Genomic DNA, 57,671 nt, shown 5'->3' with positions numbered 1-57,671 from the left:
AAGGAAGAGAAGTATGTCGAAGCGCTTGCCGTCGCGCAGCAGCAGGTTGAGAGCGGCGCGCAGATAATCGATATCAACATGGACGAAGGCATGCTCGATGCCGAAGCGGCGATGGTGAAATTCCTCAATCTGATTGCCGGTGAGCCGGATATCGCCCGGGTACCCATCATGATTGACTCCTCCAAGTGGGACGTCATCGAGAAAGGCCTCAAATGTATTCAGGGCAAGGGTATTGTTAACTCGATTTCAATGAAGGAGGGGAGGAAGCCTTCCTCAAATACGCCCGCAAGGTACGGCGATACGGGGCGGCGATGGTAGTGATGGCCTTTGACGAAGTCGGCCAGGCGGATACCCGTGCGCGCAAAATCGAAATCTGCCGCCGGGCTTATACATTGCTGACCGAAGACGTCGGATTCCCGCCGGAAGATATCATCTTCGACCCGAACATCTTTGCCGTCGCCACCGGTATTGAAGAGCACAATAATTACGCCGTAGACTTCATTGGTGCCTGCGCCGACATCAAGAAAGAATTGCCGCACGCCATGATTTCCGGCGGTGTGTCCAACGTCTCTTTCTCCTTTCGCGGCAACGATCCCGTGCGTGAGGCCATCCATGCCGTATTTCTTTACCACGCTATCCGTAATGGCATGGATATGGGCATCGTCAATGCCGGTCAGCTGGCTATCTACGATGACCTTGCTCCTGAACTGCGTGAAGCCGTTGAAGACGTCATCCTCAACCGCCGTGATGATGGCACCGAACGGCTGCTCGATTTGGCCGAAAAATATCGCGGCAATAAAGACGACGGCGAAGCCAATAAGCAGCAGGCCGAATGGCGCGGCTGGGACGTCAAAAAGCGTCTCGAGTATTCGCTGGTGAAAGGCATAACCGAATTTATCGAGCTTGATACCGAAGAGGCGCGCCAGCTTTCGGCCCGTCCGATAGAAGTCATTGAAGGCCCGCTGATGGACGGCATGAACGTTGTAGGCGACCTGTTCGGCGAAGGTAAAATGTTCCTGCCGCAGGTGGTGAAATCTGCACGCGTCATGAAACAGGCTGTGGCCTATCTTGAGCCCTACATCGAGGCCAGCAAGGAGAAAGGTAAAACCAACGGTAAAATCCTGCTGGCAACGGTGAAAGGCGACGTTCACGACATCGGCAAAAACATTGTCGGCGTGGTGCTGCAATGTAATAACTACGAAATTATCGATCTCGGCGTCATGGTGCCTACCGATAAAATCCTCAAAACGGCTATTGATGAAAATGTCGATATTATCGGGCTGTCCGGTCTCATTACGCCCTCTCTAGACGAAATGGTCAACGTGGCCAAAGAGATGCAGCGCCGTGGGTTTACCATTCCGCTGCTGATAGGCGGTGCGACAACCTCCAAGGCACATACCGCCGTTAAAATAGAACAAAACTACAAGGGCTCGACGACTTACGTACAGAATGCTTCCCGCTCCGTTGGCGTGGTATCGGCTCTGCTTTCCGACGGTCAGCGCGATGCCTTTGTCGAGAAAACGCGTAAAGAGTATGAAACGGTGCGTATTCAGCATGGCCGTAAAAAGCCGCGTACCCCGCCCGTCAGCCTTGAGAAGGCGCGTGAAAACGCGACGCAGATTGACTGGCAAAACTATTCGCCGCCCGTGGCGCAGCGTTTGGGCATTCAGCAGGTTGAGGCCAGCATCGACACGCTGCGCGACTATATCGACTGGACGCCGTTCTTCATGACCTGGTCGCTGGCAGGCAAGTATCCGCGCATTCTTGAAGACGACGTCGTGGGTGAAGAGGCGAAGCGGCTGTTTCAAGATGCCAATGAACTGCTAGATAAGCTTTCCCGCGAAAAACTCCTTAACCCGCGCGGCGTCTATGGTTTATTCCCTGCGAACCGTAACGGTGACGACATCGAAATCTATCGTGACGAAAGCCGTGAAGACGTGTTGATTGTCAGCCACCATCTTCGTCAGCAAACCGAGAAGACCGATTTTGCCAACTACTGTCTGGCCGATTTTGTAGCACCCAAAACCAGTGGCAAGGCCGACTATATGGGCGCATTCGCCGTGACCGGCGGTCTGGAAGAAGACGCGCTGGCAGAGGCCTATGACAAACAGCATGATGACTACAATAAAATCATGATAAAAGCCCTTGCCGATCGTCTGGCCGAAGCCTTCGCCGAGTATCTGCACGAACAGGTGCGAAAAGTGTATTGGGGCTTTGCACCGCAGGAAAACCTGAGCAACGAAGAACTGATTCGCGAAAATTATCAGGGGATTCGTCCTGCGCCTGGTTATCCGGCTTGTCCTGAGCACACCGAGAAAGGCCAAATCTGGCAGTTGCTGAATGTCGAAACGCATACCGGCATGCAGTTAACCGAATCTTTCGCGATGTGGCCGGGAGCGGCTGTTTCTGGCTGGTATTTCAGTCATCCAGACAGCAAATACTTCGCCGTAGCGCAGATTCAACGGGATCAGGTTGAAGACTATGCCGTGCGTAAAGGTATGGCGATTACCGAGGTTGAGCGCTGGTTAGCGCCTAATCTGGGTTACGACGCCGATTAACGGCAATTCCAGACTTTAGCCCACGTCGACATCGATATGTAAGGCATCGTAGCGCCAGTATTCGAGATCACAGTCGATGATCCGATCGTCGAGATCACGGTTGATCCTTGTAATAAACAGGGCCGGGCTGCCTGCCGCGACTTTCAAGGCGCTGGAGGCGGCTTCGGGTAGACGCGTCGGCACCATATCAAAGCGAACCGCGGCCGTACTTTATGCCATAGCGTGAAAAGTACAGGTCGGTCAGCGACTGCGTAAGATCGTCGTTAATGATATCGGGGAAGAACTGCGGGTTAAGGTAGTGCTCTACATAAAGCACTGCTCGTGCGTCGATATAGCGTAACCGCCGAATACGATATACCTCGCTTTGCGCGGGTAGATTCAGTTTATGGCAAACATTGTCGCTGCCCCGTATCTGACAGGCATCGATGAGGTCTGTGCGGGCAAGGCGGCCTTGCTCTCGGGCCATGGCATGAAAATGACTGCGTTGCAGCGGATTATAAAGAATACGCGGCGGCGAGATAAACCACCCACGACGCACCTCGCGATAAATCAGCCCCTGTGCTTCGAGCTGTCCCAAAGATTCCCGCAACGTTATACGTGTTGTTGAAAACTGCTCGCTCAGTGTTCTTTCGGAAGGCAGACGCCCTGCGGCAGAATAAAAACCGTCGGCTATCTTCTCACTCAATGCGTGGCAAATAATAGCGACAGTGGTCTGCGATTCACTCATCGATCTTAAGCCTCATTTCAGTGCACTTTTGCACCACCATAACCGTTAAAAGATAAAAATTTGCGTACTTGTTAACAACGCCAGACAACAAAACTGTCGCTTTTTCGCGCTGTCATCTAAATATCACAAACCATCGTTAGATTGGCTTGGTTCTTGCTGGACTAGACCAGCACTCCCACACACTATCATCTGGAGCATCAGTTATGAAACAGTTGTTCGCATCTGTGTTAACCACCGCGCTCGTCATGACGACAACCACGGCCTTCGCCGCAGAATCTATGGCCGACCTTGAAAAGGCCGCCAAAGCAGAAGGCACGGTTAATAGCGTCGGGATGCCTGATTCCTGGGCAAACTGGAAAGATACCTGGAATGATTTGAGCAGCAAATACGGCATCAAGCACAGTGATACCGACATGAGTTCGGCACAGGAAATTGCGAAGTTCCTCGCGGAAAAAAGCAATGCCAGCGCGGATATCGGCGATGTGGGAGCGGCATTTGGTCCGGTGGCAGTAAAAGAGGGCGTTACTCTGCCTTATAAACCCAGCACCTGGGATCAGGTACCTGAATGGGCAAAAGACAAGGACGGCAACTGGGCACTGGCCTACACCGGCACTATCGCGTTTATCATTGATAAATCACAGGTTAAAGACGAACCCCATAGCTGGGCTGACCTGATGAAAGGCAAATATAAGGTCACGATTGGCGATGTCAGCACGGCAGCTCAGGCTGCCAACGGCGTGCTTGCCGCCACTTACGCGATGGGCGGTAACGAGAAAAACCTCAAGCCGGGTCTGGAATATTTCGCCAAGCTGGCAAAGGCAGGGCGCTTGAGCCTGACCGATCCGGTTATCGCGTCGCTTGAAAAAGGCGAAGTTCAGGTCGGCGTGGTCTGGGATTTCAACGGGCTTAACTATCGCGACCAAATCGATAAAACCCGCTTTGACGTTGTCATTCCGTCAGACGGCAGTATCACCTCCGGTTACACCACCATCATCAACAAATACGCCAAGCATCCGAATGCGGCCAAGCTGGCGCGTGAATATATCTTCTCCGATGCCGGACAGATCAATCTGGCAAAAGGCTATGCGCGCCCCATTCGTGCAGAACACCTGACGCTGCCGGATGACGTAAAAGCCAAGCTGCTGCCAAACAGCGAATATGCCAATGCGCACCCTATTGCGGACCCGGAAGCCTGGGGCAAGAGCGCGAAAACATTGCCTCGTCTGTGGCAAGAGAACGTCATGATTAACCAGCAATAATAGCCAGCAACAATAATTGGCAACCAAAACGGCAACATGAACCCGCATTAACAGTCTGCGTCATCCTGCGTGCTCGGATGCACAGGCCCAGGCTAATCCCAGTCACTGACCCTTTTAAGTTTCTGGGATGAACCCGCCAGCTGCCTTTCTGTGGCACTAATGATTTTCATGGCGTTGGCGGTGTCTGCAATTTCAAAGCAAGGTCTGGAAACCGTTCTTCGATTCGCCCATTTTTCTCTTTTTTATCAGGGTCACAATTATGAAAAGCATTCTGGTGGTATTGGATGGCCTGAATTATCAGGTGGCTCGCGAAACGATGGGCTATTTGCATGCGCAATGTGCCGTCGGGCGCGGGCGTTTGTATCAGCTGGAGTGCGAGCTGCCGTCGCTTTCCCGACCGCTGTATGAATGCATTCTGACCGGCGTGCCCCCGGTGCTGAGCGGCATTGTCGGGAATCAGGTAGACAGGCTGTCTACCGGGCGCAGCGTATTTCACTATGCGCGAGACGCTGGGTTGACGACGGCGGCGGCGGCTTATCACTGGGTGAGCGAGTTGTATAACCGCACGCCGTTTGTTGCGGCCCGTGACCGCCATACTCACGATAACGCGCTGGCCATTCAGCACGGACATTTCTATTACGACGACACCTATCCCGACTCGCACCTGTTTGATGACGCAGAGAGTCTGCGCTTGCACTACGATCCTGATTTCCTGCTGATTCACCCGATGAATATCGACGATACCGGGCATAAATTCGGGCAGGATTCGATGCAATATCGCAACAAGGCGCGCGTGGCGGACGGCATTCTATCGCACTATCTGGGCACCTGGCTGGAAGAGGGCTATCAGGTCATCGTGACCGCCGATCACGGCATGAACAACGATCGCAGCCACGGCGGTATCTTGCCCGAAGAGCGTCAGGTGCCAATGTTCGTCTTTGGCAGCGCGTTTAGCCAGCAGGACGCCGCGCCACGGCAAACCGAAATATGTGGAACCGTCTGCCAGCTGCTTGAAATCACCCACGATAAACCTTACTTCGCCGATCTTCTGGCTCGAACCAGGATGTAAGGTTGAGGATAACGCATGAAAGCCAAGTGGCTCGCCCTGCTTTTTACGCTGCCTTTTGTAGTGTTCTTCATCGCCTTTCAGTTGGCACCCCTTGCCTGGGTAGCGGTCAGCAGCTTTTACAGTGATACCTACGAAACCTGGGGATTCGGTAACTACAGCGACATTCTGACCTCGCCGTTCTATCTGCAGGCGATGAAGTACTCGCTGGATATTTCAGTCTGGTCGAGTCTTTATGGTTTGCTGATAGCCTTGGTTGGTAGTTACTCACTTCGCCAGCTCGGCCCGACAAAGCTGCACGATTTCGTGATGTCCTTTACCAACATGACCAGTAATTTCGCGGGCGTGCCGCTGGCCTTTGCCTTCGTCATCCTGTTGGGACTCAATGGCACACTTACGCTCATCCTGCGTAAATACGGATTGATGGAGGCCTTCAATCTGTATTCCAAAGACGGGCTTATCGTGCTTTACACCTATTTCCAGATTCCGCTGGGCGTGCTGCTGCTGTATCCGGCGTTTGATGGCCTGCGTGAAGACTGGAAAGAGTCGGCGGCCCTGCTTGGTGCCGGTAAATGGCGTTTCTGGCGCTACATCGGGCTGCCGGTCATGGCGCCTGCGCTGATGGGCACCTTTGTGATTCTGCTTGCCAATGCGCTTGGAGCCTACGCCACGGTTTACGCCTTGACGACCGGTAACTTTAACGTCGTGCCGGTACGTATTGCAGCGCTGGTCTCGGGCGATATTTCGCTGGATCCCAATATGGGCAGCGCACTGGCTATCCTGCTGGTGATTTTGATGGCGTTTATCACGCTGATTCATCAATGGTTATTACGCAGGAGCTACCTCAATGTGCGTTAAGACCCGAGTTACGGATTTAGGAGGTGATGATGTCTCGTGCTGAACATCTTTATCATCGGCTGGTGGTCTGGATCCTGTTTCTGGTCCTGCTGTTGCCGCTGGCCGCCACGCTGATTTATGCGCTGGTCGAGGAGTGGGGCGCCACCATTCTGCCGAGCGGATTTACCTTCAAATGGCTGATTGCGCTATGGAGCGATCCGCGTTTTCTGGTGGCGCTCGGGCACTCGCTGCTTATCTGTCTCGGCACGCTGTTTTTCTCTCTGGTGCTCATCCTGCCGCTTATGTTTGTGATTGCTTACTATTTCCCGAAGCTGGACGCGTTGATGAATGTTCTCATTCTCTTACCGTTTGCCGTTCCGCCGGTGGTGTCATCGGTCGGGCTGATGGAACTCTACTCCGCGCCGCCCTTTGAACTGACCGGCACGCCGTGGATTCTGATAGGTTGTTATTTCACGATTGCGCTGCCGTTTATCTATCGGGCAATTTCCAACAATATTCAGGCGATTAATCTGCGTGACCTGATGGATGCCGCCCATCTGCTCGGCGCCAGCACCTGGAAAGCCGCACTGTTCGTGATTTTGCCCAATCTGCGCAAAGGCGCCACCATCGCCGTCTTGCTGTCATTCTCGTTTTTGATAGGTGAATTCGTGTTTGCCAATCTGCTGGTAGGCAACCGCTATGAAACCTTGCAGGTCTATCTCTACAACATGCGCAACGGCAGCGGCCATTTCACCAGCGCATTGGTTATCTCCTATTTCTTCGTCGTGCTGGTCTTTACCTTCGTGGCGAACTTACTGAATAAAGGGAAGCGCTGATCATGTCCTATCTAGAAGTGACGCAGCTCAACAAACACTACGGGCAAACGCAGATTTTCAATAACATCGACTTTAGCGCCAAAGAGGGCGAATTCGTGACGCTGCTCGGGCCGAGCGGGTGCGGAAAATCCACGCTGCTCCGCTGTCTCGCAGGGCTGACGTCGGTCGACAGCGGAAAGATTGTCTTGCAGGGGCAGGATATCGTGCCGCTTACGCCACAAAAGCGCGGCATCGGCATGGTGTTTCAAAGCTATGCGCTGTTTCCCAACATGACGGTCGAGGGCAACGTGGCCTTTGGCCTCAAGATGCAAAAGATATCGGGCAGCGAGTCTACGCGTCGCGTTAACGAAGTCCTGGCGCTGGTGGAGTTGACCGAGTTCGCCCGTCGTTATCCGCATCAGTTGTCGGGCGGACAATGCCAACGCGTGGCACTGGCGCGGTCGCTGGTCACGCAACCTCGACTGCTGCTGCTCGATGAGCCGCTGTCGGCGCTGGACGCGCGTATTCGTAAACACCTGCGCGAGCAGATCCGCCGTATCCAGCGTGAAATGAACCTCACCGCCATCTTTGTGACGCACGATCAGGAAGAGGCGCTGACGATGTCGGATCGCATCGTGCTGATGAATAAAGGACAAATCGTACAGAATGGCGACGCCGAAACATTGTATACTGCACCGGTCAATGCTTTCGCCGCCGGGTTTATCGGCAGTTATAATCTGCTGACCCCCGAACAGGCTTTTGCATTGACCGGGCAGAGCTATACGTCTCAGGTGGCTATTCGCCCTGAATCCATTGCGCTTTGCGCGCCCAATCAGGGAATTGCTGCCCGAATTCTTCAACATAGCCTGCTGGGCAATGTCGTGCGTTATCGTGTACTGGCTCACAATGTCGAGCTGTCGGTGGATGTTTTGAATCGCTCCGTCGACGCTTTGCTGGCTGATGATACCGATATTGGTCTACAGTTAGATCTTGATACATTACGGGAAGTTGCATGAAGCTGACGCTTTTTGACCTCGATGAAACGCTGATTCGCGGCGACTGTTCGAGCCTGTGGTCGGCCTTTATGGTCAAGGAAGGATGGGTCGCCGAACCCGACCTGTTTCTCCGGCAAGACACCGAAATGATGCGCCTGTATGCCATCGGCCAGATGGACATGACCGAATATATGAACTGGACCTTAAGTCCGCTCAAAGGTCGCAGCGAACACGAGGTGTCGGCGATGGTCACGCGTTTTGTCCACGAGGTTATCGCCGATCGCGTCTATGCCGATGCCCGCCAGTGTATTGCCTCGCACCGTGCCAACGGCGATCGCACGATAGTGATTTCTGCCTCGGGTGAACACCTGGTGGCCCCGATTGCGACATACCTTGGCATCGATGAAACGCTGGCCATCGGCGTGGAAACCGCCAACGGACGTTTTACCGGCTTTACCCAGGGCGTGCTGACGTTTCGCGAAGGAAAGGTCGCGCGGCTGATGGACCTGCTGAATCAGGACGCCAGCCTGCTAGCCCACGCCATTTTTTATTCGGATTCGCACAATGACTTGCCGTTGTTGACCCGCGTGGGTCGGCCCAGCGTCGTCAATCCGGATGCTATCCTGCTCCAACACGCCAGGCAGGCAGGATGGCCTATACATGCCTGGCGCTAAAGGAGTTCGTATTTAGTGTTAACTCTTCTTCATTTACTTTCTGCAGTCTCTTTACTCGTGTGGGGTACGCATATAGTGCGTACAGGCATCATGCGGGTGTTTGGTGCCAATTTGCGCCGTGTTCTCAGCAGCAGCGTCGAGAAAAAACCGCTGGCGTTTGTCTCCGGTATCGGCGTTACCGCGCTGGTACAGAGCAGCAATGCCACGGCCTTGCTTGTGACCTCGTTTGTCGCTCAGGGGCTGGTGGCGCTGTCTCCCGCGCTGGTAATTATTCTCGGTGCCGATGTCGGGACGGCGCTGATGGCGCGCGTGCTGACCTTTGATCTCTCCTGGCTTTCGCCTCTGCTGATTTTCGTCGGCGTCGCCTTCTTCCTCAGCCGTAAACAGACGCGTGCCGGGCAGATGGGGCGCGTCGGGATTGGACTCGGGCTGATTCTGCTGGCGCTGGAGCTTATCGTGACCGCCGCCACGCCGATTATGCAAGGCTCCGGCGTGAAAGTGCTGTTTTCCTCACTGACGGGCGATGTCATTCTCGATGCGCTCACCGGCGCGGTTTTCGCTATCATCAGTTATTCCAGTCTGGCGGCGGTGCTGCTTACCGCGACGCTCGCGGCTACGGGCGTCATTTCGCTGAAAGTGTCGCTGTGTCTGGTGATTGGTGCCAACCTCGGCAGCGGAATTCTGGCGATGATCAACGCCAGCAAGCAGAATGCCGCCGGTCGCCGTGTGGCGCTCGGCAGTGTGCTGTTCAAGCTGATAGGCTGCATCATCGTGCTGCCGTTTATCGGGCCGCTGACCAATCTGCTGGCGCGCATCGGTATTCCCGATGAAGAGCTGGTTATCTATTTCCACGTATTCTATAACCTGATCCGCTGTCTGGCGCTGGTACCGGCGGCCGGTATGATGGCGCGAATCTGCGAGCTATGGATTGCCGAACAGCCTGAAGACGATCCGCGTCTGCGTCCTCGTCACCTTGATGTCAGCGCGATTGACACGCCGTCGCTGGCGCTGGCCAATGCCGCACGCGAGACGCTGCGCATGGGCGATGTGGTGGAACACATGATGATCCTTCAGCATGAAGTCATGCACGGCAAGCTGGCGCAGGACCGCGAAATCCGTCGTCTGGACGATGACGTCGATGTGCTTTACACCGCCATCAAGCTCTATCTGGCGCAGATTCACAAAGATGATCTGGGCGAGGACGACTCGCGTCGCTGGGCCGAAATTATCGAAATGGCGCTGAACCTCGAGCAGGCGGGCGACATCATCGAGCGTATGACCGGCGACATTACCGCCAAGTCTCATGAAACACGTCGTGCGTTCTCGGCGGAAGGGCTTGCCGAACTCGACAGCCTGCACGAGAAGCTGGTGGATAACCTGCGTTTAAGCCTGTCGGTCTTCCTTTCAAGCGATTTGACCAGCGCGAAACGCCTGCGCCGCTCCAAGCACCGTTTCCGCCTGCTGGACCGCCGCTATGCCCATGCCCATGTCGATCGTCTGCATCAGCATAATGTGCAGAGCATCGAAACCAGCTCGCTGCACCTAGGTTTGCTGGGCGACATGAAACGCCTCAACTCGCTGTTCTGTGCCGTTGCCTATAACGTGCTGGAAAAAGACGAGAAAGACGACGAGCGCGAAGAGCTCGACGATGCCCGCAGTCTGGTGAAATAACTCTGATTGCAGGCCATAAAAAAAGGGTCACGAGATAATCGTGACCCTTTTTGTTTAAACGCGTTACCCTACTTTTTGGCTTTCCTGTCTACCGGACGACCCGACCAGTAACCGGCCAGCAGCGAGCCGGACAGATTGTGCCACACGGAAAAAATCGCGCCGGGCAGGGCGGCAATCGGCGTGAAATACAGTTTGCCCAGCGTGGCCGCCAGACCGGAGTTCTGCATGCCCACTTCCAGCGCGATAGTGCGGCAGGTGGTCTCGTCGAAACCAAACATTTTGCCGCCAAAATAGCCGCTCAACAGGCCAATCGCGTTGTGCAGGATAACGGCCACGACCACTACCAGTCCGACCGATCCAATCAGGCCCTGACTTCCGGCAATCACGGCGCTGATGATGGCCAGAATGCACACCATGGAAAACAGCGGCAGGAAAGGCTCGATACGTTTAACGGCCTGCGTAAACAGATGGTGGATAATCAGACCTGCAAGAATCGGTATCACCACAATCTGTAGAATACTCAGCAACATGCCTTCGACATCGACCTTGATGTGCGTATCGACATAAAGACGCGTCAGCAAAGGCGTAGCAAATACGCCGACCAGCGTGGAGACGGAGGAGATGGTCACGGAAAGTGCCACGTCGCCTTTGGCCAGATAAATCATTACGTTGGACGCCGTACCGCTCGCCACGCTGCCGACCAGAATCATGCCGGCCGCCAGATCGTCAGGCATATGGAACAATTTCGCCAGCAGCCAGGCGGCCAGCGGCATCACTAGATAATGCAGGAAGGTAGCCGCTGCCACCGGTGCCGGGCGCGAAAGCACGCGTTTGAAGTCGCCAAACTCGAGCGTGACGCCCATCGCAAACATAATCAGCATCAACAGGGTGCTGACGTGTGGGCCGATAGGCGTAAAGGTGGTTGGCGTGTAATAGGCGGCGACCGCCAGCAAAACGGCCCACAAGGGGAACAGACGTGTGATTTTGGCTAACATGCAGGGACTTCCTCAGTGTTTTATAGTTTTATATTTCGATGTTGTGTCTTTCTCATTTAAAAAAAGCCGGGTCTTTCGACTCGGCTTTTCTTGTTACGCGCGGGAATCGAAAATCGATTAATCCTGCTCGAATAGGTTGTGGTGCAGCTTTTGCACGACCTGATTGGCGTCATCGCCCGGCACCAGGAAACACAGGTTATAACTGCTGGCACCGTAACAGATCATGCGGATGTTGAACGGGTCCAGCACGCCGAACACTTCTTTACCCACGCCACAGGCTTGAGACAGCTTGTTGCCGATGATGGCAATCAGTGCCAGATTCTCTTCGACCTCGACGCGGCACAGCGAAGAGAGCTCGGTCAGCAGCGACGTGGTCAGCAGGCTGTCACCGGAAGAGGTGGAACCCGTGGTGTCGAGCGTCAGGGCGATGCTGACTTCGGAAGTCGTAATCAGGTCAACGGAGATGTTGTGACGCGCCAGAATGCTGAACACTTCGGCCAGAAAACCCTGTGAATGCAGCATGGTCATGCTGTGCAAGGTGAGCAGCGTCTGTTTGCGACGCAGCGCCAGCGCACGGAACAGCGGCGGGTTTTCCGTCGTGTTGCAGACCAGCGTACCGCCCGCGGAAGGATCCTTGCTCGAGCCGACAAACACCGGAATACCACGGCGTACCGCAGGCAGTAGGGTTGCCGGGTGCAGAACCTTCGCGCCGAAGGTGGCCATTTCGGCCGCTTCTTCGAACGCGATGCGGTCGATGCGTTTCGCGGCAGGCACTACACGAGGATCGGTGGTGTAGATGCCCGGCACATCGGTCCAGATATCGACGCGCACGGCACCTAACGCTTCACCCAGCAGAGCGGCAGTGTAGTCGCTGCCGCCGCGGCCGAGCGTCGTGGTGCGGCCCTTTGGTTCGGAACCGATAAAGCCCTGAGTCACAATCAGCGCTTCATGCAGGCGCGGAGCCAGCTGCTGGCTCGCCAGTTCGAATAGGGTATGGGTGTCCGGCTCGGCACGGCCGAAACGATCGTTGGTGCGCATGATTTTACGCACGTCGAACCACTCCGCAGAAACCTGACGCTGACGCAGAATCTCGACAAACAGCAGGGTCGACATCATCTCGCCGTGACTGACCAGCTCGTCGGTCAGCGCGGTGGAGGTCGCCAGACTTGCCGCTTCGGACAGCATGCCGATGTTTTCCAGCATGCGCTCGATCTCGTCGTGAATAACCGACGGCGTGTCGAGACGAAGAATGATGGCGTTCTGAATACGACGGATTTCGTCCAGCAGGAATGCGCGACGCTCGCTGTCTTTGCCTTCGGCCAGTTCTACCAGCAGATTGGTTACGCCGGCGGAGGCGGAAAGGACCACCACGCGAACGTCGGGATTGGAGAGCACCACATCGGCGCTGCGGTTCATGGCTTCGAAGTCCGCCACGCTGGTACCACCAAATTTGGCGATGACCGTATTGCTCAGGGGCGACAGGTCAGCGTTGCGGGGTGCTGCTTGATTCATTTAAAACCTCGTGTCAGGGTCGTCCTTTTATAAGACGGCCTTTTTAATTGCATATTCCTTGGCACAAGGGTAGAGCGGGAAACGGGAGCAGGCGTAGAAATGCTACGGTACACCCAGAAGCGCCCCACCATGCCAATAGCTCATCGAGCTATAGCGGTGACAACCCAGGGGATTCAGCCCCTGTAGTCGATCTTTTCCCAACCGTTGGGTGTCTGACCTCGGCGTCGCACCCCATAATGCACCCTCGCAGGATACGGTTCCTCCGATACATTGCCTGGGCGACGCGCCTCTTCTGGCCTACACGCGCGGACGCGTATAAGTTAGGCGCCTAGAATTACCGGTTCTGCGCCTCCTGTCAACGGTCTGAGGGCATCTCGCTCACATTTTGACGGAATGTCATCTATTATTCAGTGCGGTATTTGACTATCAGACAGGTTTGCCAACAGTTATTGCCTATTGCAAGAAACGCAAGAAAAGGCATCTCATCTTCCAAAATACCGGATACAATCAAGGCAGTTGCGCTAAATAATAGTCAAGATATCACCTTACATTCTCAGCCTAAGAGCATTGCTATGAAAAATATCAATCCAACTCAAACCGCTGCCTGGCAAGCCCTGCAGCAGCATTTCGAACAAGTAAAAGATGTAGAAATCAGTCATCTGTTTGCTGAAGATGGCGATCGTTTTTCCAAGTTCTCTGCTACTTTCGACGATCAAATTCTGGTCGACTATTCTAAAAACCGCATCACGACAGAGACCCTGGACAAACTGCAGGCGCTGGCAAAAGAGACCGAGCTGCAGGAAGCCATCAAATCGATGTTTTCCGGTGAGAAGATAAACCGCACCGAAGACCGTGCCGTGCTGCACGTTGCGCTGCGTAACCGCAGCAACACGCCTATTGTGGTCGACGGCAAAGACGTCATGCCCGAAGTCAACGCGGTACTGGCCAAAATCAAGAGCTTCACCGAGCGCGTTATCGGCGGGAGCTGGAAGGGTTACACCGGCAAGGCGATTACCGACGTCGTCAACATCGGTATCGGCGGTTCGGATCTGGGGCCTTTCATGGTGACCGAGGCGCTGCGCCCTTATAAAAATCACCTCAACATGCATTTTGTTTCCAACGTCGACGGCACGCACATTGCCGAAACGCTGAAACCGCTGAACCCGGAAACCACGCTGTTCCTGGTTGCCTCCAAAACCTTCACCACGCAGGAAACCATGACCAACGCCCACAGCGCGCGCGACTGGTTCCTGAAAACGGCCGGTGACGAGCAGCACGTCGCGAAGCACTTCGCTGCGCTGTCTACCAACGGCAAAGCCGTCTCCGAGTTTGGAATCGATACCGACAATATGTTCGAGTTCTGGGACTGGGTCGGCGGACGTTACTCACTGTGGTCGGCAATCGGTCTTTCCATCGCGCTTTCGGTCGGTTTCGAGAACTTCGAGCAACTGCTGAGCGGCGCACACGCGATGGACAAACACTTTGCCGAAACGCCAGCGGAGAAAAACCTGCCTGTCATCCTGGCGCTGATTGGTATCTGGTATAACGATTTCTTCGGCACCGAAACCGAAGCCATTCTGCCCTACGACCAGTATCTGCACCGTTTCGCTGCTTATTTCCAGCAGGGCAACATGGAATCCAACGGGAAATACGTAGACCGCAACGGTTCTCCGGTAGATTACCAGACTGGCCCAATCATCTGGGGCGAGCCGGGCACCAACGGTCAGCACGCGTTTTACCAGCTGATTCACCAGGGCACCAAAATCGTGCCGTGCGACTTTATTGCGCCGGCTATCAGCCACAACCCGCTTAGCGATCATCACGCCAAGCTGCTGTCCAACTTCTTCGCGCAAACCGAGGCCCTGGCTTTCGGCAAGTCTCTCGACACCGTTGAAGAAGAGTTTGCCGCGCAAGGTAAAAAGCCGGAAGACGTCAAGCACGTCGCGCCATTCAAGGTCTTTGAAGGCAACCGTCCGACCAACTCCATCCTGCTGCGCGAAATCACGCCGTTCAGTCTGGGTGCGTTGATTGCGCTGTATGAGCATAAAATCTTTACTCAGGGTGCCATTCTGAACATCTACACCTTCGACCAATGGGGTGTGGAACTGGGTAAACAACTGGCTAACCGCATTCTGCCGGAGCTGGAAAACGGTGAGGAGATTAGCGGTCACGATGCATCGACCAATGGTCTGATCAACCGCTTCAAAGCCTGGCGTTAAGCGGTTTATTGCCGGAGAAATCCCTTCTCTTCGGCAATTACCGTTAATGACTGCCGCCTTGCCGATTCGGTGTAGGCGGCAGCACTGTTTTTGATGTCACTATCTGCGTATTGTTGATTACCCCATTTCCCTCCGCCTCGGACGGCATCTCGGATTCCACCGCCAGCAACAGATTATCCTGCTCGATAAAATACGACGGTAGAGAAAATGCCTCGGCCATCAGGCGGCGTTTGCCGTTTACAAAGGTGGCGTGCCGCGCCTGATAGTAGTTAATCCCGCCCTCAATCTCGATATGAAGCGCGTCGACCGCGTTGACTTCGCTGCGCAGCGGCCCCAGAAGCCAGGTCACCGGCTGAACGCCACGCCGTGAAATGCGCGCCAGCGAGGAAGCCTCGGCGGTAAGCATCGTTTCGCCGTCAATCACCAGTTTCTGCGGTACCTCGCCTAAAAGAACAAGCGCCAGATTATTGATTTTGCAGCCAGAAAAGTAATTTTCGTGATTGTTGACCAGCAGCGAGGTGTCTGCCGTTTCGCCTTCAAAGGTGCAATGGGAAAAATGCAGGCGTGAGTTGCCCTGAAAGGAATTACGCGACGTAGGCAGCGGATGCGAGTCGATATAGGGGTCGTCCAGCTCCAGATCGCTGATGGTGGAATCATGGCGCGCATCCAGCGTGAAGGCACAGTTATCGAACAGATTCATTTTAGGGCTGTGCTGTTCATGCTGAATCAGGGTGAGTTCACCATTGACGCTACAGTTTCTGACGGTCAGCCCGTCGCAGTGCAGCCGCAAAATGCCGAGACCGCCGTGATAGACGTCGCGATAAACATGCACGTCGGTCAGGGTCAGGTCGCTGATGAAGGTATTGGCAATCAGCACGGAACAGACATGCTGGCTGATGGCGATTCTGGCGGCCGTTTGTCCCCAGTCAACGCCCGAATTGGCAAGCGTAATGATGCCGGAATTGCCGATAAACTGCAGGTCATGCTCGTATTGACCGTGCGTGACAAACGCGCCTGTGCTGTCGCCGTCACTATGACAGTTTTGCACCACGCACGAAGAGCTGGCGGTCAAGTCATTGAGATGACGGGCATTGGACGTGGTGCAGTCGGCGATGTGTCCGTATTGGCAATAGATTTGCTGGGTGAGATATCCTGCGCCGCCCCACGAAACGGACGGCGGATTGCTCAAAGAGCACTGTTCGGTGCGAAAGAAGGTGTTCCAGCGGCGAAAAATCACCGACCAGAATGTCCCCTGCGCATGAATGCGGTACACATCGCAATAAATCGCGTATTCAAAGGTGACAGGTTGCGAACTGGTATCCGGTAATTCGCCCTGGCCGATAAACTGCATATTCTGGATCAGCACGTTTTTTACCGGCGTCACTTTACGCCAATGCAAAGATTTTCCGGCCTCAAGCGGCCAGCCGGTGCGGTAATTGAGTCGCACGTGAGTGGCGTCTATCTGCGCTGTGACCTGCACCAGCCGCTGAATCTTTCGCTGCCAGTGTCCGGCCATTTTTTCGGATTCGAGACAAAACCATTGCCCGACCGGAAACTGGCTGCTGTCTTCGACAGGGTAGATTTCGCTGAGCAGCGGCAGGGGATGAAGCAGGGGGCTGACGGTAACCTTTTCTTCAACCTCGCCGCGAAAGGCCAGAATGGCGGAAAGGTAGTTGTCTTTGATGTTTTCGAGCGCGTCGAGGCCGGAGGTGGTGACCGTTTGCCCGCCAAAATCGAGGGTGATATCGGAACGGGAAAACTGATGGCGATAGCGGAAGTTCAGGGCGGTATGCGCTTCGATACGGTGAATTTGCGGGTCGTTGACCATTGCATCAAGGGCGGCATCGGCTCCGTTTTCGCCATTGAAGATGCCAAATTGACGGAAATCGAGAGTGCCGTTGTGCAATAAAAGCCAGCGGCCCTTCAGACTGCCCGGCAAGGCGATAACGGTGCCGTCATTGGCCGTTTGCTCGTTGGCGGCATCCCAGTACATCAGCTTGCCTCCGCCGTCGCCGGCAAAATGGTAGCCGAGCACCACGGCGCAAAGGCGATCGCCCGGGGCCGCGCGTTTTCGCAATGCCGAAACGTTATTGACGCTGACGATGCTGGCGGGATTGGCCGCCGCCGCCGTCAGCAAACCTGCTGAAACCACACCGCCTGCCACACCGGAGAGGAGCTCTCGTCGATTTATCATCGGGATCCTTTGAGAGGAGGATCTGCAAAAATCTTTCACAGACCGTGTAGCCGTAATCAAGTATCCGCGCTGTGCAATTATTAAGCAAACGTTGCGCGGGCTTCACAACCGACTTTCGTCGGCGAGACGCTGTGGTATTCTGCTGCCATTCAACAATTAAGTGGGATCTACATCACATGGCAGGATCAAAAAGGGCGACCGCGATCGCCGTCGTCATGCAGCGACTTTTAAACGTTTTTCTTTTAGGACTGGCAGCGATTCTGATGCTGTTTTTAGGGCGTGAAACCTATCATCTCGCGCTTGTCCTGTTCGTCAACAATGACGAGTCTTCGTCGTATATGCTGATTGAAGGCATTGTCATCTACTTCCTGTACTTCGAATTTATCGCCTTGATAGTCAAGTACTTTGCGTCGGGTTATCACTTCCCGCTACGCTATTTTGTCTATATCGGCATTACGGCGATTATCCGCTTTATCATCGTCGACCATAAAAGCCCGATCGACACGCTGCTCTACACCGCCGCCATTCTGGTGCTGGTGGTCACGCTGTATCTCGCCAATGGCGAACGCCTGAAACGCGAATAATAAATGATGACCCCGGCGGGATTACCGCCGGGAGAATCTGCGCTAGAATGCCCGCCTGAATCCCTTTTTTGGTAGAGTTCTCTACCTGCTCGGAGTGTTGATGTCTGAGTCTTATGTCTCTTTTCCCGATGCTATTCGCTGGTTCGAATTTACCGCCGATGTTCCGCCCGAGATAGTCGACTGGCTGCTGGAGATGGGGTCGATGACCCGTCGCTTCGAGCAACATTGCAGCAAGGTCAGCGTCATCCCGCAGCGCGAATGCTTTATTGCCCGCGCCGAACTCAGTGACGAAGAGGCAGAGCAACTGCCGGAAAGCGAGCGTTACTGGCTGCGCGAAATCGTGCTTTGCGGTGACGACGAACCCTGGCTGCTCGGGCGAACGGTTATTCCTCTCGAAACGCTGACCGGACCGGATCAGGCATTGGTCGACCTCGGCACGCTGCCGCTCGGGCGCTACCTGTTCAGCGGCAATCATCTCAGCCGCGACTATATTCATCTGGGCCAGCAGGCCGGACACTGGGCGCGACGTTCTCGCCTGCGCCTGTCCGACAAACCGTTGCTGCTGACCGAGATATTTCTACCCGCCTCGCCGGTTTATCCCCGCGCGGCACAAGATGTAAAATCTGACTGATACTTTTAGCCTCAAGGGAGAACACCACGTTGATGGGCACCGAAATACGGGGACAATGGCGCGATTATTGTCGACTGATGCGAATTGACAAGCCGATCGGCTCACTGCTGCTGATGTGGCCGACGCTCTGGGCGCTGTGGCTGGCCAGCGGCGGAATGCCACCGCTGAAAATATTGATAGTCTTCGTGCTGGGCGTATTTTTCATGCGCGCGGCGGGTTGCGTTATCAATGATTATGCCGACCGCAAGGTCGACGGCCATGTGAAACGCACCGCCGGTCGACCGCTGCCAAGCGGCGCGATTACCAGCAAACAGGCCAAGATGCTGTTTGGCGGACTGGTGCTGGCCTCTTTCCTGCTGGTGTTGCTGCTCAACGGCAAGACGATTCTGTTGTCTGTGGTCGGCCTGGCGCTGGCGTGGGTTTATCCGTTCATGAAGCGCGTCAGTCATCTGCCGCAGGTGGTGCTGGGCGCCGCGTTCGGCTGGGCGATTCCTATGGCATATATGGCGGTAGGCGAAACCTTGCCGCTTGCTTGCTGGCTGCTGTTTATCGCCAATCTCTGCTGGACCGTAGCGTACGACACGCAGTATGCCATGGTGGACAGAGACGACGACCTCAAGATAGGCGTGAAGTCGACCGCCATTCTGTTTGGTCGCTACGACAACCTGATTATCGGCCTGCTGCAACTGGCTACGCTGGTGCTCATGATGATCGTCGGGCAATTGAGTCAGCTGGGCGCGCCATTCTACTGGTCACTGCTGCTGGCGGCCTGTCTGTTTGTCCATCAGCAGAAAATCACCGCGACGCGTCAGCGCGAGCAGTGTTTTCAGGCGTTTCGCAACAATAACTATGTCGGCATGGTGATGTTTATCGGCATTCTGCTCAGCTATTCCCTGGCCTGACAGCGCCATCATCCTCAAAAGAAAAACCCCGCCTCTCTTGCGATTGGCGGGGTTTTTTTATGGGCGAAGCGGGCAGTCGTTAGTGGTCCGTGTCTCTAACGTCCAGCTTCGGCTCTGCCAGCGGTTCGGTTGCGACAGGCAATTCGGAGGGCATGCCGGCGCTTTCAATCGTCAGACGGATATCCGGGGTAATCAAGTCGCTGAGAATGGTGTAAATCTCGCGGGTATGTTCCGGAATCGCATCACCGATATCATTGATATAGCCTTCATTACGCAGCGTGCCGACCAACGTGGTAAACACGGCCTTGTCGAAGAACCCGGGCGCGTTGATGCCGTGCAGTACCGACAGACGCTGCGCCATGATACGGCTCTCTTTTTCGAGCGCGCCGCGGCTGATGCTTGGATTATGGCTCAGCAGGGACAGCGTGATGGCATAGCGTTGCAGTGTTTCGCGCACGCCCGCCGCCAGCAGCTGCAACGGACGGTTGCGCAGCGGATTGAGCTTCAGATTCTCGCCATCAATCTGAATCAGCGCCTGACGCGCCAGTTCGCTGCTCAGCACATCAAGCAGTTCAGGCAGTTGCGCCTTGTCGTAATGCATAAACAGTTCGGCTTTCATCATCGGATAGATAAGCTCGACCTGACGCAATAGTTCGGCCTTGCTGACCTGACCATGATGCATCACGATGCTGGCGATAAGAGAAGGCATGACCAGAAGGTGATGAATATTGTTGCGATAGTAGGTCATCAGCACCGCCTGCTCGCGCGGCAGAATGATGATATCGCCAATATTGTCCTTCTCGACCTGGAACTTGTTCATGTGCAGCGCGTGATCCAGCAGCTTGTCCGCCGTGTGTTCCGGCACCGTGGAGTCTTTGTTGTAAGGCACGTTGCGCAGAAGTTGCAGATAGCAGTCGAGCTGCTCGACAAGCTGTTCGCGGGTCAGCGAGCGTTGGCGCGACGCCAGCAGCGCCGTCGAACACAGGTTCATGGCGTTGGCCGCGGCCGAGTTGTTGATGCGCACCATAATCGTGTCTGCGATGTCCTGCACGGTCGGCGTCAGCCAGCTTGGGCGATGGGCTTCGATAGGATCGATAGACTCGCGCCACTGCGGGACATTCTGATTGAGGTATGGCGTGAGATGCAGCGGTTCGCCAAAGTTGACGTAGCCTTGACCCAGATTGCGCAGCTTGCGCAAGCCGTTGATCATCTGCATGAAACTCTCTTTCTCTTTGGTCGCGCCGCGTAACTCCTTGGCGTAGGTGCCGACTTCCATTACGTGCTCGTAACCGATATAGATAGGCACCAGCGTAATAGGACGCGAACCGCCGCGCAGCATCGCCTGAATCGTCATCGACAGCGTGCCGGTTTTCGGCTCGAGCAGTCGACCGGTACGCGAGCGTCCGCCCTCGACAAAGTATTCGACCGAATAACCCCGGCTGAACAGCTCGCCCAGGTATTCGCGAAATACCGTGGAGTAGAGTTTGTTGCCCTTGAAGGTACGACGGATAAAGAACGCGCCCAGACGACGGAAGATAGGTCCGGCCGGCCAGAAGTTCAGGTTGATGCCCGCCGCGATGTGCGGAGGAACCAGGCCCTGATGATAGAGCACGTAGGAAAGCAGCAGGTAGTCCATGTGGCTGCGGTGGCAGGGCACATAGACAATTTCCTGACCATCTTGCGCCAATTGACGCACACGCTCGGCGTTGTTGACGTTGATGCCTTTATACAGACGGTTCCAGGTCCAGCTCAGCACGCGGTCGGACAGGCGCACGGCTTCATAATTGAAGTCGGCGGCAATCTCTTCCATCAGGGCAATCGCGTTTTGCTGGGCCTTGTCGTAGGAGATCTTTTTGGTACGCGCTTCGTCTTCAACCGCTTTTTCTATGGCCTTGGAGGCCAGCAGCTTGTTGAACAAGTCCTGACGCACGGGCAGACGCGGGCCGACGGCGGCGTGACGCTGACGCGAGAAATGCATGCGGGCAACGCGCGCCAGTTTGTGGGCGATGGTTTTATCGGTACCGTGCTGGCTTGCCATATCGCGAAGGGAAACGGTGTTGGAGAAACGCACGAAGCTGTCGCGTCCGAGCCAGAGCACCGCAAAGAACTTCTGGACGCCGTTGAGCACGCGAAGCTGCGGGGTGTCCTGACCTTCACGACCGGGCGCACGGCCAAACATCACGGAGACCGGCAGCATCTGGATATCCAGCGTCGGGTTGTTGCGATGCAGATCGAGATAGTCGTGGAAGAGTTTTACCGACTCCTGCTGGGGCTGGTAATACGGGAAGACGCGCGGCCCTTCACCGATGAAAACGTGGCTTGGCAGGTGCACGCCGTCGATTTCCAGCGGAATGAGCGGGTCGGGCAGGTTCTGCGCCAGGCACTGGGCCCGCAGCGTCAGAAGGTCGGCCTTGGAGTTGTAAGGCAAAACATACAGAATCGGGCGCGTGGGATCCAAACGCAACTCCGTCACCGGATCTGTAGGAATGACCTTGCTGCTTACCAGCATTTTTAGCGGTAAATTCAGCAAGGTATAATAAAGTCTACGCCATCCTGACATAAAAACGTGAAGCCTCTTGTTAGCAATTCGCGGCAAGGATACCAGAAAGCAGGTATGAGATCTGTGGTGATAGGATAACGGATTCAGGCTAAAATGCCTGAAAATCACCTTAAGACATAAAATATTATGGCAAATCAGGTCACAGGACTCACCCGTATTTACAAGGCTGCCGGATATTCCCTCAAGGGCCTGACGTCAGCCTGGAAGAACGAAGCCGCATTTCGTCAGGAAGCCGTCGTCGTCGTTCCTGCCATCTTACTGGCATTTTACCTGGATGTGAGCAGCATCGAACGGATTTTAATGGTGGGATCACTGATTATGGTGCTGGTGGTGGAATTGCTGAACAGTGCCATCGAAGCGGCAATCGACCGAATCGGACCCGAATTTCATCCGCTTTCCGGTCGGGCCAAAGATATGGGATCGGCGGCCGTGCTTATCGCGATTCTGTTTGCCGTTTTTACCTGGCTGGCAATCCTTGTGCCGCACTGGCGCTGAATATTTAAAAGCCGCTTAATGTCTGTTTTTTGTGTACTCTCTGGTTTTCATTCCACCTTTACCTGTATATACTCACAGCTAGACTGTATAAACAAACAGGGGGCGGAATGAAAGCACTTACAGCTAGACAACAAGAGGTCTATGACCTTATTCGCGATCATATCGCCACCACCGGTATGCCGCCAACGCGTGCAGAAATTGCCACACGTCTCGGGTTCCGTTCTCCCAACGCGGCCGAAGAGCATTTGAAAGCCCTTGCCCGTAAAAACGTCATCGAGATTGTTTCCGGTGCGTCTCGCGGTATTCGCCTGCTGATGGAAGAAGAAGACGGTCTGCCGTTGATTGGCCGCGTTGCCGCCGGTGAACCGCTGCTTGCTACCCAGCACATCGAGGCACATTATCAGGTCGATCCGGCCATGTTCAAACCCAACGCCGACTTCCTGCTGCGCGTAAGCGGTATGTCGATGCGTGATATCGGTATTCTCGACGGCGATCTGCTGGCCGTGCATAAAACCCAGGATGCCCGTAATGGTCAGGTTGTGGTGGCACGCATCGACGACGAAGTTACCGTCAAGCGCCTGAAAAAACAGGGCAACATTATTCAGTTGCTTCCTGAAAACAACGATTTCGACCCTATCGTGGTTGATCTGCGCGAACAGAGTTTCAGCATTGAAGGATTGGCAGTAGGCGTTATTCGCAACGGCGACTGGTCCTAATCCTATAGTCCTCCGAATTCAATTCTGTACTTGCCCCACTGTGCAGAATGCGCGTATGACGACCTTTTAGCGTCGTCATGCTGCGTCCTTTTTCCGCCTTGCGTTAATATATTTGCCTTTAAATGGGCCGATATCTTTTTGATGAGCGCCATCTTTCATGTCTGCACTCGCTGCCCTTGGAAAAACCTTCTTTAGCCCGACCGACAAAGCACTGTGGTTGCTGGCTCTGCCAATGATCTTCTCCAACATTACCGTGCCGTTGCTGGGTCTGGTCGACACTGCCGTTATTGGCCATCTCGACAGCCCCGACTATCTCGGCGGTGTCGCCATTGGCGCGATGGTCACCAGTTTTCTGTTTATGCTGCTGCTGTTTCTGCGCATGAGCACGACCGGACTCACCGCGCAGGCGCTTGGCGCACGAGACAACGTTCTGCTGGCCCGCGCCTTCGTACAGCCTTTCCTGCTGGCGCTGATAGCCGGTGCGCTTATCTTCTTGTTGCGTCAGCCGCTGATTACTCTGGCCTTGCAGATTGTGGGCGGCAGTCAGGCCGTGTTGCAGCAGGCACAGATTTTTCTCTCGATTCGCTGGTACAGCGCACCGGCTTCATTGGCCAACATGGTGATACTCGGCTGGCTGCTCGGCATTCAATATGTGCGCGCACCGGTTATCATGCTTATCGTCGGGAATCTGATTAACGTAGTCCTTGATCTTTGGCTGGTGGTCGGACTCGGCTGGAATGTCAAAGGGGCGGCGATTGCGACCGTCTGTTCCGAATTCGCCACGCTTGCGCTCGGCCTCTGGCTGGTCTCGATTGTCATGAAAAGGTACGGCATAGACTGGCCGCTTCTGAAGCGGTCCTGGCAGGGCAATCTGCGCAAACTGATCGCGCTTAACCGCGACATCATGCTGCGTTCCTTGATGGTTCAGCTGTGTTTTGCGTCGTTGACCATTATCGGAGCACGACTGGGCAGCCAGACTATCGCGGTCAATGCGGTTCTGATGAATCTGCTGACCTTCACCACCTTTGCGCTGGACGGCTTTGCCTATGCCGTCGAGGCGCATTCCGGGCAGGCCTTTGGCGCGAAGGATAAAGTTCGACTGCTTCAATTCTGGCACGCGGCCTGTCGGCAGGCCGGTCTCGTCGCGCTGGCGTTCGCCCTGGTGTATGCCGTGGCCGGAGAGCACATCGTCAACCTTCTGACGTCTTTGCCGGAACTGCGTGAACTGGCTGACCGCTATCTCGGATGGCAGGTCGTGTTACCGCTGGCGGGTGTCTGGTGTTATCTGCTGGACGGCATGTTCATCGGCGCGACGCGGGGCAGGGAGATGCGCAACAGTATGGCGATTGCGGCCGGCGGCTATGCGCTGGCGCTGCTGTCATTACCTGTACTCGGCAATCACGCGCTCTGGTTGGCGGTGACGGTGTTTCTGGCCGTACGGGGTCTGGCGCTGGGTTGGATATGGCGTCGACACTGGCAACACGACACCTGGTTTTAAATCCTTGGATTATTCCTAGTTATTAGCAGATTGACCCAATATCCCTGCATTTTCGAAACTCTCTACTACAATTAGAACTGTTGAAAGGCATTAAGCAAATGCCACAAAACCAGAGCTAAACAGGAGAGTTGATTATGAATAAGGATCAAGCAGACGGTAATTGGAAACAGTTTAAAGGTAAAGTTAAAGAAAAATGGGGCAAGTTGACCGACGACGATCTGACAGTCGTTGAAGGGAAACGTGACCAGCTCGTCGGTAAAATCCAGGAACGTTATGGATACCAGAAAGACGAAGCCGAAAAAGAACTCAAGTCTTGGGAAACCGACAACAAGTATCATTGGTAGTCGATAGTTTCTCGAATGCTGCGTCCTGAAATTTAAAAGCTGCTCCTACCCAAGGTGCTTTTCAGGACGCAGGGTACAAGGATGTACCTACCCACTCAGCTTAATGGTCTCTTCCCGAATTTCCCGTAACCAAACTATTTATCGCCAGGTACAAAGAGCAAATGCCCTGCAATTTCCGACTGGGTATTGCTGTCGCTCGGATGCTGGGTGCCTATCATGACGGGAACATCAGGGAAGTCGAACGGCGAAAGGTTTTCAATGCAAGCAACATTCACCCCGTATTGAGAAGGATTGGAACGGCGTTGATGATGGGTATAAATGCCGCAGACCGAGCAGAAAAAGTGTCTGGCCGTTTTGGTATGAAACTGGTATTCGGTGAGTTTGTCTTCACCCTGCAAAATAGTGATGTCGTCAAGATTGGCGGAAACCACGACGGCTCCGCGCATTCTGCAATAAGAACAATCGCAGCGTCTGGCCGTCGTAAAGCCGTCGGTGAGTTTTACGGTAAATTTTACCGCGCCACAGTGACAACTGGCATGATGTTGGTTTTCCATAAGTGCCTCGCAATCAGTTTCCCGAAAGTCTAGCACCTCCCGTCAATCGCGCGTGTCTTTAACGTTTTTTTACCGCAATGCTATGATCGTGTCCGCAATGTTCCTGACTTTCGCAAGACTCGATAACCGAACATTCTGCACATAGGCCATGTGCTTCGACAACGGAATGGCGCAGGACGAAGCCTGACTCTTTCGCAAGCTTGGCCAGGCGGTTCTTCAATGCCGTCTGTGGTTTTCTCGGTGACCAGACCGCAGCGATCGCAGATATACAGCGCAGAGGTATGACTCGGCTCTTCAAAATGGTGACACACCACGTAACTGTTGGCCGACTCCACGCGATGAATAAACCCCTGCTCCAGCAGAAAGTCGAGCGCGCGGTAAACCGTTGGCGGTTTAGCCTGAGGCTCTGTTTTGCGCAGGAGATCGAGTAGGTCATAGGCGCTGATGGCGCCCGGTTGTTCCGTCATCAGACGCAACACTTCAAGCCGCTGCGGGGTAAGCCGAACGCTACGTTGCTGACACAAATGCTCAGCTTGAGTGAGGATATTTTCCGTAGTGGTTGAGTTCATCGCGACGTCTCTGCATAAATAGAACCCCGATTTTACCATGCTTCCTGACATTCTCCGAGGGCTACGCCGCAATACCCAATGACCCGTTCATTTCATTTCCTGCAAGCCGAGGATTATCGAGCACCCGGCTCGCCCGCGCAGCCCGCAGACTTGTTAATTGTGGATAACGCTTTCTCATAACCATATTGATAACCCGCCTCAAAATCCTCTTTCGCATGGCGAATTCTCGGGATGGCGTACAGTTGACGCCGACGCAGGGTCACTCCCTGATTTTCGGGCATGATCTCATTCATATACTCTTCAAATGCCGTCATAAATTGCCTTTATTTCCAGAGTTGCACTATTTGACGTGCTGCCATTCGCCTTCCGTGCCGAGATGCGCGCAAACGCCGTGGCCGGGGGCGACGACCAGCTTGGGAATACCGTCGTCATCGATGATTCGACAAATAAAGCCGAACTTTGCCCACACCGGATAAAATTTTCCTGCGGTAAAATAGTCACAATCGGTATAGCGGGTAAGGATATATTCATCAGGATCTTTCATGGCGTGTTCTCTTTGTCCGGCTTGCTGCGCCGGGACGAAATAGAGAGGAAGACGGTATGACGCAAATGACGGGTGTCCGCTAAGAGTATGGGTGCGCAGCAGCGGGGTAATTAGGTGGAATCATTCCTTTGTTTTCATCAAGGCGCCTTGCGCGATGCCAGCATGACACGGCGCGACTATGTTACAATAGGCCATACTTCAGCCAGTTCCCGTCCCCTTTGCCCGCAATAATAATCAGCAGGTATCGCGCACGGAGAACGCATTAAACAGCCTAACTTGATAAAAATGCTCGAAAATAAAGAAATCCAAACCCCCGTGAATTCAGCGCCCAGCGCTTTTCCATTGCGCCGATGCTGGACTGGACCGACCGTCATTGCCGTCATTTTCATCGCATGATGAGCCGTGAAGCGCTGCTCTATACCGAAATGGTCACGACTGGCGCAATCATTCATGGCAAAGGCGATTATCTGGCGTTTGGCGAAGAAGAGCATCCGGTTGCGCTGCAGCTGGGTGGCAGCAATCCTCAAGATTTGGCAACCTGCGCCAAACTTGCCGAGGCGCGCGGCTATGACGAAATCAATCTTAACGTTGGCTGTCCTTCCGACCGCGTGCAGAACGGCATGTTCGGAGCCTGTCTCATGGCGCAGGCATCACTGGTAGCAGATTGCATCAAGGCGATGCGCGACGTGGTGTCTATTCCGGTGACCGTCAAAACCCGTATCGGCATTGATGAACTCGACAGCTACGAATTCCTCTGCGACTTCGTGCAGCAGGTGTCGGGCCACGGCGAGTGCGAGACCTTTATCATCCATGCGCGAAAAGCCTGGCTTTCTGGGTTAAGTCCGAAAGAAAACCGTGAAGTGCCGCCGCTGGACTATCCGCGCGTTTATCAGCTCAAGCGCGATTTTCCGCATTTAACGATGGCGATTAACGGCGGCATCAAGACACTGGAAGAAGCCGCGCAGCATTTGCAGCATATGGACGGCGTAATGATGGGGCGCGAAGCCTATCAAAATCCTTCCATTTTGCTGGATGTCGACCGCGAACTGTTTGGCAGTGAAGCGCCAGCGTTGACCGGGCCTGACGTCATTCGTTCTCTGTATCCTTACATTGAGGCCGAGTTAACGAAAGGCACCTATCTGGGGCACATTACCCGTCATATTCTGGGCATTTTTCAGGGTATTCCGGGCGCGCGTCAGTGGCGTCGTCACCTTAGCGAAAATGCGCACAAACCGGGCGCGGGTATCGAGGTGGTCGAGCAGGCGCTATCCATGGTGACTCGCCCGCAAATGGCGACCAGCGGCGTTTAATTCTGTTCAAGATTCGCCAATAGTTCGTCTTGTTGACCACATTTCAAAGCCCGCCATCAAGGCGGGTTTTTTATTGCCTTTTAAATCAATAAATTAAGTAATAAATTATCTGGCACGTTTCTTGATATAACTACTGTAGTGATTTTTGCATGACGACGCCTTATTGGGCCTCGCGCGTGCCTATCTGTACAGGAGCTCTCTCATGGCCGAAGTTTTATTTGTTTTAGGTTTTTTCTTTATGCTGCTGATGACCGGCATTTCATTGATTGGAATGATTGCGGCAATGGTTGTGGGATTCGCATTGATGATGGTGGGGGGACTGTTTACGGTTGTTATAAAAATGTTGCCGTGGCTGCTGCTGGCCGTCGCCGTCGTGTGGATCTATCGCGCCTACAAACAGCCCGGGAAGCCGCGCTATAAACGCAGACGTCTGCCGTAATCGCGGCAAAACGGATGGGTGATTTATAAGCGGCTGTTAATTCGGACCATTATTTTGACCCTGGCCGCGAGACATCATGTAATGTGCCCGTCATAGCTTTTACTTATGTGGACTCGATCACAGGTTGAGCCATTAAATGCTTTTAAAGCAAATTAATCATACTTTTTAACATAGGTCGCTGCTAGGATGAATTTCTCGTTGCCGACGTGCCGTTTTTGACGCCGTGCGATTGACGAACCTTATTCATCCAGTCCGGTGAGGCCTAAAATAGTTGCTCAAGCAACATCGTCCCCGGATTTACCTTGCAGTAACCTACAGGCGGTACCGTTCTACCTCAATCTTATTGAGTGCGAACAGCATAAGAGGGCTCCTTAATCGGAGCCCTCTTTGCATCTACCGGTGCTTAAAAAAGTTACTTTCCTGGAATCAACAAGCTGGAGCCAGATGTGGCGCGGCTTTCCAGTGTCTCGTGCGCTCTACGCGCCTCGGAGAGCGGGAACTTCTGCGACTCTTTTACATCCACCTTGATAGCGCCACTGGCAATCAGCGAAAAGAGTTCCTGACTGGCGTGAGTCGGTTCTTCCTGATTGGTGACGTAATTATTAAGGGAAGGGCGGGTGACAAACAGCGACCCTTTCTGGTTCAGAATCCCGAGATTCACGCCGGTGACCGGCCCGGACGCATTACCGAAACTGACCAGCAAACCGTGACGTTTCAGGCTGTCGAGTGAGGCAAGCCAGGTACTTTGCCCCACCGAGTCATAAACGACAGAAACTTTTTCGCCCTGAGTCAATTCCGCCACGCGCGCGGCGACGTCTTCCGTCTGATAATTGATTGTTGCCCAGGCACCGGCTTCTTTCGCAAGTTTGGCTTTTTCTTCGGAACCCACGGTACCTATCAATTTTACGCCCAGCGCTTTTGCCCACTGACAGGCGATAAGGCCTACACCGCCCGCCGCGGCCTGGAACAGAATCGTTTCCCCGGCTTTAACCTTGTAGGTTTGGCGGAACAGATATTCTACGGTCAACCCTTTCAGAAAAGAGGCCGCGGCCTGTTCGAAACTGACGCCTTCGGGCAGCACGGCCACTCTGTAAGCCGGCACATTATGCACTTCGCTATAGGCTCCGAGCGAAGACTGCGCATAGACCACGCGATCGCCGACCTTGATGTGGCGTACGTTAGCGCCGACCTGCTTGACGACGCCCGAAGCCTCGGTTCCAAGCCCAGAAGGCAGGGAGGCCGGTGCATACAATCCGCTGCGCACGTAGGTATCAATGTAGTTGATACCAATCGCGCGGTTCTCGACCTGCACTTCGTCAGCTGCAGGATCTTTAGGGTCAAAATCAACATACTCCAAAACTTCGGGCGCGCCGGTAGCGCTGAATTGAATTCGCTTAGCCATTATTTTTCCTCGCATTTATGTCTGATTTTTACCCTACGCTAATTAATCCGGGCGATCCACACACGGTGTGCTGCTGCTAATACCGTTTAGAAATGAGGCATCATAAGGAATTATAATTCGGTATACTGAGGCGTTATTCACGGCGGTCCTGACCCTCAGGCCGACGTCGCCACGCCCGTTATTCAGAGTAGGAAAGCATTTATCAATGGCCGGAAACAATAAACCAACCAATAAAACGCACGAACCCCGCGATCGTCAGATGGAAGGGCTCAAGCTCCCGCCACACTCCATAGAGGCTGAGCAGTCCGTGCTGGGTGGATTAATGCTGGATAACGAACGCTGGGACAACGTCGCCGAGCGCGTGGTGAGCAATGACTTCTTCAGCCGTCCGCATCGTCTGATTTTCACCGAGATGCAGCGTTTGCTGGAAATGAGCAAGCCTATCGACCTGATTACCCTTTCCGAATCGCTGGAACAAAAGGGCGATCTGGATTCCGTCGGCGGCTTTGCCTATCTGGCCGAACTGTCCAAAAATACCCCGAGCGCCGCCAATATCGGGGCCTACGCCGACATCGTGCGCGAGCGCGCCGTGGTACGCGAGATGATCTCTGTCGCCAATGAAATCGCCGATGCCGGATACGATCCGCAGGGCCGCAGCAGTGAAGACCTGCTCGATTTGGCCGAATCGCGGGTATTCCAGATTGCCGAAAGCCGCGCCAACAAGGATGAAGGGCCGAAAAGTGTAGACCGCATTCTTGAGAGCACCGTAGCGCGCATCGAAGAGTTGTTCCAGCGTCCGCACGACGGCGTAACGGGCGTGTCGACCGGCTACAGCGATCTCGACAAAAAAACCGCCGGACTCCAGAAATCCGACCTGATTATCGTCGCCGCCCGTCCATCGATGGGTAAAACGACCTTCGCCATGAACCTGTGCGAAAACGCCGCGATGATGCAGGAAAAACCGGTGCTTATCTTTAGCCTCGAAATGCCCGGCGACCAGCTGATGATGCGTATGCTGGCTTCACTGTCGCGCGTTGACCAGACACGAATTCGTACCGGTCAACTGGACGACGAGGACTGGGCGCGCATCTCCAGCACGATGGGGATCCTGCTCGAAAAACGCAATATGTATATCGATGACTCCTCGGGCCTGACGCCCACGGAAGTGCGTTCGCGCGCACGCCGTATTTTCCGTGAGCACGGCGGTCTGAGCATGATAATGATCGACTATTTGCAATTGATGCGCGTACCTTCGCTGTCTGATAACCGTACCCTTGAAATCGCCGAGATTTCCCGCTCGCTCAAGGCGCTGGCGAAAGAGTTGCAGGTGCCGGTCGTGGCCCTTTCGCAGCTAAACCGAAGCCTTGAGCAGCGCGCCGATAAACGCCCGGTCAACTCCGACTTGCGTGAGTCCGGCTCCATCGAGCAGGATGCCGACTTGATTATGTTTATCTATCGTGACGAGGTTTATCACGACAATAGCGAAGAAAAGGGCATCGCGCAGATCATTCTCGGCAAACAGCGTAACGGCCCTATCGGTACAGTGCGCCTGACCTTTAACGGACAATGGTCGCGGTTTGATAACTATGGCGGCCCGCAATATGACGAAGATTAATTCTGGGTCAAGTCGAGTGGGCCTGCTTGCGGGAAGCGCCCGGAATTTATACGTATTACCTTAATCATCAAGATTAACACCTTTGAGAAGGACAAAGAATGAAGGCGGCAACGGCGGTCATCGATCGCGGCGCTCTGCGTCATAATCTGCAACGCATTCGGCACGTCGCGCCGCAAAGTCGCGTGGTTGCCGTGGTGAAAGCCAACGCCTATGGCCACGGTTTGCTGGAAGTCGCGCACAGTTTGCAGGATGCCGATTATTATGGCGTGGCCCGTCTTGGCGAAGCGCTGGCATTGCGGGCAGGCGGTATTCACAAACCTATTTTATTACTGGAAGGCTTTTTCTCGGCAGACGACTTGCCGCTGCTGGTGCAGCACGGCATCGAAACGGCAGTGCACTGTATCGAGCAGCTTGAAGCGCTTGAAGCCGCCGAACTCACCGCGCCATTAAAAGTATGGATGAAGCTCGACAGCGGTATGCACCGGCTGGGTGTTGCGCCGAAAGAGGCCGATGCCTTCTATCAGCGCCTTTCACAGTGTGCCAACGTTATTCAGCCAGTGAATATGATGAGTCATTTCAGCCGTGCCGATGAGCCGGAAAGTGATTACACCTTACAGCAATTGCGCTGTTTCGCGGCTTTTACGCAAGGTAAACCGGGCGCGAAAAGCATCGCTGCCTCGGGCGGCACGCTGCTTTGGCCCGCATCGCATCTCGATTTGGTGCGCCCCGGCGTCATCCTGTATGGCGTTTCACCTTTAGGCAGCGCACAGGCCAGTCAGTTTGGCTGCCGTCCTTCCATGACTTTGTCTACAAGCCTGATTGCTGTACGCCAGCATCTGGCAGGCGAAACCCGTGGGTTACGGCGGAATCTGGACCAGCCCACGCGATACAAAATTAGGTGTTATAGCAATGGGTTACGGCGATGGTTATCCACGTAGCGCCCCAAGTGGCACACCAATCTTAATCAATGGCCGTGAAGTGCCGATAGTCGGACGCGTATCGATGGACATGATCTCCGTCGATTTAGGACCTGATGCCGAAGACCGCGTCGGCGATGAAGCGATTCTCTGGGGGCCTGAATTGCCTGTCGAGCGCATCGCCGAAGCGACCGGTATCAGCGCCTACGAACTTATCACCTCATTGACCTCACGCGTAGCACGTCACTACCTCGGCGAATAGCCGGGGTCATTCTCTCTTGGGCTTCCCTCTGTCTTTAGCCATAACCTGTCATTGTCTGCTTACCCGGCATCATTATTGCAAACCTGTCTTCAGGAAATAGCGCTTTCATGGCAAAAAGCGATCGTTAGCAAATAAAGCAACGCTTTGCGCATGAAAAAACTGCTAGTGTGTTTAGCAATAAAATCTATAAGCGAGTGAGCAGCTATGTATAGCATTGATGATTATGATCTTAAAATTCTGACCTTACTGCAGGCAAACGGGCGTTTAACCAATCAGGAACTCAGTGAAATAGTGGGTCTTTCTGCCTCACAGTGTTCGCGCAGAAGAATCAGCCTCGAGCAGCAACAAATGATCCTGGGTTACCATGCCCGTTTAGCACCCGAAGCGCTGGGGTTGGGCATGATTGGATTAATAGAAATCAGACTAATCAACCATTTACCGGAAAACGTCAGCGATTTTCATAAGATGCTGGAGCAGGTCGATGCTGTCATCGATGCGTATAAAACCACGGGCGATGCCGATTATCTGTTGAAAGTCGCCGTGGCCGACCTTGCCGGACTCAGCACGCTAATCAGCCATATTCTTTCGGTACATAAAAGCGTTGCCCATATTAAAACCTCGGTAGTCTTAAACCGCATCAAGGAAAACGGATTACTGACATCTTCCGTCGAATAGTACGCGATCCTTTCGTTAACCTCGACACGGCATTGAACCAGATTGGTGCAATCTCACTAATCTGGTGCATTTATTCCCGAGTTAATGCATAAAAATAGCAATTCCCATTCGAGATGCGCGTGAGTTGAGTGTATTTATAGGTTTACACGCTTGATTTGCGCGAAATCGATTGCCTTCTTACCTCCTGTCGTTAATTATCTATGAAATTTCGCTGACGCAGCGGGCAAACATAGCCTGCGCGTTGTTTCATATTGACCAGCAACAGGCATTTTAAGGCGACAAACCGTTCTATGGACAACACCGACAACCTCACCCAGCCGCAAATAGCGCACACCTGGCTCGAAGACGTACTGGCTATCCTGATGGGTACGCTAATGGTTTCCTTTGGCGTCATGATGCTGCGCCAATCGGGCGCGCTGACCGGCAGCACGGCGGGTCTGGCGTTTCTGATTCATTACCTGACGCATTTCTCGTTCGGCGCGGTTTTCTTCACCATCAATCTGCCGTTCTCATTGGCTGGCCGTTCGCCGTATGGGATGGGCGTTTACCATCAAGACTTTCAGCGCCGTCGCGCTGGTTTCCCTGTTTACCAGCCTCCATCCGCTCTTTATACACTTTGACCATCTTGAACCGTTCTACGCGGTGCTGTTTGGCAACGTGATTATGGGCATGGGCTTTATTGTTCTGTTCCGTCACAAGGCCAGCCTCGGCGGCATGAACATTCTGGCGCTTTATCTACAGGATAAATACGGCATCCGCGCCGGTAAGCTGCAAATGGGCGTGGATTTCGTGATCGTGCTGGCTTCGCTGTTTGTGGTCAGTATTCCGATGCTGATTGCCTCCATTCTTGGCGCATTCATACTGAATCTGATCATCGCCATGAATCACCGTCCGGGCCGTTATACGGTGTAACGGGCACGTAGAAAACCAAAATTTACCTTAAGTGGCGAGTTCTGGAATTTGCCTCGCAACATCGCAACTTAATCGTGATTTTTTTGGATGATATTTGTTAGTCTAGTGGGCATTGAACCTGCCGTAAAAAACACCAGTGCTTCGACAAGAGAAAGCCGCAAACAGCGGTTCTGGCGCTGATCAAGAAGAAAAATTCAAGGAGAAATACCGTGTTCCAACATGTTGATGCTTATGCCGGTGACCCGATTCTGTCGCTGATGGAGAGCTTCAAGAGCGACCCGAGAGAGAAAAAGGTAAACCTGAGCATCGGTCTGTACTATGACGACAAAGGGATTATCCCACAGCTTGGCGCCGTCGAAGCCGCTGAAAATCTGCTGAATGCCCAGCCGCAGGCGGCCTCGGTCTATCTACCGATGGAAGGCCTGACACCATACCGCAGCAGTGTGCAAGCTCTGCTGTTCGGCGCCGAACACGCCGCGTTGCAGCAGCAGCGCATCGCCACCATTCAAACGGTAGGCGGCTCCGGCGCATTGAAAGTAGGTGCCGACTTCCTGAAACACTACTTCCCGAATTCGGAAGTGTGGGTCAGTAATCCAACCTGGGACAACCACGTCGCCATCTTCTCCGGTGCGGGCTTCAAGGTGCACACCTATCCGTATTTCGATGCCGAAAATCTCGGTGTCAACTTCACGGGTATGATGGAAGCATTGCAGGCGCTGCCGGCGCAAAGCATCGTGCTGCTGCACCCATGCTGCCACAACCCGACCGGCTCCGATTTAACGCCGTCGCAGTGGGATCAGGTCATTGAACTGGTCAAGCAACGTGAACTGATTCCGTTCATGGACATCGCCTATCAGGGCTTTGGCGAAGGCATGGAAGAAGACGCCTACGCCATTCGTGCCATGGCGGCCTCCGGCGTTAACATGCTGGTCAGCAACTCGTTCTCCAAAATCTTCTCGCTGTACGGCGAGCGCGTTGGCGGCCTATCCGTAGTATGTGAAGATAGCGAAGCAGCAGGCCGCGTATTGGGTCAGCTTAAAGCAACTGTGCGCCGCAACTACTCAAGCCCGCCAAACTTTGGTGCGAAAGTCGTCGCCACCGTACTGGGCAACGCCGAGCTGAATGCCCAGTGGCTGGCAGAAGTTGAAACCATGCGTACCCGTATCATCGAAATGCGCCAGACGCTGGTCAACAGCCTGAAACAGGCACTGCCGGGCCGTAACTTCGACTACCTGCTGCAACAGCGCGGCATGTTCAGCTACACCGGCTTTAGCGCGGCACAGGTCGATCGCCTGCGTGAAGAGTTTGGGGTTTACCTGATAGCCAGCGGCCGTGTTTGCATGGCGGGTCTAAACCATCACAATGTTGAACAGGTGGCTGCGGCATTCGCTGCGGTCCAGTAACTTTCCCAGGCGAATCGTGATGTCGAGGCACCTTGCCTATGATTGAAATGAAATTTCGCCCATAAAGCATCACTGGAAACAGCAAGGCGCGATCGCAAGGTCGCGCCTTTTCTATCTTTTTCGTGGGGCCGCGTTACTGGATTTTGACTACTACACGTCCGCGAATCTCGCCTTTTATCAGGCGCTGTGCGGCATCGATAGTTTCCTCCAGCGTAATTTCCTGACTAATACTTTCAAGCAATGCGCCATCTACCAATTCGGACAGACGCGACCAGGCGACCTGCCGGTTCTTCTGGCGAACGCGTAACGCTGTTGATCCCCGCCAACGTCACATTTCGTAAAATAAAGGGCGCGACGCTACCTGGAAAATCCAGCCCCTGCGCCATACCGCAGGCTGCCACTACGCCGCTTTCCTTCATGCTGGCGCAGACATTTGCCAGAGTATGGCTTCCTACGGAATCGATAGCGGCCGCCCAGCGCTCTTTTTGCAGTGGCTTGCCCGCCTCGGCGAGTGTGTGGCGATCAATAATTTCGCTGGCGCCGAGCCGGGTTAAATAATCCGTTTCACTCTGCCTGCCGGTCGACGCGGCAACCTGATAACCCAGGCGAGACAGTAGGGCGATGGCAAAACTGCCCACCCCGCCGTTGGCACCGGTGACCAGTACAGGGCCTTTTTCAGGAGTCAGTCCATTCTTCTCGAGGGCGATAATCGCCAGCATCGCCGTGTAGCCCGCTGTGCCAATGATCATGCTCTCTTTCAGGCTAAGGGCGGCCGGAATGGGCGTAAGATAACGCGCATCGATGCTGACCTTTTGCGCCAACCCGCCCCAGGCCTTTTCACCAAATCCCCAACCGTTGAGCAGCACGCGATCCCCTGCCGCAAACAGAGGGTGGGTACTTTTCGAGACGATGCCCGAGAAATCGATGCCGGGAACCAGAGGGAAACTGCGCACGATAGGGCCGCTGCCGGTAATGGCCAATCCATCTTTATAATTCAGCGTTGAATAATGCACATCGACCTGTACTTCACCCGCGGGCAGGTCGCTGTCATCAAGCATTTTAAGGGCGGTCTGATACTGGTCGTTGGCTTTATCAATGACAATGGCTTTAAACATTTTTAACTCCAATAGGCGACGGATGGGGGAACTCACGCGGCAGTCCGGCAAGGAAAAACTGAATGAATTGAGTGAGCGGCGCGGCGTTGCCGTTGAGCTTGGCGCGCATCACCGCACCTTCCCAACCAGTCCAGAAATAGGCGGCAAGGGCATCGCAGTCGGCGGTGGCAGCCAGTTCGTTGGCCCGTTGCGCGGCTTGTAAACACAGGCTCAGGCGCTGTTCCCACTCGGCTAGAATTGCCAGCAACTGCTCACGATAATTCGCCGGCAGGTTCGCCACTTCCTGACCAAGGTTGCCGACCAGACATCCGCGGCTAAACTGATACTTCGCCATGCCGCGTACGGCGTCGTCAACAAAAGCCTCGATGCGTTGCAAGGGAGAGAGACGTTCATCCAGCAGACACTTATCCAGCTTATGGGCAAAAAAGCGGGCATAATTTTCCATAATCGCCTGCCCAAACGCCTCTTTACTCTCGAAATAGTAGTAAAAAGAGCCTTTTGGCACGCCAACCTGACGCAAGATGCCGTCGATGCCCGCAGCGGCAAAGCCCTGGTTCGGTCAGCACGGCGGTTCCGCTTCGGATAAGCGAATCGCGGGTATCAATGTTCTCTCGTCCGGCTTTCGGCGGGCGACCACGGCGTGGTTTTGTCGTTTCAATTGTCATCGGATTAATATAGACCGCCCGTCTTGTTAAATCAAAAGGCGAGTTTATGTGTTTATACTTTCAATGATCTTAATCAATAAAGGAGAACGTCATGTGGTTCCAGAAAGAGCTAAAACTCAAACAGCGCGCACGCGGTTTTCACCTGGTCACCGATGAAATCCTCCAGCAACTCCCGGAAATGCGTCAGCTTTCAATCGGCATGTGTAACGTGTTTATCCAGCATACTTCGGCGGGTTTAACGATTAACGAAAATGCCGATCCGACCGTAAGACAGGATTTTGAAGGCTATTTCAATCGCGCGGTGAAAGAGAATGAGCCGTGGTATCAGCACGATTACGAGGGCAGTGACGATATGCCCGCGCACCTAAAAAGCAGCTTGCTGGGCTGTAGCCTGAACATCCCCATAAGCAATGGCCGCCTGAATCTCGGCACCTGGCAGGGAATCTATCTGTGTGAACACCGCAATCACGGGGGATCTCGTAAGCTCGTGGTGACTCTGCAAGGCGAATAGGCCTTCTCCCTGAGCACGGTAGCGGCGTTGGCTACGCGCATTCACCCGAATCACTGACGTGAGTCAGCTCATCGGGATTCATTAACTTGCCGCCTTGCTACCGCACTCATGGCTTTGGCCTACTTGGCCTTCCCCTGAGCACGGTAGCGGCGTTGGCTACGCGCATTCACCCGAATCACTGACGTGAGTCAGCTCATCGGGATTCATTAACTTGCCGCCTTGCTACCGCACTCATGGCTTTGGCCTACTTGGCGCTTCTCCCGAAGTGCGCTAGCGGCGTTGGCTGCGCGCATTCACCTGAATCACGGCCAAATTGGCGGGATTGCCCGAAAATGGCGGCAGATTGATTATGATTTGTTAACTGTCTTGCAGTTGAGTGTTTTTTGTCCAGCTATACTTCTCTTTCAATTCTCATAGGGAAGAGTGAAAAACATGAACACTGATCAACTGCTGGACTACTGTTTGTCCAAGCCCGGCGCGCACCAAAGTGCAGAAAACCCGTGGCAGGCGAGCCAGGTCAAGGTGGCGGGTGTGATGTTCGCCATGCTGCGCGATATCGACGGGCATCCGGCCATTTCGTTGAAAACCAGTCATCAGACGGCGGAAAATCTCCGCCATCAACATCCTGAAATCATCCCTTGCGACTGCCTGAACAAGGCGCACTGGAACAGTGTGTTGCTCGACGGAAATCTGCCGGATTCCCAATTCTACGCGCTAATCGACAGTTCCTATCAGCTGGTGCTGTCCAGCCTGCCCGAAGAAAAGCGTCACGCTATTTCGGGGTGACGGGTCGCTACCTTTCTGCCCAGACACCGGTCGACAACGTGGCGGGAGAGTAGTCCAGCAACGCGCCGCGGCAGGGCAGCATGGCCGGAAAGCGCCATGCGCGAGTAATTTTCAGCCCCCAGTAGCGCTCTGCTCCGAAGACATTATGCCGGTCGTCTGGCTGCCAGTTAACGGAGGTATGACCTTGCAGGTGCAAGACGTCGCCGCTGTCAAAATCCAGAAACAGCAAGGCAGCACGCGGTTCAGCCAGCATATTGCCGAGCGTATTCATGTAACGATTGCCGCTGAAATCAGGGATCCACAGCGTATCGCCCTCGATTTTGACGAAGCCGGGCTTGCCGCCGCGATGGGAAATATCCGCGCCGCCGCTGGCAAGTTCGTTGTGGGCATGGGTCGCGACAAAAAAGGTGTCGGCAGACAAAATCATTGCTTTCGCCCCGGTATCCAGCCCGTCGAGCGAAACGCATGATCCGGGTCGTCGCGCGAACGGCGTCATTTCCCGTCTCTGAATATACTTCGGACAATTGCCGAAGCTTTGCCTGACCGCAATCTCCAGCCGATTCTTGTCCATGCGGGTAATGTCGCCATTCACCCGATTCCTGCGGCGATTGGAGAAATCCAGCCCCAGCGCCCCGAGCGGTTTGCCTATTTTCAGTGCCGCCAGCGCAGGGTCGTCTTCGCGACGTGGCGCATTGATCCGCAAATGGGATTTATCCACCGTACTGATAAATCCGGGCGGCCCGCAGAGCACCGTGGCCACCGGCCAACCCTGTGCATCTACCGTCGCGATGAAAAACAGCGACAGTCCCGCAAAGAAATCGCGATGCTGCTGCGGCATCGCAGGAAAAATTCCCGGCGTGCCAGGCATAAATCCGGCTATCGACTGGGCACGTTTTTCATCGGGATGGAAGATGTCCATGGCGTCACCTCAGAGAGTGATTTGCTCGGGCAAGGGCAGGGGCGGCGTGGCAATAAAACCCGGCAGCGCTTCGATACGCGCCAGCCACTGTTTGATGGCCGGAAACGCATCAAGAGAAATGCCGCCTTCCGGTGCCAGCGCCACGTAGGTGTAGCAGGCAAGATCGGCGAGAGTCACGTGGGGAGTGACCAGAAATTCGCGACCTGCAAGATGCTGTTCAAGCTGCGGCAAAAATCTTCCGGCAACGTTTATCGCCGAAGCATAATCTTCAGCCGTGCCGAACTGTTTGATAAGCCTGGCCGATGCCACACCATAACGGATTTCGCCCGCAGCCTTGCCGAGCCACTGCTGCGTCAGCGCGGCCTCCACCGCGTTTTTCGGCAGCCAATGCGTATCGGGCGCATAGGTATTCACCAGATAAACCAGAATCGCGTTGCTGTCGGCGATAACCGTTTCACCGTCGACCAACACCGGAATCTGCCCCCACGGATTCAATTTTTTAAATTCCGGCGATTGGCGAACGTCCGCACCGGCTTCGATAAAGTCGTGTGGAAGCTCAAGCATACGCAGCAGCAACGTCACGCGATGAACATGACCTGAAAGTGGCGTGCCATAAAGCGTTAAAGTGGTCATAGCGATTCTCCCTGTGAATGAGTCTGTAGATTACTCTTGCAACAGGCGAATGAAATCCGTGATGATTGAAATTGATAATTTCACCCAATGGAATAATTCATGGATCGCCTGGACGAACTGACTATCTTTCTGGAAGTGTTGAATCAGGGCAGTCTGTCGGGCGCGGCACGAAGGCTGCGCCGCTCTGCACCTGCGGTAACGCGCGCGATAGCATCGCTTGAGCAGCGTTTTGGCGCGCGGCTGGTGGAGCGTACAACCCGTCGATTAGCGCCGACCGAAGCCGGAATTCGTCTAGCCGAACGCGCCGCCGTCGTGCTGAGCCATTATCACGATGCAGTGCAGGATACCGCCGAGACTCAGCTTCGAGGATTGCTGCGTATCACGGCACCCGTCCTCTTTGGGCGTCGGCACGTTGCCCCGTTGGTGATGGAGTTCCAGACGTTGCATCCCGAGATCCAGATCGAGCTTAATTTAAACGATCGCAATCTTGAGTTGATCGAGCAGGGTGTCGATATTGCGGTGCGCATTGGTCATCTCGAAGACTCCTCCAAGGTGGCAAGAAGGCTGGGTGAAGTTCACCTCGTGATGGTCGCCAGCCCCGATTATCTGGCTGATTATGAGGTTATTCAGCATCCCGCCGAACTGGCGCATCACCAAACGATTCTCAGTACCTACGACACGTTTAACGAATGGCGATTTGGAGCGCACGAGGAAGGGCCGCGAATCAGGTTGGCACCGCATCTGTTATTCAACGATGTCGAGACGCGCCGTCTTGCTGTACTCGCAGGCAAGGGCATTGCCCGCTTTCTGTCTTATCAGGTGGCGGAGGATTTGGCCGACGGCACCTTGCAGCGTTTATTGCCTGCTTACGAACCCCTCCCGCTGCCGGTTCAACTGGTGGTGCAAAATATTCAGCGTATGCCGCTGAAAGTCAGAGCCTTTTGGGATTTCGCCCGTGAAAGATTAACTCAACTACCGGAAATTCAATGCCTGAAAGGAAAATGACTCGTATCAAAGAATAGGTAACATTATTCCGTAACACCCGGTAGGGTGATATTCATCACATTTCATTGCTGCAAAAATAACCTAAGCTCACTCCCGTCAACATATTCACGAATTTATAAAACGAAGCCTAATTTATTAGGCGGGGCACCCTACGCTTGTTTTTTATTACCTCAATTGCATGACGTGAAAAAGGGTTAACTATGAATAATGAAATTGTTCTCCTGCCATGGTATCGCCGTGTGACTCGAGCGCAATGGAAGGCATTCTGGGCCGCATGGATGGGTTATTTACTGGATGGGTTTGATTTTGTCATTATTACTCTGGTGCTCACGGAAATAATGGCTGAGTTTCATTTAACCACGCTCGAAGGAGCGGCGTTAATTTCGGCGGCATTTATTCTGCGCTGGTTTGGTGGATTGGCCTTGGGGGCAATGGGCGATAGATTTGGGCGTAAAAGCGCAATGATTACCAGCATTTTATTATTTGCCGGCGGAACCGCTTGCCTGTGGTATGGCACCCAATTATAGCGTGATGTTTATTGCAAGGATTGTCGTCGGAGTTGGCATGGCGGGCGAATACGGAACAAGCTCTGCATATGTTATCGAAACCTGGCCCAAAGATATGCGTAATAAGGCTAGTGCTTTTCTTAATTCGGGATTTTCGGCAGGCGCCATTTTATCGGTGGTCGCCTATAGCGCTATCGTTCCGACATTCGGATGGCGTTCACTCTTCTATATCGGCATTATTCCCGTCTTTTATGCGCTCTGGCTAAGGCGTGCCATTCCAGAGGCAGAAGAATGGGAAAATAATCGCCGGGCAAATAAACAACCCGTTAAAACGATGGTGGATATTCTTTATCGCAGTGGCAGTCAAAAAGTTAATTTCATTAATGTGTCCCTCTCTATTATTGCCTCGATAGCGCTCTATTTTTGTTTTAGCCATCCAACGGCCTTTTGGATAATGGCATTGCTGACAATATTTATTGCATTTGTTTTTATTAGTTTTCTTAGACAAAGTGGCGGGCAAAGATGGCCGACGAGTATTATGCTCACGGTCATCATACTCTGCGTTTTCTTGTATGGCTGGCCGATTCACGCGCTGCTGCCTACCTATCTCAAAACCGATATGCATTATTCCCCTGAAATTGTCGCGCTGGTCTTTTCATTCAGTCGCTTCGGGATGGGATTGGGATGTTGCGTGGCAGGGATTGCAGGAGACTGGCTGGGCACACGAAAAACCTATGTCATCAGTTTACTCGCCGCACAGGTGCTCATCATACCGGTCTTCACCCTGACAGATACCCATGTCTGGCTGCTCTGCGTGCTGATATTCCTGCAACAACTGTTTAGTCAGGGCGTTGGGGGATTACTGGCAAAAATGATCAGCGGGTATTTTGATATCGATGAACGCGCGGCCAATCTTGGCTTCATTTATAACATCGGGTCATTGGGTGGCGCGCTGGCACCGGTATTAGGGGCATTTATCGCCAGCAACTATTCACTGGGCACCGCGCTCGGCGGTCTGTCGTTCACACTGACGTTCGTGGTCATTCTGCTTATCGGTTTTGATATGCCTTCCCGTGTTCAGCGGTGGATAAAGCCCGAAGCCTTGCGTTATTACGATGCGGTCGACGGCACGCCTCTCACGGGGGCCTTCACTAAAGATAATCCTCATGAACCTCAGATATTAGCTGATTCTCTCAAACGAGACTGAATATAACAGGAGTTGCCATGACTATCGGAAACCGTATTTTCCTGAAAAGAAATCTGGAAGCCGCGCAATATCTGGAAGCATTCCGTGAACTGCCGGCCGCTGTGGTCGCGGATTGTATGAGCAGGCTGCCTGCGCTTTCCAGTGACATAAAATTAATGAGTAATCCTTCACGGCCCGTAATGTGCGGCCTGGCCCTGACGGTGAAATCGCGTTCCGGTGATAATCTGATGCTGCACAAAGCCATCGATATGGCGGGCAAAAACGACATTATTATTTTGTCCAACGAAGGGGACCGCAGTCAGTCGCTGATGGGTGAAGTCATGACCACGTATTCACGTCATCGAGGCATTGAAGGCATCGTATTGGATGCGCCTATTCGAGATATCGAGGGTATTTCGAAAATGGATTTTCATATGTATGCCGCAGGACATACGCCGGGCGGGCCTTTCAAGGATGGTCCGGGGAGATCAATGTGCCGATAGCCTGCGGAAAGATTCATGTGTCGCCAGGCGATATCGTGCTGGGTGACGCAGACGGCGTCATCATTATTCCCCGTCAGGATGCGGCAGAGATTCTGGCTGCTGCACAGGCTTACTTAATCATCGATAATCAGAATTTCCGGTTGGCGCAAACGGGAGAACCGCCAAGGGGCTGGATTGACGAGACATTGAAACAAAAAGGGGTTCAGGTTATCGACAGCCTCTATTAACTGACAGCCGTGATTGCCGGAGATAAAAAAAGCGAGTCCGAAGACTCGCTTTTTTACTTTAGGCAGGATGAATACGCTGTCAGGCCGTTTTCTTGACCTTGTGCGTATGTCGCTCGAGCAGCGGCTTCAGGAAGCGCGCCGTGTGCGACTCTTTGCATTCGGCAACGGTTTCAGGGGTTCCGGAAACCAGAATCTGACCGCCGCCCTGACCGCCTTCGGGACCTAAATCGACAATCCAGTCGGCCGTCTTGATAACGTCGAGGTTGTGTTCGATAACCACGATGGTATTGCCCTGATCACGCAGTTGGTGCAGAACCTCAAGCAGCTGCTGAATATCGGCGAAGTGCAGACCGGTGGTCGGCTCATCGAGAATATACAGCGTCTGGCCCGTACCCCGTTTCGACAGCTCGCGCGCCAGTTTCACACGCTGCGCCTCACCGCCGGACAGGGTGGTCGCCGACTGACCCAGACGAATGTAGGACAGGCCCACGTCGATAAGGGTTTGCAGTTTGCGAGCCAGCGCAGGAACCGCGTCGAAGAATTCGCGAGCCTCTTCGATAGTCATGTCCAGCGTTTCGTGAATGCTCTTGCCCTTGTACTTGATTTCAAGCGTTTCACGGTTGTAGCGCTTGCCTTTGCAATGATCGCAAGGCACGTAGATATCGGGCAGGAAGTGCATCTCAACCTTGATAACGCCGTCACCCTGACAGGCTTCGCAACGACCGCCTTTCACGTTGAAGCTGAAGCGACCCGGCGTATAACCTCGCGAACGCGATTCCGGCACACCGGCAAAGAGTTCACGCACCGGCGTAAAGATGCCGGTATAGGTCGCAGGGTTGGAGCGCGGCGTACGGCCAATGGGGCTCTGGTCGATATCAATGACTTTATCGAAATGTTCCAGACCCTGAATGTCGCGGTACGGCGCTGCTTCGGCGATGGTCGCGCCATTCAGCTGACGCTGCGCCAGCGGGAACAGCGTATCGTTGATGAGCGTCGATTTACCTGAACCGGAAACACCGGTGATACAGGTGAACAGGCCCACCGGCAGCGTAAGTGTGACATCTTTCAGGTTGTTGCCCGTGGCCCCCATCAGTTTCAACACTTTGGTGGCGTCGGCCTGAACGCGCTGCGCGGGGACGGAAATTTCGCGTTTTCCGGAAAGGAACTGTCCGGTCAGCGACTCTTCCTTCGCCATGATATCTTCCGCCGTACCCTCTGCCACGACTTCACCGCCGTGAACACCGGCACCCGGACCGATATCGATAATATGGTCGGCGGCGCGAATCGCGTCTTCGTCATGCTCGACCACAATAACGGTATTTCCGAGGTCGCGAAGATGAATCAGCGTTTCCAGAAGACGTTCGTTATCGCGCTGATGCAGACCAATCGAAGGTTCATCCAGCACGTACATCACGCCGACCAGACCCGCGCCAATCTGACTTGCCAGACGAATACGCTGGGCCTCGCCGCCGGACAGCGTTTCGGCTGAACGCGACAGAGACAGATAATTTAGCCCCACATTGACCAGGAATCGCAGACGATCGCCGATTTCTTTCAAAATCTTTTCGGCAATCTGCTTGCGCTGACCGCTGAGGTTCATGCCGAGGAAGAAATCCATCGCATGACCGATGCTGAAATCAGAAATTTCAGGCAGAGTCGTTTCTTCAACGAAGACGTTACGCGCTTCTTCGCGCAGACGCGTTCCTTTACAGGAGGCGCAAGGGCGATTGCTGATATATTTCGCCAGCTCTTCACGCACCGCGCTGGATTCCGTCTCTTTGTAACGGCGCTCCATATTATGCAGCACGCCCTCAAACGGGTGACGACGCACGGAGGTGTCGCCGCGATCGTTGATATATTTAAACTCGATGGTCTGCTTGCCCGAACCGTGCAGAATAGCGTGAACCACGTCCTGACTCAGGTCATTAAACGACGATTCGACATCGAATTTATAGTGCTCGCCGAGAGAACGCAGCATCTGGAAATAGTAGAAATTACGGCGATCCCAGCCGCGAATCGCACCACCGGCCAGTGACAGCTCCGGATTCTGAATCACGCGTTCAGGGTCGAAGAACTGCTGTACACCTAGACCGTCACAGGTTGGGCAGGCGCCGGCCGGGTTGTTGAACGAGAACATGCGTGGCTCAAGCTCACGCATGCTGTAGCCGCAAACCGGACAGGCAAAGTTGGCGGAGAACAGCATTTCGGGCGCTTTCGGGTCATCCATATCGGCGACTACGGCAGTCCCGCCGGAAAGTTCCAGTGCCGTTTCGAAGGACTCCGCCAGACGCTGTGCGAGATCGTCGCGCACTTTGAAACGGTCTACGACCACTTCAATGCTGTGTTTTTTCTGCAATTCGAGCTTGGGAGGATCGGAGAGATCACAGACCTCGCCGTCGATCCGGGCGCGGATATACCCCTGCGCAGCCAGATTCTCCAGCGTCTTGGTGTGTTCGCCTTTACGATCTTTAATGATAGGTGCCAGCAGCATCAGGCGCTGACCTTCAGGCTGCGACAGCACGTTATCGACCATCTGACTGACCGTCTGTGCCGCCAGCGGCACACCATGTTCGGGACAGCGCGGCTCACCCACGCGGGCGAATAGCAGACGCAGGTAGTCGTGGATCTCGGTGATGGTGCCGACCGTCGATCGCGGGTTATGTGACGTTGATTTCTGTTCAATGGAAATCGCCGGTGACAATCCTTCAATGTGGTCGACGTCCGGTTTTTCCATCAAGGATAAAAATTGGCGCGCATAGGCCGACAGGGATTCGACGTAACGGCGCTGCCCTTCGGCATACAGGGTGTCAAAAGCGAGTGAGGACTTGCCAGATCCGGATAATCCGGTGACAACAATCAGTTTGTCGCGCGGAATAATCAGGTTGATATTCTTGAGATTATGGGTACGTGCGCCCCGAACTTCGATCTTATCCATTCATCATTCCCGGAATAACTTGAAAGCTCACCGTGCCGGTGACTGTCCGTGATGCGCGTAGGGATGTGGATACCCGTTTACCGATTGAATCGGGTATATCCGCCCCAGTCACTGCATCTGAATCAGAAAATTGGGCACAGAAAGTACGAAACGAGTAAGTATGACACAAAAAAACCTGAATGGATATCCAGTATAAAGATGCAAGCTTGTCGACTCTGTAAACATTATCTGGATCGGTATCTAAGGTATTATCTAGAATCTGCCCATGCTAAAATTGATCGTTTATACTAGATAAAATTAACTCATCAGGAGAGTCGACATGGCCAGCAGAGGCGTAAACAAAGTGATTCTGGTTGGGAATCTGGGTCAGGATCCCGAAGTCCGCTACATGCCTAACGGCGGTGCTGTTGCCAATATCACCCTGGCAACGTCAGAAAGCTGGCGCGACAAGGCGACCGGCGAGCAGAAAGAGAAAACCGAATGGCACCGCGTTGTGCTGTTTGGCAAGCTGGCAGAAGTTGCGGGCGAATACCTGCGTAAAGGCTCTCAGGTTTATATCGAAGGCGCATTGCAGACCCGTAAATGGACCGATCAGGCTGGCGTTGAAAAATACACCACTGAAATCGTTGTCAACGTTGGCGGCACCATGCAAATGCTGGGCGGTCGTGCGGGCGGCGGTGCTCCTGCAGGCGGCGGCCAGGCAGGTCAGTCTTCGGGCGGCCAGCAGGGCGGTTGGGGTCAGCCTCAGCAGCCACAGGGCGGTAATCAGTTCAGCGGCGGTCAGCAATCACGTCCGGCGGCGCAGAACAACAATACCCCTGCACAAAGCAACGAACCGCCAATGGATTTTGACGACGACATTCCTTTCTAAGAAAGCCGTTTAAAATTTCCTGTTCCGAACCCGCCATGCTGCGAGTTTAGAAATAGAACCCCGCCTTGGCGGGGTTTTTTTAGTCAAAATTTGGCGTAAGCTTTTTTATTGGTGTCATGGTGACCGTAAAGTAAATTTTACATAATTTAATCAAGATCGTTGAGATCGAAGGCGATCGGGAAAGGCGAGATGATCAACAAGGAGTGTGTGTTCAGTTTCCAGCAGCTGATGGCCGAAAAAGCTGCTGTAAATCAGATAGTGCTCGACGAATCTCAACGCGAGGTGGTCTTGAGCCTGGATGCCCTGATTAAACCCGTCTCTTCCATCCAGTTTCGACTGTTCAAAAAGACGCATGCTCCGCATCGCGGCCTGTATATCTGGGGCAAAGTGGGTCGAGGAAAAAGCTTTATCGTCGACAGCTTTTTCGCCGTCGCGCCGGTAGAAAACAAACGCCGGGTGCATTTCCACGACTTTCTGCGTGAGCTACACAAAAGATTAAACGATCCCACCAATCCGAATCGTAGTCTTGACGCAGTGTTGGCACTTCAGCTGGGTGATTGCCGGTTACTGTGTTTCGACGAGCTGCATTTGCACGACGTCGGCGACGCCATGCTGGTGAAAAAGTTGATCGAACTGATTGTGGAAAAAGAGATTATTTTCGTGGCAACGTCCAACTATCCGCCAGATCAGTTGCTGTCGAACCCGCTTTATCACGACCGATTTATTCCGGCCATCAATCTGATAAAACAGTCTATGAAAGTCATGTCGCTGGAAGGCGGCCAAGATTATCGACTTCTCGGCGCGAATAAGCTGACACCCTTCTGCGAGGGCGTATTTATTTCTCCTGCAAATGCTATAAAGCGGCGTGAATATGGCTTGCCGATGGCCGGGAAGGAGACGCAATCCCTGGCGGTCGGGCATCGTAGCCTCAAAGTGCGCTCGACGCCCGGCGAATTCCTGCATTTCTCTTTTCATGATTTATGCGCCATGCCGACTGCAGTCATGGACTATCTGGCGTTATGTGAACATTATCGCCGCTGGATAATTGAGGACGTACCGCTTTTGCAAAACGAATCTCCGGCCGTTCAGCAGCGCTTTATCAACGTCATCGACGTACTCTATGATCAGCACTGTCAGCTTTTTCTTCTGAGCGATCATTCACTCGAGGCCATTACTGCGGGCGCGGTGCAGGAAGATATTCAGCGCACCAGAAGCCGCCTGAGCCAGTTAAAAGGATAACCTGCGCCCATTTTTCTCGCTCGAAGGTTCAGGTTTTCAGTGGGAAAGCGATGGATCGGGTAACTCGAATTTTGTCCCCTTCACCACGATTTCCGCAAACTGTAGATGATGCATAAACTCGCGCAGAATAAGCAGCGTGGCGGCAAAGTCATTGTCGTCGGGAAAGCCTTCGAAAGTGGCGGGACGACCATTGATAACCAGTGCCAGACGATCAAACGTGCGCTCGACGGCATCCAGCGAAAGGTGCATTTCCTCGTCTTCGGCGATACCTGCAAGCCGCGCAATGGCTCGAATAGCATTGTCTTCGCTGTGAAGACACGCGTGCGGGGTGATGTCATGGCGCAGGCGCGTCACTTCGTCTTCAACGACCATGATCGCGGTTTCCATTTCGTCCGGCGTTGGCGGTTGATGCCGGAAATAGCCCAGTGAAATCAGTGTCGAACCTAGTGCAAGAGGATGCAGGACGCCGTCGACAGTGACTTGCGTTGCTTCCTTGCCGATGTGTAAAAAGACGGTTGAAGATCCTTCGGTCATACAAGCTCCACGGGGTGGGGGATTCGTAAAGTCTGCACGCGCAATGCGTTGTCAGACAATAGGCGTCGCTCTCAAGTATTGCCCAGAGTAAAGGCTTTAACCATCCAGTCGATAAAAACGCGCACCCTTGGCGAAAGCTGACGATTTCGCGGGTAAAGCAGGGAAACAGGCAGCGATCCCGCCGGAATATCCTCCAGAATCCGCCTCAGGGCACCGCTTTGCAAATCGTCCGCCACGCCATAATGCGGCACCTGAATAATCCCCAATCCGCGTCTTGCCGCCTCTTTCAGGCTTTCGGAACCGCTCACCGTCAGGCTGGTGGCGAGCGTCAACCGCTGCGGCCTGCCGTCGAGAATAAAATTCAGCGGCAAGATATCGCCCGTGGCGCTGGAGCGGAATCCCACCATTTGATGATTTTTTTGCAGCTCGTCAAGGGTGCGAGGCAGGCCCCACTGCGCGATATAGGCAGGACTGGCGCAGGTTATTTCCTGAAAGTGGCCGAGCGAACGAGCCACCATATCGCTGTCTTGCAGTTCGCCGACGCGGATCACGCAGTCGATGCCCTCACGCACCAAATCCACCAGCCGGTCGCCTTCGCTGATAGCCAGTTCAATGTCGGGATACATTGCTAAAAACCGCGCCACACCGGGGAAGATAAAATGGCGTGCCAGCGCCGGGTTGACGTCGATACGCAGCAGCCCCTTTGGCCTGGCATCGGCGAACGCCATTTCGGCATCTTCCACCTCGGCCAGAATCCGCAGGCAGCGCTGATAGTAGGCTTCGCCGTCGAGTGTGGGTCTGACTAAGCGTGTCGTGCGTTGCAGCAGCCTGACATTGAGACGTGTTTCCAGCTGCTTGATGGCGTCGGTAGCTGTAGAACGTTTGAGATGCAGACTTTCCGCCGCCTGCGTGAAGCTGCGTAACTCAACCACGCGCGTAAACAGCTTCATACTGTCGAGTTTGTCCATCGGCGACCTTTTTTGTTCGTTTTTTTCGGATAGTGATAACGAATAGTAGGGGATTATTCGAAAGCGTCAATCAGGCATGATTTCATCATCAATCTTGATTAAACGATTACCCCTTACGAGGATTCACCTATGACAGCTCAATCATCTGCACAAAAAGTGGCATTGGTCACCGGCGGTTCACGCGGTATCGGCGCGGCGATTGCCCAACGTTTGGCGAAAGACGGCTTCGTCGTCATCATCAACTACGTGCGCAGCGCCGACGAAGCGCAAGCCCTGATAAGTAAAATTGAACAGGCAGGCGGACGGGCCATCGCCGCGCAGGCAGATGTCAGTGATGCGGCATCGGTACGCACGTTATTCGACGACGCCGAGCAGGCATTTGGTGGCATCGATGTGCTGGTCAACAATGCGGGCATCATGACGCTTGCTCCGCTGGTTGATACGGACGATAACGCCTTCGATAAACATATGGATATCAATCTTAAAGGCACGTTCAACACGTTGCGTGAAGCGGGAAAAAGGCTGCGCAGCGGCGGCAGGGTGATCAATTTTTCCAGCAGTGTGGTGGGCCTTTACCAGCCGTCATACAGTATTTATGCCGCCACCAAGGCCGCGGTCGAAGCCATGAGCAAAGTCTTTACCAACGAAATGCGTGGCCGCAATATTACGGTCAACGTGATTGCGCCGGGGCCGACGGCCACCGATCTTTTCCTCGACGGAAAGTCGCCGCAGTGGGTGGAACATATCGCAAGACTCGCCCCGCTGGAAAGGCTGGGCGAACCGCAGGATATCGCCGCGACTGTCGCCTTCCTTGCCGGCCCGGACGGCGCGTGGGTCAACGGCCAGATTTTACGCGTGAATGGCGGGATAGTTTAAGGTCTCGGCAGGCCCTCGTCTCTGCCCTCTGCAGGGTAGACCTGGGCGCTTTACTGCCTGTCTCCTTTAATCCCCAAGATAGCTCACATTCTTTTTGTGCGCTCATCGACGTGCAGACGGAAAATATCGGGACGGGCATAGTGGCCAACAGGATCAAAGTCGTAGCGCGCACCCACGAGATCGTCGGTATTGATTTCGGCGACCAGCAGGCCGATTTCACCTTTTAGAGGACCCGCCAGCACATCGCCGAGCGGGCCGACAATCACCGAGCCGCCGTTTATCAGCGGTCTTTCATCGTCCCAATGTTTAACGACCGTGCCTTGCTGCGCAGGGGAAGGCTGATACTGACAGGCGCTGACTACAAACATCCGGCCTTCATGCGCGATGTGGCGCATCGAACATTGCCAGATATCGCGCTCGTCGACCGTAGGCGCGCACCAGATTTCCACGCCCTTGCCGTACATCGCCATGCGCAGCAGCGGCATGTGATTTTCCCAGCAGATGGCGCTTGCGAGACGGCCCGCCCTGGCATCGATGACGGGCAGCGTCGAGCCATCGCCCTGTCCCCAGATCAGCCGCTCCGTTCCGGTCGGCATCAGCTTGCGGTGCCTGGCGACCACGCCTTTCTCCGGCTCGATAAACAGCGAGGTGCAGTAAAGGGTCGAGCCGCTGCGTTCGATAACGCCAATCACCAGACTGGCTCCGGTACGCGTTGATAACCCGGACAGAGCCTCTGTCTCTTCACCGGGAACGATAATGGCATTGTCGACATAGCGGGCGAACTCTTCACGACCTTCCGGGAGTCGATAACCCAGCCGCGTGCCGAAAATCGACCCTTTGGGATAACCCCCGAGCAGCGCTTCGGGCATCACCACCAGGGCTGCGCCGGAAGCGGTAATCTCTTGTTCCCATGACAAAATAGTTTCAAGTGTTGCGGCTTTCCCCTGCGGGGCGGAACCGATTTGCAAGGCGGCGACGATAGACGTGGGCATAAAATTATCTCGACTCGAGGAAGGTGAATTTCTATTCTGGTCAAATTCCGACATTAATCCATGCCCATTCATTTATGACTGATATTGATAGCGTTAATATCGAGGCCATCGACCTCAACCTGTTGAAAGTGCTGGAAGCGCTGCATGAAGAGGGCAGCGCCAGCCGTGCGGCGGTGCGTCTCGGCTTGACCCAGTCGGCGGTGAGTGCTGCGCTGGGGCGCTTGCGTCGTCTTTATGGCGACCATCTGTTTGTCCGCACGGGGCGGGGGTTGTCGCCTACGCTGCGTGCCAACGAGCTGAAACCGCTGGTGAGCGAGGCGCTGGACAAGTGTCGGCAAAGCCTGCAATGGGTGACGGGCGCGCGGGCGGGTTATGCGGGACGATCGCTAAGCCTTGGGCTGTCGGACGATTTCGAACTTGCGCTCGGCAAACAGTTTATCGACAAGCTCGAGCACGAGATGCCCGGTCTGCGCATCGTGTTTCGTCAGACGCACAGCCGCATCGTGGGCGACATGCTGATGAATCGCGAGGTCGATTTGGCGATAGCCTCGGGCGGTTTCACGTCGGCGGCCATCGGCAGCGAGACGCTGGGAGAGGGGCGTTACGCCTGTCTTCTGGATGCACGCCAGCCGCTCGATGCCGATGAAATCGACGCCGGGCAGCGGCTGACCCTGGAAGCTTTCCTGAAACGCCAGCATCTGCTGGTGTCATCGGGTGGCTTTGTGGGAATGGTGGATGAAGTGTTGATTCCACAGGGATTAAAACGCACCGTTCGCGCCTCGACCACCCATTTTTCTGCGCTGCCTTATTTACTGCTCGACAGTGATGCGCTGGCGACAATCCCGCTGCACGCCGCGCGCACACTGGCGAAATACCATCCTTTGCGGCTGATTCAGCCCCCTGTCGCCATGCCCGCCTACGGCATAAATCTGGGCTGGCGACGCGATGCGCTGCGGGATCCGGCGGTGGTTAACATGAAGCAGACGATCGCTGCGATCCTCGCCGATTTCGATTGGCAACAAGGATCGCATGAGCGCGGTGTGTGATATCAGGCGGTGGCGGGTTTTTGACGCTGAGTCAGCCAGCGCGGACGGTAGAACATCACCAGATTGCCCATAAAGATAAGGATCAGGCCGATGACGGCATTGGTATGCCATTGATAGCCTTCATAAAAAGTTGAGACGGTCAGTGCCACCAGCGGAAACAGCAAGGTACTGTAGGCGGCCTGGCTGGCACCGATGCGGCCTACCAGACTGAAATAGATGCCGAACCCGATAACCGATCCAAACACCGCCAGATACACCAGCGATCCGGTATAGGCGGCGGTCCATTCGATGGCGAACGATGCCCCCTGAGCCAGACTGAGCAGGGCCATCACGGCCGCGCCATAGCCCATCGCGTAAGTGTTGGTGCTCACGACGTCCAGCCCGTGCTGCTTGTGACGAGTGCTTATCATATTGCCGAGCGAGAAGCCGTAGGTGCCGAGAAGACTCAGGCCGATGCCTTTGAGCAGTTCCGGTGCAAGGTGAGTGGCGCTCAAGTCGTGCCAGAACAGCGTCACAATGCCTGCCAGCCCGAGAAAGGAGGCGGGAAGCAGCGCCGGAGACAGTTTCTGGCGGAAAAACAGCCTACCGTTGAAGGCGTTGAACAGGACCGACATCGAAAAAATGACCGATTCCAGCCCGCTGCTGATATAGGCCGCAGCATGGTAGAAACAGTAGAAATTAAAGGCAAATACGCAGCAGCCCTGTGCCATGCAGAAGAGGTGATCTTTCATGGCCAGTTTTCGCAGGCGGCGCGTGGCAAGCAGGACGACCAGCATCAACAGGGAAGCCAGCAGGAAGCGGTAGAAAATTGAAACGGTGGCCGCCACCTCGCCCTGCTGGAGATAGATGGCAAACCAGGTGGTGCCCCAGATAAGAATGACGGAAATATAAAGAAGCGCGTTCATGGCGTGTCCTGGCTGAAAAGGGAATCTGCGGCGATTATTCCCTTTGCCCGTTGACTTCGCCTGCATCAACTTGCGGACAGTTGCACATTCTTGCGCTTTTTTATCCCCGACACGGCGTGCGCGCTCGCGCTCGACCCCTGCTAAACATTACACTAACGCTATTCGTTAATCGGGAGAGTACGCCATGCCCCATCGCTACCAGGCCTTTGAAACGCTGAAAAAGCATCAGGCTGTCTTGCATGACAGCGTGCAGCTTGGCTCGGGTATGCAATTGGCGGCCTGGTCGAACCAAGAACGATACCGTGACGCAGGAAGACCCCGATCACCACACCCTGAGTCTTTACATCGCCGACGGCTACGAGTGTTATCACAAAACGCAATCGGGCTGGCGAAACGGGGGCGGGCCGGATCGTTTTTGCCTGATGCCGAAACATAACGTCTCAAGCTGGGATGTCCGCGGCGATCTCTCTTTCGTGCATTTATATTGTACCGACGCGCATTTGCGACAGGTGATAGAACAGACATGGGATCGCAGTCCGGCGTCTATTCTGGTCGATGAACAGGTTTTCCGGGAAGATGCGCAGATTACCCAGCTTTATCGCCACTTTTTGCTGAGCTGTCAGTGGCAGGAAAACAGCAATCGACTGATGCTGAGTACGGCGACTCACCTCCTGGTGACCCATCTGGCGCGGCATTACACCCAACTCCAATGGGCATTGCCGACGTTGCGTGGCGGCCTGTCGCCGACCGTTTTAAATCGGGTGAAAGAGGCGATTCACAGTAATCTGTCTTCTTCCTTGCAGCTTTGCGAGCTGGCCGCCGTGGCCGAATTAAGCGAATTTCATTTCGCGCGGATGTTCAAGCAGTCGATGGGCGTGGCTCCGCATCAATATGTCATGAATGCACGCCTGATTCGGGCCGAAAATTTGTTGCGAAACAGCAATCTGGATATTACCACCATCGCACTCGACTGCGGTTTCAGCTCTCCCAGTCACTTCAGCAACCGCTTTAAATCCCTGCGGGGCGTCGCGCCCTCGACCCTTCGCCAGAGCCGCTGACCTTCAGCACGGACATCCGGTTTTCCCCCGAAACCTCAGCCTGTTATCCTCTCCTTATTCAGCAATGCCTATCGGTTTATCTTAATGTCAAAAGATCTCTGCTTGGAAAGTATGCAGTGGGGTTTGACTACGATAAACTGGACTCATTAGGCCGTCTTAAAGGTGGCAACAGCGCAGGATCAAAGGAATTTCGTGCGGGGTGATTCCCTCGCACGCATAAATAAGGTACAAGGCTGCATGAAAATCCCAAATAGAATCCAACCTCTGGTGGATGACGGCCTGATCGATGATGTGGTCCGTCGACTGAAGAGTGGCAAAGAAGCCGACGTGTACACCGTTTTATGCGGTGAGGAAATCCGTTGCGCCAAGGTTTACAAAGAGGCCACCCAGCGGAGCTTCAAGCAAGCCGTTCAGTATCAGGAAGGGCGCAAGGTACGCAACAGCCGCAGTGCGCGTGCGATGCAAAAGGGCTCTAAATTTGGTCGCAAGCAGCAGGAAGAGACCTGGCAGACCGCCGAGGTTGATGCGCTGTTTCGTTTAGCCAATGCGGGTGTACGTGTGCCGCAGCCTTATATCTGCCTTGATGGCGTGCTGCTGATGGAGCTTATCACCGACGGTGAAGGGCTGGTGGCACCGCGCCTGAGCGATGTCACCTTTACCGAGCAGGAAGCGCTGGAAGGGCACGAGATAATGATCCGCAATATCGTGCGTATGCTGTGCGCCGGGATTGTTCACGGTGACCTGTCCGAATTCAACGTGTTGCTCGATGCGCAGGGGCCGGTGATTATCGACTTGCCACAGGCCGTCGATGCCTCCGCCAATAACCACGCGGAATCCATGTTCGAGCGCGACGTCAACAACATGACCGATTTTTACGGCCAGTTTGCGCCGCAGCTGCTGAAAACGCGCTACGCCAAAGAGATTTGGGCGCTGTATGAAGAGGGTAAACTGACCCCGCAAAGCATTCTGAGCGGTGATTTTGCCGAAGAAACGCATACCGCCGACGTTGACTCTCTGCTGGACGAAATCACCGCCGCCGAAGATGAATACTACGATCGCCAGCGCGCGTTGAAAGAAACGCGAGTAGGCACCTAGCCAAAACCTTCCAGCCGTAACCTCTCCCTCACCGCTGTCGTTAAAAGAAATTGAGACAGCGGTGCTGCCCGCTCGTGACACTGCGCAAAGGCATACTCCGCGCGAACATTGTACGCCTGCGCAATATCTAGCACTCGCACATCGGCACAGGCTGCCAGCCTGCGGGCATAGCTGGCGTAACCAATAAACGCCTCGCATTGCCCGCTGCGAACAAGCCACGCCGCCGCAAGCTCGCCTGGCGGCACCGCAGCACTGTGCGGGCCACCCACCAACGGCAGCGCTGTCTGCCGCAGCCTTTCGCCAACCCCGGCGTGCGTTTTTTCGATGTTGTCGAACAGCTGCCAGGTGTAATCCCCGGAAGGATCGGCATGGGGCGTAGAGGTGCCTACCCGGACATCGGGATGGCGCAAGACATCGAGCCACAGCAGGTCATCGGCGACCCTGTCCTTTGCCACCGTCAGGCACAATCGGTTATAGGTAAACACCTCGACGCGTTGCGCGACGCCCTGTGCCAGCAGACTTTGCGGATGCGCCAAATTGGCGGACGCAAAGAGGTCGACCCTTTCTCCCTGCTCGATACGCTGGCGCAGCAGACCGGCCGGACCAAAATCGGTCAGCACTTTGATTCCGCTACTTTGCCGAAAGCTTTCCATCAGCGGTTGCCACACGGGCCGCAGACTGCCCGCGGCCAACACCTTGAGCGTCGTCATCAGGTTTTTGGCTCACCGGTTGCGGGCGTGTTTTCCCGATAATCGGTATGATAAAAGCGCTGATAATAGGCATCGGCCTGTTTTTGCATATCCACGTCGGCAAACTTTTGCGGGTAAAGCTTTTTCGCCATCCACAGTTCGCCAATCGCCAGCGCTTCGGGCATTGGATAGCCCCACGCCTTGGCGTATTCCGGCATCAGGTAGACGCGGTGGTGTTTAACCGCGTCGATCGTCTGCCATTTGGGATCTTGCGAGATCGCCCTGACGACGCTCGGATAGCGATCCTGCACGAAAATCACCTGCGGATCCCAGGCGATCACCTGTTCCATGCTGACCTGCTTGAATCCCTTGACCGTCGATTCCGCAACGTTAAGCGCGCCTGCATGATTCATCATCAGGCCGGTGTATTTTCCGGAACCATAGGTGCCGAGATCGGGATTGGCCATATAGACCCGAATCCGCTGCTGCGGGGGAAGGTATTGCAGACGATCGCTCACGAGTTTGCGCTGGGCGAAGGTGTAGTCAATCAGTG

44 protein-coding genes, 11 pseudogenes and 1 riboswitch (2 of these 56 cut by a window edge) are annotated in these 57,671 nt (G+C 54.4%); of the genes and pseudogenes, 34 read left to right on the top strand and 21 right to left on the bottom strand.

Annotated elements, in window-relative coordinates; all coding sequences use genetic code 11:
• A pseudogene (gene metH / locus O1V66_RS15750) lies at window positions 1-2,558 on the top strand (methionine synthase); it begins 1,137 nt to the left of the window's first position.
• Between the two features lie 15 nt (window positions 2,559-2,573).
• Here the strand turns inward: metH and O1V66_RS15745 are convergent.
• A pseudogene (locus tag O1V66_RS15745) lies at window positions 2,574-3,285 on the bottom strand (UTRA domain-containing protein).
• A 203-nt stretch (window positions 3,286-3,488) separates the two neighbouring features.
• Here O1V66_RS15745 and O1V66_RS15740 point away from each other — a divergent pair.
• The 7 genes from O1V66_RS15740 to O1V66_RS15710 all read left to right on the top strand — a co-directional run bounded on the left by O1V66_RS15740 (window position 3,489) and on the right by O1V66_RS15710 (window position 10,602).
• Window positions 3,489-4,544 carry an ABC transporter substrate-binding protein gene (locus O1V66_RS15740; protein WP_045048246.1) on the top strand — a complete coding sequence of 352 codons (1,056 nt, stop codon included), beginning with the start codon at window positions 3,489-3,491 and terminating at the stop codon, window positions 4,542-4,544.
• A 259-nt stretch (window positions 4,545-4,803) separates the two neighbouring features.
• The gene (locus O1V66_RS15735) at window positions 4,804-5,613 is read left to right on the top strand and encodes an alkaline phosphatase family protein (RefSeq protein WP_045048247.1); all 810 of its coding nucleotides are present in this window, start codon (window positions 4,804-4,806) and stop codon (window positions 5,611-5,613) included.
• 15 nt (window positions 5,614-5,628) lie between these two features.
• The gene (locus O1V66_RS15730) at window positions 5,629-6,468 is read left to right on the top strand and encodes an ABC transporter permease (RefSeq protein WP_045048248.1); all 840 of its coding nucleotides are present in this window, start codon (window positions 5,629-5,631) and stop codon (window positions 6,466-6,468) included.
• A gap of 29 nt (window positions 6,469-6,497) precedes the next feature.
• Complete coding sequence (locus tag O1V66_RS15725) at window positions 6,498-7,283, top strand: ABC transporter permease (RefSeq protein WP_045048249.1); 786 nt, start codon at window positions 6,498-6,500, stop codon at window positions 7,281-7,283.
• Between the two features lie 2 nt (window positions 7,284-7,285).
• Entirely contained in the window at window positions 7,286-8,278 is a 993-nt protein-coding gene (locus tag O1V66_RS15720) for an ABC transporter ATP-binding protein (RefSeq protein WP_045048250.1), read from the top strand.
• Window positions 8,275-8,931 carry an HAD family hydrolase gene (locus tag O1V66_RS15715; protein WP_045048251.1) on the top strand — a complete coding sequence of 219 codons (657 nt, stop codon included), beginning with the start codon at window positions 8,275-8,277 and terminating at the stop codon, window positions 8,929-8,931. Before O1V66_RS15720 ends, O1V66_RS15715 begins: the two co-directional genes overlap by 4 nt.
• A 15-nt stretch (window positions 8,932-8,946) precedes the next feature.
• Window positions 8,947-10,602, top strand: a complete 1,656-nt coding sequence (locus tag O1V66_RS15710) for a Na/Pi cotransporter family protein (RefSeq protein WP_045048252.1) — start codon at window positions 8,947-8,949, stop codon at window positions 10,600-10,602.
• 68 nt (window positions 10,603-10,670) lie between these two features.
• Here O1V66_RS15710 and panS read toward each other — a convergent pair whose 3' ends face one another.
• On the bottom strand, window positions 10,671-11,597 hold the full coding sequence (panS, locus tag O1V66_RS15705; protein ID WP_045048253.1) for a ketopantoate/pantoate/pantothenate transporter PanS: 927 nt from the start codon (window positions 11,595-11,597) through the stop codon (window positions 10,671-10,673).
• Window positions 11,598-11,714: 117 nt separating this feature from the next.
• Window positions 11,715-13,109, bottom strand: coding sequence for a lysine-sensitive aspartokinase 3 (gene lysC / locus O1V66_RS15700; protein ID WP_045048254.1), 1,395 nt, complete (start codon window positions 13,107-13,109; stop codon window positions 11,715-11,717).
• A gap of 109 nt (window positions 13,110-13,218) precedes the next feature.
• Window positions 13,219-13,409: riboswitch (Lysine riboswitch) on the bottom strand.
• Between the two features lie 272 nt (window positions 13,410-13,681).
• On the opposite strand from lysC, the gene pgi reads away from it, so the two are divergent.
• Window positions 13,682-15,328, top strand: coding sequence for a glucose-6-phosphate isomerase (gene pgi, locus O1V66_RS15695; protein ID WP_045048255.1), 1,647 nt, complete (start codon window positions 13,682-13,684; stop codon window positions 15,326-15,328).
• A gap of 43 nt (window positions 15,329-15,371) precedes the next feature.
• Here pgi and O1V66_RS15690 read toward each other — a convergent pair whose 3' ends face one another.
• A complete protein-coding gene (locus O1V66_RS15690; RefSeq protein ID WP_045048256.1) occupies window positions 15,372-17,522 on the bottom strand; it encodes a hypothetical protein in 2,151 nt (716 codons plus the stop codon).
• A 176-nt stretch (window positions 17,523-17,698) separates the two neighbouring features.
• Between O1V66_RS15690 and psiE the strand changes: the two genes are divergently transcribed.
• The 3 genes from psiE (at window position 17,699) to ubiA (ending at window position 19,639) form a co-directional block, all read left to right on the top strand.
• Window positions 17,699-18,106, top strand: a complete 408-nt coding sequence (gene psiE / locus O1V66_RS15685) for a phosphate-starvation-inducible protein PsiE (RefSeq protein WP_045048257.1) — start codon at window positions 17,699-17,701, stop codon at window positions 18,104-18,106.
• A 100-nt stretch (window positions 18,107-18,206) separates the two neighbouring features.
• Complete coding sequence (ubiC, locus tag O1V66_RS15680) at window positions 18,207-18,737, top strand: chorismate lyase (protein ID WP_045048258.1); 531 nt, start codon at window positions 18,207-18,209, stop codon at window positions 18,735-18,737.
• A 32-nt stretch (window positions 18,738-18,769) separates the two neighbouring features.
• Window positions 18,770-19,639, top strand: coding sequence for a 4-hydroxybenzoate octaprenyltransferase (gene ubiA / locus O1V66_RS15675; protein WP_045048259.1), 870 nt, complete (start codon window positions 18,770-18,772; stop codon window positions 19,637-19,639).
• Between the two features lie 79 nt (window positions 19,640-19,718).
• Here ubiA and plsB read toward each other — a convergent pair whose 3' ends face one another.
• Complete coding sequence (gene plsB, locus O1V66_RS15670) at window positions 19,719-22,199, bottom strand: glycerol-3-phosphate 1-O-acyltransferase PlsB (RefSeq protein WP_269127901.1); 2,481 nt, start codon at window positions 22,197-22,199, stop codon at window positions 19,719-19,721.
• 126 nt (window positions 22,200-22,325) lie between these two features.
• Between plsB and O1V66_RS15665 the strand changes: the two genes are divergently transcribed.
• From O1V66_RS15665 to O1V66_RS15650, 4 genes are all read left to right on the top strand, one after another.
• Window positions 22,326-22,694, top strand: a complete 369-nt coding sequence (locus O1V66_RS15665; RefSeq protein WP_045048261.1) for a diacylglycerol kinase — start codon at window positions 22,326-22,328, stop codon at window positions 22,692-22,694.
• Window positions 22,695-22,801: 107 nt separating this feature from the next.
• Complete coding sequence (lexA, locus tag O1V66_RS15660; RefSeq protein ID WP_045048262.1) at window positions 22,802-23,410, top strand: transcriptional repressor LexA; 609 nt, start codon at window positions 22,802-22,804, stop codon at window positions 23,408-23,410.
• Between the two features lie 157 nt (window positions 23,411-23,567).
• Complete coding sequence (gene dinF / locus O1V66_RS15655) at window positions 23,568-24,908, top strand: MATE family efflux transporter DinF (protein ID WP_045048263.1); 1,341 nt, start codon at window positions 23,568-23,570, stop codon at window positions 24,906-24,908.
• A 134-nt stretch (window positions 24,909-25,042) separates the two neighbouring features.
• Window positions 25,043-25,252, top strand: a complete 210-nt coding sequence (locus tag O1V66_RS15650; RefSeq protein ID WP_045048264.1) for a CsbD family protein — start codon at window positions 25,043-25,045, stop codon at window positions 25,250-25,252.
• 134 nt (window positions 25,253-25,386) lie between these two features.
• Here O1V66_RS15650 and O1V66_RS15645 read toward each other — a convergent pair whose 3' ends face one another.
• The 4 genes and pseudogenes from O1V66_RS15645 to O1V66_RS15630 all read right to left on the bottom strand — a co-directional run bounded on the left by O1V66_RS15645 (window position 25,387) and on the right by O1V66_RS15630 (window position 26,919).
• Window positions 25,387-25,806, bottom strand: a complete 420-nt coding sequence (locus O1V66_RS15645; RefSeq protein ID WP_045048265.1) for a GFA family protein — start codon at window positions 25,804-25,806, stop codon at window positions 25,387-25,389.
• Window positions 25,807-25,864: 58 nt separating this feature from the next.
• Window positions 25,865-26,375: pseudogene (zur, locus tag O1V66_RS15640) on the bottom strand (zinc uptake transcriptional repressor Zur).
• 113 nt (window positions 26,376-26,488) lie between these two features.
• Window positions 26,489-26,689: a hypothetical protein gene (locus tag O1V66_RS15635; protein ID WP_045048266.1), complete on the bottom strand. Its 201-nt coding sequence runs from the start codon at window positions 26,687-26,689 to the stop codon at window positions 26,489-26,491.
• A 26-nt stretch (window positions 26,690-26,715) separates the two neighbouring features.
• A complete protein-coding gene (locus O1V66_RS15630) occupies window positions 26,716-26,919 on the bottom strand; it encodes a hypothetical protein (protein WP_045048267.1) in 204 nt (67 codons plus the stop codon).
• A gap of 320 nt (window positions 26,920-27,239) precedes the next feature.
• Here O1V66_RS15630 and dusA point away from each other — a divergent pair.
• Together dusA and pspG are read left to right on the top strand one after the other, a co-directional pair.
• Window positions 27,240-28,229, top strand: a pseudogene (dusA, locus tag O1V66_RS15625) (tRNA dihydrouridine(20/20a) synthase DusA); the annotation flags it as partial.
• A 202-nt stretch (window positions 28,230-28,431) separates the two neighbouring features.
• Window positions 28,432-28,668, top strand: a complete 237-nt coding sequence (gene pspG / locus O1V66_RS15620; protein ID WP_045048269.1) for an envelope stress response protein PspG — start codon at window positions 28,432-28,434, stop codon at window positions 28,666-28,668.
• Window positions 28,669-29,080: 412 nt separating this feature from the next.
• Here pspG and O1V66_RS15615 read toward each other — a convergent pair whose 3' ends face one another.
• Window positions 29,081-30,070, bottom strand: coding sequence for a quinone oxidoreductase (locus O1V66_RS15615; protein ID WP_269127900.1), 990 nt, complete (start codon window positions 30,068-30,070; stop codon window positions 29,081-29,083).
• Window positions 30,071-30,275: 205 nt separating this feature from the next.
• Between O1V66_RS15615 and dnaB the strand changes: the two genes are divergently transcribed.
• The 5 genes and pseudogenes from dnaB to O1V66_RS15590 all read left to right on the top strand — a co-directional run bounded on the left by dnaB (window position 30,276) and on the right by O1V66_RS15590 (window position 35,854).
• A complete protein-coding gene (dnaB, locus tag O1V66_RS15610) occupies window positions 30,276-31,685 on the top strand; it encodes a replicative DNA helicase (protein ID WP_045048271.1) in 1,410 nt (469 codons plus the stop codon).
• Between the two features lie 98 nt (window positions 31,686-31,783).
• A pseudogene (gene alr / locus O1V66_RS15605) lies at window positions 31,784-32,864 on the top strand (alanine racemase).
• A gap of 204 nt (window positions 32,865-33,068) precedes the next feature.
• The gene (locus tag O1V66_RS15600; RefSeq protein WP_045048273.1) at window positions 33,069-33,539 is read left to right on the top strand and encodes an Lrp/AsnC family transcriptional regulator; all 471 of its coding nucleotides are present in this window, start codon (window positions 33,069-33,071) and stop codon (window positions 33,537-33,539) included.
• Window positions 33,540-33,829: 290 nt separating this feature from the next.
• Window positions 33,830-34,451 (top strand): annotated as a pseudogene (locus O1V66_RS15595) (YitT family protein).
• A gap of 209 nt (window positions 34,452-34,660) precedes the next feature.
• Window positions 34,661-35,854 carry an amino acid aminotransferase gene (locus O1V66_RS15590; RefSeq protein ID WP_045048275.1) on the top strand — a complete coding sequence of 398 codons (1,194 nt, stop codon included), beginning with the start codon at window positions 34,661-34,663 and terminating at the stop codon, window positions 35,852-35,854.
• 133 nt (window positions 35,855-35,987) lie between these two features.
• On the opposite strand, the pseudogene acuI reads toward O1V66_RS15590, so the two are convergent.
• Both acuI and acuR read right to left on the bottom strand, forming a co-directional pair.
• Window positions 35,988-36,969, bottom strand: a pseudogene (gene acuI / locus O1V66_RS15585) (acrylyl-CoA reductase (NADPH)).
• A pseudogene (acuR, locus tag O1V66_RS15580) lies at window positions 36,962-37,643 on the bottom strand (acrylate utilization transcriptional regulator AcuR). Before acuR ends, acuI begins: the two co-directional pseudogenes overlap by 8 nt.
• An 82-nt stretch (window positions 37,644-37,725) precedes the next feature.
• On the opposite strand from acuR, the gene O1V66_RS15575 reads away from it, so the two are divergent.
• Together O1V66_RS15575 and O1V66_RS15570 are read left to right on the top strand one after the other, a co-directional pair.
• Window positions 37,726-38,145 (top strand): secondary thiamine-phosphate synthase enzyme YjbQ, encoded by a 420-nt coding sequence (locus O1V66_RS15575; RefSeq protein WP_045048278.1) that lies wholly within the window; start codon window positions 37,726-37,728, stop codon window positions 38,143-38,145.
• A 432-nt stretch (window positions 38,146-38,577) separates the two neighbouring features.
• Complete coding sequence (locus O1V66_RS15570; RefSeq protein WP_045048279.1) at window positions 38,578-38,931, top strand: MmcQ/YjbR family DNA-binding protein; 354 nt, start codon at window positions 38,578-38,580, stop codon at window positions 38,929-38,931.
• Window positions 38,932-38,938: 7 nt separating this feature from the next.
• Here O1V66_RS15570 and O1V66_RS15565 read toward each other — a convergent pair whose 3' ends face one another.
• A complete protein-coding gene (locus O1V66_RS15565) occupies window positions 38,939-39,850 on the bottom strand; it encodes a pyridoxamine 5'-phosphate oxidase family protein (RefSeq protein WP_045048280.1) in 912 nt (303 codons plus the stop codon).
• A 9-nt stretch (window positions 39,851-39,859) separates the two neighbouring features.
• Window positions 39,860-40,483 carry a glutathione S-transferase family protein gene (locus tag O1V66_RS15560; protein WP_045048281.1) on the bottom strand — a complete coding sequence of 208 codons (624 nt, stop codon included), beginning with the start codon at window positions 40,481-40,483 and terminating at the stop codon, window positions 39,860-39,862.
• 99 nt (window positions 40,484-40,582) lie between these two features.
• Here O1V66_RS15560 and O1V66_RS15555 point away from each other — a divergent pair, with 99 nt between their 5' ends.
• From O1V66_RS15555 to O1V66_RS21935, 3 genes and pseudogenes are all read left to right on the top strand, one after another.
• Window positions 40,583-41,488 (top strand): LysR family transcriptional regulator, encoded by a 906-nt coding sequence (locus tag O1V66_RS15555; protein ID WP_045048282.1) that lies wholly within the window; start codon window positions 40,583-40,585, stop codon window positions 41,486-41,488.
• A gap of 200 nt (window positions 41,489-41,688) precedes the next feature.
• Window positions 41,689-43,201 (top strand): annotated as a pseudogene (locus O1V66_RS15550) (sialate:H+ symport family MFS transporter).
• A 17-nt stretch (window positions 43,202-43,218) separates the two neighbouring features.
• Window positions 43,219-43,910, top strand: a pseudogene (locus O1V66_RS21935) (RraA family protein).
• Between the two features lie 79 nt (window positions 43,911-43,989).
• Here O1V66_RS21935 and uvrA read toward each other — a convergent pair.
• The gene (gene uvrA, locus O1V66_RS15540) at window positions 43,990-46,845 is read right to left on the bottom strand and encodes an excinuclease ABC subunit UvrA (RefSeq protein ID WP_045048285.1); all 2,856 of its coding nucleotides are present in this window, start codon (window positions 46,843-46,845) and stop codon (window positions 43,990-43,992) included.
• 319 nt (window positions 46,846-47,164) lie between these two features.
• On the opposite strand from uvrA, the gene O1V66_RS15535 reads away from it, so the two are divergent.
• Window positions 47,165-47,716 (top strand): single-stranded DNA-binding protein, encoded by a 552-nt coding sequence (locus O1V66_RS15535; RefSeq protein WP_045048286.1) that lies wholly within the window; start codon window positions 47,165-47,167, stop codon window positions 47,714-47,716.
• Between the two features lie 189 nt (window positions 47,717-47,905).
• Window positions 47,906-48,955 (top strand): cell division protein ZapE, encoded by a 1,050-nt coding sequence (zapE, locus tag O1V66_RS15530; RefSeq protein ID WP_045048287.1) that lies wholly within the window; start codon window positions 47,906-47,908, stop codon window positions 48,953-48,955.
• A 36-nt stretch (window positions 48,956-48,991) separates the two neighbouring features.
• Here zapE and O1V66_RS15525 read toward each other — a convergent pair whose 3' ends face one another.
• A complete protein-coding gene (locus tag O1V66_RS15525) occupies window positions 48,992-49,489 on the bottom strand; it encodes a hypothetical protein (protein ID WP_045048288.1) in 498 nt (165 codons plus the stop codon).
• Between the two features lie 71 nt (window positions 49,490-49,560).
• Entirely contained in the window at window positions 49,561-50,457 is an 897-nt protein-coding gene (locus O1V66_RS15520; RefSeq protein WP_045048289.1) for a LysR family transcriptional regulator, read from the bottom strand.
• Between the two features lie 129 nt (window positions 50,458-50,586).
• Here O1V66_RS15520 and O1V66_RS15515 point away from each other — a divergent pair, with 129 nt between their 5' ends.
• Window positions 50,587-51,333 (top strand): SDR family oxidoreductase, encoded by a 747-nt coding sequence (locus tag O1V66_RS15515; protein ID WP_045048290.1) that lies wholly within the window; start codon window positions 50,587-50,589, stop codon window positions 51,331-51,333.
• A gap of 83 nt (window positions 51,334-51,416) precedes the next feature.
• Here O1V66_RS15515 and O1V66_RS15510 read toward each other — a convergent pair whose 3' ends face one another.
• Window positions 51,417-52,325, bottom strand: a complete 909-nt coding sequence (locus O1V66_RS15510) for a carbon-nitrogen hydrolase family protein (protein WP_269127898.1) — start codon at window positions 52,323-52,325, stop codon at window positions 51,417-51,419.
• Window positions 52,326-52,399: 74 nt separating this feature from the next.
• On the opposite strand from O1V66_RS15510, the gene O1V66_RS15505 reads away from it, so the two are divergent.
• Complete coding sequence (locus tag O1V66_RS15505) at window positions 52,400-53,371, top strand: LysR substrate-binding domain-containing protein (protein ID WP_045048596.1); 972 nt, start codon at window positions 52,400-52,402, stop codon at window positions 53,369-53,371.
• Between the two features lie 2 nt (window positions 53,372-53,373).
• Here the strand turns inward: O1V66_RS15505 and O1V66_RS15500 are convergent, their stop codons facing one another.
• Window positions 53,374-54,276 (bottom strand): DMT family transporter, encoded by a 903-nt coding sequence (locus O1V66_RS15500; RefSeq protein WP_045048292.1) that lies wholly within the window; start codon window positions 54,274-54,276, stop codon window positions 53,374-53,376.
• 184 nt (window positions 54,277-54,460) lie between these two features.
• Between O1V66_RS15500 and O1V66_RS15495 the strand changes: the two are divergent.
• A pseudogene (locus O1V66_RS15495) lies at window positions 54,461-55,334 on the top strand (helix-turn-helix domain-containing protein).
• A 237-nt stretch (window positions 55,335-55,571) separates the two neighbouring features.
• Window positions 55,572-56,429: a PA4780 family RIO1-like protein kinase gene (locus O1V66_RS15490; protein ID WP_269127897.1), complete on the top strand. Its 858-nt coding sequence runs from the start codon at window positions 55,572-55,574 to the stop codon at window positions 56,427-56,429.
• Here the strand turns inward: O1V66_RS15490 and O1V66_RS15485 are convergent.
• Together O1V66_RS15485 and O1V66_RS15480 are read right to left on the bottom strand one after the other, a co-directional pair.
• Window positions 56,426-57,139, bottom strand: a complete 714-nt coding sequence (locus tag O1V66_RS15485) for a substrate-binding domain-containing protein (RefSeq protein ID WP_045048295.1) — start codon at window positions 57,137-57,139, stop codon at window positions 56,426-56,428. The genes O1V66_RS15490 and O1V66_RS15485 overlap by 4 nt on opposite strands.
• A protein-coding gene (locus tag O1V66_RS15480) for an ABC transporter substrate-binding protein (protein ID WP_045048296.1) crosses the window boundary here: on the bottom strand, window positions 57,139-57,671 show its 3' portion. 523 nt of this gene lie beyond the right edge of the window; only the last 533 of its 1,056 coding nucleotides appear in the window; the start codon falls outside the window, past its right edge; it ends in the stop codon at window positions 57,139-57,141. The genes O1V66_RS15485 and O1V66_RS15480 overlap by 1 nt, the downstream gene beginning before the upstream one ends.

Origin of the sequence: Rouxiella chamberiensis (assembly GCF_026967475.1) — a bacterium.
Classification (GTDB): domain Bacteria; phylum Pseudomonadota; class Gammaproteobacteria; order Enterobacterales; family Enterobacteriaceae; genus Rouxiella; species Rouxiella chamberiensis.
Note: the sequence above shows the minus strand (reverse complement) of the source record. Positions and strands in the feature narration are given on the sequence as shown.

Coding starts and splice junctions, on each gene's coding strand:
- O1V66_RS15485 (WP_045048295.1), bottom strand. CDS start 57,139: ATGACGACGCTCAAGGTGTTGGCCGCGGGCAGTCTGCGGCCCGTGTGG.
- O1V66_RS15720 (WP_045048250.1), top strand. CDS start 7,286: ATGTCCTATCTAGAAGTGACGCAGCTCAACAAACACTACGGGCAAACG.
- O1V66_RS15515 (WP_045048290.1), top strand. CDS start 50,587: ATGACAGCTCAATCATCTGCACAAAAAGTGGCATTGGTCACCGGCGGT.
- pspG (WP_045048269.1), top strand. CDS start 28,432: ATGGCCGAAGTTTTATTTGTTTTAGGTTTTTTCTTTATGCTGCTGATG.
- O1V66_RS15740 (WP_045048246.1), top strand. CDS start 3,489: ATGAAACAGTTGTTCGCATCTGTGTTAACCACCGCGCTCGTCATGACG.
- ubiA (WP_045048259.1), top strand. CDS start 18,770: ATGGGCACCGAAATACGGGGACAATGGCGCGATTATTGTCGACTGATG.
- O1V66_RS15555 (WP_045048282.1), top strand. CDS start 40,583: ATGGATCGCCTGGACGAACTGACTATCTTTCTGGAAGTGTTGAATCAG.
- plsB (WP_269127901.1), bottom strand. CDS start 22,199: ATGTCAGGATGGCGTAGACTTTATTATACCTTGCTGAATTTACCGCTA.
- O1V66_RS15615 (WP_269127900.1), bottom strand. CDS start 30,070: ATGGCTAAGCGAATTCAATTCAGCGCTACCGGCGCGCCCGAAGTTTTG.
- O1V66_RS15645 (WP_045048265.1), bottom strand. CDS start 25,806: ATGGAAAACCAACATCATGCCAGTTGTCACTGTGGCGCGGTAAAATTT.
- O1V66_RS15505 (WP_045048596.1), top strand. CDS start 52,400: ATGACTGATATTGATAGCGTTAATATCGAGGCCATCGACCTCAACCTG.
- O1V66_RS15565 (WP_045048280.1), bottom strand. CDS start 39,850: ATGGACATCTTCCATCCCGATGAAAAACGTGCCCAGTCGATAGCCGGA.
- O1V66_RS15500 (WP_045048292.1), bottom strand. CDS start 54,276: ATGAACGCGCTTCTTTATATTTCCGTCATTCTTATCTGGGGCACCACC.
- O1V66_RS15725 (WP_045048249.1), top strand. CDS start 6,498: ATGTCTCGTGCTGAACATCTTTATCATCGGCTGGTGGTCTGGATCCTG.
- ubiC (WP_045048258.1), top strand. CDS start 18,207: ATGTCTGAGTCTTATGTCTCTTTTCCCGATGCTATTCGCTGGTTCGAA.
- zapE (WP_045048287.1), top strand. CDS start 47,906: ATGATCAACAAGGAGTGTGTGTTCAGTTTCCAGCAGCTGATGGCCGAA.
- O1V66_RS15730 (WP_045048248.1), top strand. CDS start 5,629: ATGAAAGCCAAGTGGCTCGCCCTGCTTTTTACGCTGCCTTTTGTAGTG.
- O1V66_RS15575 (WP_045048278.1), top strand. CDS start 37,726: ATGTGGTTCCAGAAAGAGCTAAAACTCAAACAGCGCGCACGCGGTTTT.
- O1V66_RS15510 (WP_269127898.1), bottom strand. CDS start 52,325: ATGCCCACGTCTATCGTCGCCGCCTTGCAAATCGGTTCCGCCCCGCAG.
- psiE (WP_045048257.1), top strand. CDS start 17,699: ATGGCAGGATCAAAAAGGGCGACCGCGATCGCCGTCGTCATGCAGCGA.
- O1V66_RS15650 (WP_045048264.1), top strand. CDS start 25,043: ATGAATAAGGATCAAGCAGACGGTAATTGGAAACAGTTTAAAGGTAAA.
- O1V66_RS15715 (WP_045048251.1), top strand. CDS start 8,275: ATGAAGCTGACGCTTTTTGACCTCGATGAAACGCTGATTCGCGGCGAC.
- lysC (WP_045048254.1), bottom strand. CDS start 13,109: ATGAATCAAGCAGCACCCCGCAACGCTGACCTGTCGCCCCTGAGCAAT.
- O1V66_RS15570 (WP_045048279.1), top strand. CDS start 38,578: ATGAACACTGATCAACTGCTGGACTACTGTTTGTCCAAGCCCGGCGCG.
- pgi (WP_045048255.1), top strand. CDS start 13,682: ATGAAAAATATCAATCCAACTCAAACCGCTGCCTGGCAAGCCCTGCAG.
- O1V66_RS15520 (WP_045048289.1), bottom strand. CDS start 50,457: ATGGACAAACTCGACAGTATGAAGCTGTTTACGCGCGTGGTTGAGTTA.
- lexA (WP_045048262.1), top strand. CDS start 22,802: ATGAAAGCACTTACAGCTAGACAACAAGAGGTCTATGACCTTATTCGC.
- O1V66_RS15490 (WP_269127897.1), top strand. CDS start 55,572: ATGAAAATCCCAAATAGAATCCAACCTCTGGTGGATGACGGCCTGATC.
- dnaB (WP_045048271.1), top strand. CDS start 30,276: ATGGCCGGAAACAATAAACCAACCAATAAAACGCACGAACCCCGCGAT.
- O1V66_RS15600 (WP_045048273.1), top strand. CDS start 33,069: ATGTATAGCATTGATGATTATGATCTTAAAATTCTGACCTTACTGCAG.
- O1V66_RS15535 (WP_045048286.1), top strand. CDS start 47,165: ATGGCCAGCAGAGGCGTAAACAAAGTGATTCTGGTTGGGAATCTGGGT.
- O1V66_RS15630 (WP_045048267.1), bottom strand. CDS start 26,919: ATGAAAGATCCTGATGAATATATCCTTACCCGCTATACCGATTGTGAC.
- O1V66_RS15690 (WP_045048256.1), bottom strand. CDS start 17,522: ATGATAAATCGACGAGAGCTCCTCTCCGGTGTGGCAGGCGGTGTGGTT.
- dinF (WP_045048263.1), top strand. CDS start 23,568: ATGTCTGCACTCGCTGCCCTTGGAAAAACCTTCTTTAGCCCGACCGAC.
- O1V66_RS15560 (WP_045048281.1), bottom strand. CDS start 40,483: ATGACCACTTTAACGCTTTATGGCACGCCACTTTCAGGTCATGTTCAT.
- O1V66_RS15635 (WP_045048266.1), bottom strand. CDS start 26,689: ATGACGGCATTTGAAGAGTATATGAATGAGATCATGCCCGAAAATCAG.
- O1V66_RS15735 (WP_045048247.1), top strand. CDS start 4,804: ATGAAAAGCATTCTGGTGGTATTGGATGGCCTGAATTATCAGGTGGCT.
- uvrA (WP_045048285.1), bottom strand. CDS start 46,845: ATGGATAAGATCGAAGTTCGGGGCGCACGTACCCATAATCTCAAGAAT.
- panS (WP_045048253.1), bottom strand. CDS start 11,597: ATGTTAGCCAAAATCACACGTCTGTTCCCCTTGTGGGCCGTTTTGCTG.
- O1V66_RS15525 (WP_045048288.1), bottom strand. CDS start 49,489: ATGACCGAAGGATCTTCAACCGTCTTTTTACACATCGGCAAGGAAGCA.
- O1V66_RS15665 (WP_045048261.1), top strand. CDS start 22,326: ATGGCAAATCAGGTCACAGGACTCACCCGTATTTACAAGGCTGCCGGA.